Annotated in this window: 53 protein-coding genes and 1 pseudogene (2 of these 54 cut by a window edge); 19 read left to right on the forward strand and 35 right to left on the reverse strand. The window is 60.7% G+C overall.

Features of this window, described 5'->3' with window-relative positions; genetic code table 11:
* From C1M53_RS29210 to yajC, 6 genes and pseudogenes are all read right to left on the reverse strand, one after another.
* Positions 1–870 carry the 5' portion of a sterol desaturase family protein gene (locus C1M53_RS29210; protein ID WP_207213051.1) on the reverse strand. The gene continues 81 nt to the left of window position 1, outside the view, so 870 of the gene's 951 nt are visible here — the first part of the coding sequence; it begins with the start codon at positions 868–870; its stop codon lies off the left edge, out of view.
* Positions 870–1,307, reverse strand: coding sequence for a hypothetical protein (locus tag C1M53_RS29215; protein ID WP_348630016.1), 438 nt, complete (start codon positions 1,305–1,307; stop codon positions 870–872). Before C1M53_RS29215 ends, C1M53_RS29210 begins: the two co-directional genes overlap by 1 nt.
* A 134-nt stretch (positions 1,308–1,441) precedes the next feature.
* Positions 1,442–2,265, reverse strand: a pseudogene (locus C1M53_RS29220) (phytoene/squalene synthase family protein).
* 20 nt (positions 2,266–2,285) lie between these two features.
* Positions 2,286–2,681 carry an Mth938-like domain-containing protein gene (locus C1M53_RS29225; RefSeq protein WP_129416414.1) on the reverse strand — a complete coding sequence of 132 codons (396 nt, stop codon included), beginning with the start codon at positions 2,679–2,681 and terminating at the stop codon, positions 2,286–2,288.
* Between the two features lie 23 nt (positions 2,682–2,704).
* Positions 2,705–5,251, reverse strand: a complete 2,547-nt coding sequence (gene secDF / locus C1M53_RS29230; protein ID WP_129415564.1) for a protein translocase subunit SecDF — start codon at positions 5,249–5,251, stop codon at positions 2,705–2,707.
* Positions 5,252–5,300: 49 nt separating this feature from the next.
* Positions 5,301–5,639: a preprotein translocase subunit YajC gene (yajC, locus tag C1M53_RS29235; RefSeq protein ID WP_129415565.1), complete on the reverse strand. Its 339-nt coding sequence runs from the start codon at positions 5,637–5,639 to the stop codon at positions 5,301–5,303.
* 231 nt (positions 5,640–5,870) lie between these two features.
* Here yajC and C1M53_RS29240 point away from each other — a divergent pair, with 231 nt between their 5' ends.
* Positions 5,871–6,740, forward strand: coding sequence for an ATP-binding protein (locus C1M53_RS29240; protein ID WP_129415566.1), 870 nt, complete (start codon positions 5,871–5,873; stop codon positions 6,738–6,740).
* Positions 6,741–6,858: 118 nt separating this feature from the next.
* Here the strand turns inward: C1M53_RS29240 and C1M53_RS29245 are convergent, their stop codons facing one another.
* The 11 genes from C1M53_RS29245 to nagZ form a co-directional block, all read right to left on the reverse strand.
* A complete protein-coding gene (locus C1M53_RS29245; protein WP_129415567.1) occupies positions 6,859–8,439 on the reverse strand; it encodes a LysM peptidoglycan-binding domain-containing M23 family metallopeptidase in 1,581 nt (526 codons plus the stop codon).
* Positions 8,440–8,575: 136 nt separating this feature from the next.
* Positions 8,576–9,226: a protein-L-isoaspartate(D-aspartate) O-methyltransferase gene (locus C1M53_RS29250; protein ID WP_129415568.1), complete on the reverse strand. Its 651-nt coding sequence runs from the start codon at positions 9,224–9,226 to the stop codon at positions 8,576–8,578.
* Positions 9,223–9,981 (reverse strand): 5'/3'-nucleotidase SurE, encoded by a 759-nt coding sequence (gene surE, locus C1M53_RS29255; RefSeq protein ID WP_129415569.1) that lies wholly within the window; start codon positions 9,979–9,981, stop codon positions 9,223–9,225. The genes C1M53_RS29250 and surE overlap by 4 nt, the downstream gene beginning before the upstream one ends.
* A complete protein-coding gene (gene serS, locus C1M53_RS29260; RefSeq protein WP_129415570.1) occupies positions 9,981–11,285 on the reverse strand; it encodes a serine--tRNA ligase in 1,305 nt (434 codons plus the stop codon). The genes surE and serS overlap by 1 nt, the downstream gene beginning before the upstream one ends.
* 80 nt (positions 11,286–11,365) lie before the next feature.
* Complete coding sequence (locus C1M53_RS29265; RefSeq protein WP_129415571.1) at positions 11,366–11,974, reverse strand: hypothetical protein; 609 nt, start codon at positions 11,972–11,974, stop codon at positions 11,366–11,368.
* A 144-nt stretch (positions 11,975–12,118) separates the two neighbouring features.
* On the reverse strand, positions 12,119–12,991 hold the full coding sequence (gene tatC, locus C1M53_RS29270) for a twin-arginine translocase subunit TatC (RefSeq protein WP_129415572.1): 873 nt from the start codon (positions 12,989–12,991) through the stop codon (positions 12,119–12,121).
* Positions 12,988–13,674, reverse strand: a complete 687-nt coding sequence (gene tatB / locus C1M53_RS29275) for a Sec-independent protein translocase protein TatB (protein WP_129415573.1) — start codon at positions 13,672–13,674, stop codon at positions 12,988–12,990. The genes tatC and tatB overlap by 4 nt, the downstream gene beginning before the upstream one ends.
* A 148-nt stretch (positions 13,675–13,822) precedes the next feature.
* Positions 13,823–14,041, reverse strand: a complete 219-nt coding sequence (locus C1M53_RS29280; RefSeq protein ID WP_129415574.1) for a twin-arginine translocase TatA/TatE family subunit — start codon at positions 14,039–14,041, stop codon at positions 13,823–13,825.
* Positions 14,042–14,220: 179 nt separating this feature from the next.
* On the reverse strand, positions 14,221–14,961 hold the full coding sequence (scpB, locus tag C1M53_RS29285; RefSeq protein ID WP_129415575.1) for an SMC-Scp complex subunit ScpB: 741 nt from the start codon (positions 14,959–14,961) through the stop codon (positions 14,221–14,223).
* Positions 14,958–15,755 (reverse strand): ScpA family protein, encoded by a 798-nt coding sequence (locus C1M53_RS29290; protein ID WP_129416415.1) that lies wholly within the window; start codon positions 15,753–15,755, stop codon positions 14,958–14,960. Before C1M53_RS29290 ends, scpB begins: the two co-directional genes overlap by 4 nt.
* Positions 15,756–15,823: 68 nt before the next feature.
* The gene (gene nagZ / locus C1M53_RS29295; protein ID WP_129415576.1) at positions 15,824–16,843 is read right to left on the reverse strand and encodes a beta-N-acetylhexosaminidase; all 1,020 of its coding nucleotides are present in this window, start codon (positions 16,841–16,843) and stop codon (positions 15,824–15,826) included.
* 112 nt (positions 16,844–16,955) lie between these two features.
* On the opposite strand from nagZ, the gene C1M53_RS29300 reads away from it, so the two are divergent.
* Positions 16,956–17,255: a putative quinol monooxygenase gene (locus C1M53_RS29300; RefSeq protein ID WP_129415577.1), complete on the forward strand. Its 300-nt coding sequence runs from the start codon at positions 16,956–16,958 to the stop codon at positions 17,253–17,255.
* Between the two features lie 92 nt (positions 17,256–17,347).
* The gene (locus C1M53_RS29305) at positions 17,348–18,250 is read left to right on the forward strand and encodes a DMT family transporter (protein WP_165358278.1); all 903 of its coding nucleotides are present in this window, start codon (positions 17,348–17,350) and stop codon (positions 18,248–18,250) included.
* A 12-nt stretch (positions 18,251–18,262) separates the two neighbouring features.
* Here C1M53_RS29305 and C1M53_RS29310 read toward each other — a convergent pair whose 3' ends face one another.
* From C1M53_RS29310 to C1M53_RS29320, 3 genes are all read right to left on the reverse strand, one after another.
* Positions 18,263–18,730, reverse strand: a complete 468-nt coding sequence (locus C1M53_RS29310; protein ID WP_165358279.1) for a DUF1801 domain-containing protein — start codon at positions 18,728–18,730, stop codon at positions 18,263–18,265.
* 9 nt (positions 18,731–18,739) lie between these two features.
* The gene (locus C1M53_RS29315; RefSeq protein ID WP_129415580.1) at positions 18,740–19,945 is read right to left on the reverse strand and encodes an MFS transporter; all 1,206 of its coding nucleotides are present in this window, start codon (positions 19,943–19,945) and stop codon (positions 18,740–18,742) included.
* A 165-nt stretch (positions 19,946–20,110) separates the two neighbouring features.
* Positions 20,111–20,431: a multidrug efflux SMR transporter gene (locus C1M53_RS29320; RefSeq protein ID WP_129415581.1), complete on the reverse strand. Its 321-nt coding sequence runs from the start codon at positions 20,429–20,431 to the stop codon at positions 20,111–20,113.
* Positions 20,432–20,773: 342 nt separating this feature from the next.
* Here C1M53_RS29320 and cml point away from each other — a divergent pair, with 342 nt between their 5' ends.
* A complete protein-coding gene (cml, locus tag C1M53_RS29325; protein WP_129415582.1) occupies positions 20,774–21,973 on the forward strand; it encodes a CmlA/FloR family chloramphenicol efflux MFS transporter in 1,200 nt (399 codons plus the stop codon).
* A 43-nt stretch (positions 21,974–22,016) separates the two neighbouring features.
* On the opposite strand, the gene C1M53_RS29330 is transcribed toward cml, so the two are convergent.
* Together C1M53_RS29330 and C1M53_RS29335 are read right to left on the reverse strand one after the other, a co-directional pair.
* The gene (locus tag C1M53_RS29330) at positions 22,017–22,616 is read right to left on the reverse strand and encodes a YdeI/OmpD-associated family protein (protein ID WP_129415583.1); all 600 of its coding nucleotides are present in this window, start codon (positions 22,614–22,616) and stop codon (positions 22,017–22,019) included.
* Positions 22,616–22,981, reverse strand: a complete 366-nt coding sequence (locus tag C1M53_RS29335) for a hypothetical protein (protein ID WP_129415584.1) — start codon at positions 22,979–22,981, stop codon at positions 22,616–22,618. Before C1M53_RS29335 ends, C1M53_RS29330 begins: the two co-directional genes overlap by 1 nt.
* Positions 22,982–23,178: 197 nt before the next feature.
* Here C1M53_RS29335 and C1M53_RS29340 point away from each other — a divergent pair, with 197 nt between their 5' ends.
* Positions 23,179–23,772: a CGNR zinc finger domain-containing protein gene (locus tag C1M53_RS29340; RefSeq protein WP_129415585.1), complete on the forward strand. Its 594-nt coding sequence runs from the start codon at positions 23,179–23,181 to the stop codon at positions 23,770–23,772.
* 126 nt (positions 23,773–23,898) lie between these two features.
* Here C1M53_RS29340 and C1M53_RS29345 read toward each other — a convergent pair whose 3' ends face one another.
* From C1M53_RS29345 to C1M53_RS29355, 3 genes are all read right to left on the reverse strand, one after another.
* Positions 23,899–26,958, reverse strand: coding sequence for an SPOR domain-containing protein (locus tag C1M53_RS29345; RefSeq protein WP_129415586.1), 3,060 nt, complete (start codon positions 26,956–26,958; stop codon positions 23,899–23,901).
* A 102-nt stretch (positions 26,959–27,060) separates the two neighbouring features.
* Positions 27,061–28,818 (reverse strand): arginine--tRNA ligase, encoded by a 1,758-nt coding sequence (gene argS, locus C1M53_RS29350; RefSeq protein ID WP_129415587.1) that lies wholly within the window; start codon positions 28,816–28,818, stop codon positions 27,061–27,063.
* Between the two features lie 62 nt (positions 28,819–28,880).
* Positions 28,881–30,095 carry a deoxyguanosinetriphosphate triphosphohydrolase gene (locus tag C1M53_RS29355; RefSeq protein WP_129415588.1) on the reverse strand — a complete coding sequence of 405 codons (1,215 nt, stop codon included), beginning with the start codon at positions 30,093–30,095 and terminating at the stop codon, positions 28,881–28,883.
* 73 nt (positions 30,096–30,168) lie between these two features.
* Here C1M53_RS29355 and erpA point away from each other — a divergent pair, with 73 nt between their 5' ends.
* The 4 genes from erpA to C1M53_RS29375 all read left to right on the forward strand — a co-directional run bounded on the left by erpA (position 30,169) and on the right by C1M53_RS29375 (position 32,428).
* Complete coding sequence (erpA, locus tag C1M53_RS29360; RefSeq protein ID WP_129415589.1) at positions 30,169–30,516, forward strand: iron-sulfur cluster insertion protein ErpA; 348 nt, start codon at positions 30,169–30,171, stop codon at positions 30,514–30,516.
* The gene (locus C1M53_RS29365) at positions 30,513–31,025 is read left to right on the forward strand and encodes a hypothetical protein (RefSeq protein ID WP_129415590.1); all 513 of its coding nucleotides are present in this window, start codon (positions 30,513–30,515) and stop codon (positions 31,023–31,025) included. Before erpA ends, C1M53_RS29365 begins: the two co-directional genes overlap by 4 nt.
* Position 31,026: 1 nt before the next feature.
* Entirely contained in the window at positions 31,027–31,410 is a 384-nt protein-coding gene (locus C1M53_RS29370; RefSeq protein WP_129415591.1) for a VOC family protein, read from the forward strand.
* A gap of 112 nt (positions 31,411–31,522) precedes the next feature.
* Positions 31,523–32,428 carry an EamA family transporter gene (locus C1M53_RS29375; protein ID WP_129415592.1) on the forward strand — a complete coding sequence of 302 codons (906 nt, stop codon included), beginning with the start codon at positions 31,523–31,525 and terminating at the stop codon, positions 32,426–32,428.
* 25 nt (positions 32,429–32,453) lie between these two features.
* Here the strand turns inward: C1M53_RS29375 and C1M53_RS29380 are convergent, their stop codons facing one another.
* Positions 32,454–33,344 (reverse strand): LuxR C-terminal-related transcriptional regulator, encoded by an 891-nt coding sequence (locus tag C1M53_RS29380; protein ID WP_129415593.1) that lies wholly within the window; start codon positions 33,342–33,344, stop codon positions 32,454–32,456.
* 207 nt (positions 33,345–33,551) lie between these two features.
* Between C1M53_RS29380 and C1M53_RS32415 the strand changes: the two genes are divergently transcribed.
* Both C1M53_RS32415 and C1M53_RS32420 read left to right on the forward strand, forming a co-directional pair.
* Positions 33,552–34,514, forward strand: coding sequence for an amidohydrolase family protein (locus C1M53_RS32415; RefSeq protein ID WP_165358280.1), 963 nt, complete (start codon positions 33,552–33,554; stop codon positions 34,512–34,514).
* On the forward strand, positions 34,514–35,254 hold the full coding sequence (locus tag C1M53_RS32420; RefSeq protein ID WP_129415595.1) for an amidohydrolase family protein: 741 nt from the start codon (positions 34,514–34,516) through the stop codon (positions 35,252–35,254). Before C1M53_RS32415 ends, C1M53_RS32420 begins: the two co-directional genes overlap by 1 nt.
* 80 nt (positions 35,255–35,334) lie before the next feature.
* Here the strand turns inward: C1M53_RS32420 and C1M53_RS29395 are convergent, their stop codons facing one another.
* Positions 35,335–35,955 (reverse strand): isochorismatase family cysteine hydrolase, encoded by a 621-nt coding sequence (locus tag C1M53_RS29395; RefSeq protein ID WP_245488345.1) that lies wholly within the window; start codon positions 35,953–35,955, stop codon positions 35,335–35,337.
* Between the two features lie 122 nt (positions 35,956–36,077).
* Here C1M53_RS29395 and C1M53_RS29400 point away from each other — a divergent pair, with 122 nt between their 5' ends.
* The 3 genes from C1M53_RS29400 (at position 36,078) to xth (ending at position 39,371) form a co-directional block, all read left to right on the forward strand.
* Positions 36,078–37,046 (forward strand): helix-turn-helix domain-containing protein, encoded by a 969-nt coding sequence (locus tag C1M53_RS29400; RefSeq protein WP_129415597.1) that lies wholly within the window; start codon positions 36,078–36,080, stop codon positions 37,044–37,046.
* A gap of 135 nt (positions 37,047–37,181) precedes the next feature.
* Positions 37,182–38,270: a nucleoside hydrolase gene (locus tag C1M53_RS29405; RefSeq protein ID WP_129415598.1), complete on the forward strand. Its 1,089-nt coding sequence runs from the start codon at positions 37,182–37,184 to the stop codon at positions 38,268–38,270.
* Positions 38,271–38,576: 306 nt separating this feature from the next.
* Positions 38,577–39,371 (forward strand): exodeoxyribonuclease III, encoded by a 795-nt coding sequence (gene xth / locus C1M53_RS29410; protein WP_129415599.1) that lies wholly within the window; start codon positions 38,577–38,579, stop codon positions 39,369–39,371.
* Between the two features lie 51 nt (positions 39,372–39,422).
* Here the strand turns inward: xth and C1M53_RS29415 are convergent, their stop codons facing one another.
* The 4 genes from C1M53_RS29415 to C1M53_RS29430 all read right to left on the reverse strand — a co-directional run bounded on the left by C1M53_RS29415 (position 39,423) and on the right by C1M53_RS29430 (position 45,309).
* Complete coding sequence (locus C1M53_RS29415; RefSeq protein ID WP_129415600.1) at positions 39,423–40,253, reverse strand: tetratricopeptide repeat protein; 831 nt, start codon at positions 40,251–40,253, stop codon at positions 39,423–39,425.
* Positions 40,240–40,491 carry a hypothetical protein gene (locus C1M53_RS29420; RefSeq protein WP_129415601.1) on the reverse strand — a complete coding sequence of 84 codons (252 nt, stop codon included), beginning with the start codon at positions 40,489–40,491 and terminating at the stop codon, positions 40,240–40,242. The genes C1M53_RS29415 and C1M53_RS29420 overlap by 14 nt, the downstream gene beginning before the upstream one ends.
* 285 nt (positions 40,492–40,776) lie before the next feature.
* Positions 40,777–41,982: an outer membrane protein transport protein gene (locus tag C1M53_RS29425; protein ID WP_129415602.1), complete on the reverse strand. Its 1,206-nt coding sequence runs from the start codon at positions 41,980–41,982 to the stop codon at positions 40,777–40,779.
* A gap of 420 nt (positions 41,983–42,402) precedes the next feature.
* A complete protein-coding gene (locus tag C1M53_RS29430; RefSeq protein WP_129415603.1) occupies positions 42,403–45,309 on the reverse strand; it encodes a valine--tRNA ligase in 2,907 nt (968 codons plus the stop codon).
* A 235-nt stretch (positions 45,310–45,544) separates the two neighbouring features.
* Between C1M53_RS29430 and C1M53_RS29435 the strand changes: the two genes are divergently transcribed.
* On the forward strand, positions 45,545–46,180 hold the full coding sequence (locus tag C1M53_RS29435) for a VOC family protein (RefSeq protein WP_129415604.1): 636 nt from the start codon (positions 45,545–45,547) through the stop codon (positions 46,178–46,180).
* Positions 46,181–46,216: 36 nt separating this feature from the next.
* Here the strand turns inward: C1M53_RS29435 and C1M53_RS29440 are convergent, their stop codons facing one another.
* Positions 46,217–46,918: a TetR/AcrR family transcriptional regulator gene (locus tag C1M53_RS29440; RefSeq protein ID WP_245488347.1), complete on the reverse strand. Its 702-nt coding sequence runs from the start codon at positions 46,916–46,918 to the stop codon at positions 46,217–46,219.
* An 84-nt stretch (positions 46,919–47,002) separates the two neighbouring features.
* On the opposite strand from C1M53_RS29440, the gene C1M53_RS29445 reads away from it, so the two are divergent.
* Entirely contained in the window at positions 47,003–48,526 is a 1,524-nt protein-coding gene (locus C1M53_RS29445) for an MFS transporter (protein ID WP_129415605.1), read from the forward strand.
* A 5-nt stretch (positions 48,527–48,531) separates the two neighbouring features.
* On the opposite strand, the gene C1M53_RS29450 is transcribed toward C1M53_RS29445, so the two are convergent.
* Positions 48,532–50,181, reverse strand: a complete 1,650-nt coding sequence (locus C1M53_RS29450; RefSeq protein ID WP_207213052.1) for a gamma-glutamyltransferase family protein — start codon at positions 50,179–50,181, stop codon at positions 48,532–48,534.
* A 223-nt stretch (positions 50,182–50,404) separates the two neighbouring features.
* The gene (locus C1M53_RS29455; protein ID WP_129415607.1) at positions 50,405–51,928 is read right to left on the reverse strand and encodes an NAD(P)H-hydrate dehydratase; all 1,524 of its coding nucleotides are present in this window, start codon (positions 51,926–51,928) and stop codon (positions 50,405–50,407) included.
* Positions 51,929–52,229: 301 nt separating this feature from the next.
* On the opposite strand from C1M53_RS29455, the gene C1M53_RS29460 reads away from it, so the two are divergent.
* Positions 52,230–52,568: a P-II family nitrogen regulator gene (locus C1M53_RS29460; protein ID WP_024926327.1), complete on the forward strand. Its 339-nt coding sequence runs from the start codon at positions 52,230–52,232 to the stop codon at positions 52,566–52,568.
* Between the two features lie 160 nt (positions 52,569–52,728).
* The gene (gene glnA / locus C1M53_RS29465) at positions 52,729–54,138 is read left to right on the forward strand and encodes a type I glutamate--ammonia ligase (protein ID WP_129415608.1); all 1,410 of its coding nucleotides are present in this window, start codon (positions 52,729–52,731) and stop codon (positions 54,136–54,138) included.
* A gap of 254 nt (positions 54,139–54,392) precedes the next feature.
* Here the strand turns inward: glnA and C1M53_RS29470 are convergent, their stop codons facing one another.
* Positions 54,393–55,799, reverse strand: a complete 1,407-nt coding sequence (locus C1M53_RS29470; protein ID WP_129415609.1) for an APC family permease — start codon at positions 55,797–55,799, stop codon at positions 54,393–54,395.
* A 145-nt stretch (positions 55,800–55,944) separates the two neighbouring features.
* On the opposite strand from C1M53_RS29470, the gene C1M53_RS29475 reads away from it, so the two are divergent.
* Positions 55,945–56,242, forward strand: the 5' end (the start) of a protein-coding gene (locus C1M53_RS29475; protein WP_129415610.1) for a TetR family transcriptional regulator C-terminal domain-containing protein. The gene runs 305 nt beyond the window's last position; only the first 298 of its 603 coding nucleotides appear in the window; it begins with the start codon at positions 55,945–55,947; the stop codon falls past the right edge of the window.

Genomic DNA, 56,242 nt, shown 5'->3' on the forward strand with positions numbered 1-56,242 from the left:
GAGCGTCTCGGACGTATCGCGGGAGCCGTCATGGCTCCAGCCGGGTGGCATGAACAGATAACGTAGCCGCTGGCCGATCGTCAGGCCCGGGGAAAACGCGTCCTTGAACATGCCGATCCATTCGTGGAACGCCACCTTCACCGGGTTGAAGGTGCCGATGTTCTTGACGATGCCGTAGCGCGGCCGGTCCTCTTCCAGTTCCTCGACGAAGGTACCGAACATGCGGTCCCAGATGATCAGCGTACCGGCATAGTTGGCGTCGAGATAGCGCGGATTGGTGGCGTGATGCACCCGGTGGTGCGACGGCGTGTTGAAGATGAATTCGACCCAGTTCCACATCCTGCCGATGGTCTCGGTATGGATCCAGAACTGGTAGACGAGGTTGAAGCCGTAGACAAAGGCAATGACGGCCGGATGAAAACCGAGCAGGACCAGCGGAACCTGCAGCACGAACATGCCGGTGAACAGGCCGGTCCAGCTCTGCCTGAGCGCGGTCGAGAGGTTGTAGTGCTGGCTGGAGTGGTGGTTGACGTGCTCGGCCCACACCCAGCGGCAGCGGTGTGCGATGCGGTGATAGACATAGTAGCGCAGATCGTCGATCAGGAAGGCAGCGATACAGGTCCACACCGAGATACCAAGGTCGAAGAAGCGGAACTGCCAGACCCACATCAATGCAGAGAAGGAAACGATACCCAGCAGGATTCCGGCTGCAACATTGCCAGTTCCCATCATCAGGCTGGTCAGCGTGTCGCGTGTTTCGAACTCTCCCTTGGCCCGGCCGGTGCGCACCAGCCAGACCTCCAGAAGGATGGCGACGACGAAGAACGGAATCGCGAGTTTGGTGACATCCGGAAACTGATAGGTCTCCATCAGGCGGCCTCCTGCCCAGCCGGGTGATTGTTGGGATCCAGCGCGTTGAAGACCGCACGAGCGTCTGCGGCATCAGCGAAGGCGAAGCGCCCTCCCCGCCAGGTGAAATCCTTCAAGTGCAGCGTCATAACCTTGCTGTCATCGAGCCCGACGAACTCGATCTCGGTAGGTGTCACAATACGAGTCAGGAACCGGTCCCCGATGGTGTGGACGATGCCGGTGCGCCCATCGCCAAGGTCGATGAAAGCCGTATCGCCATGTTCAGTGAGCTGAACCGTTCCCGGCTTGAGATCGGGGAAATCCTCGGCAAAGCGGTCTAGAGCCTGTCGGGTATCAACCAGTCGCGTGACCCGGCTGCCGCCGGTGAAATGCACGGCCGCGACCGCCATGGAAATACCAACGACGACCATCATCACGAGAACCGGCAGACTGATCAAAGGCGCTCCTCCGGTCGAGCGCCTCCTCGCGCCCAAACCCAGCACAAAAGCTAACATGATTGACGTTTACGTCAAAGAAAATCGACAAGAAAGCCGTCGCTGGCGACATTAGCCAAGGGCCGGAGATCCCTTGTTCAGACCCAGCCGCGTCCAGCTCGGCGAAACAACAGCCAATGACGCTTCAACGCCGACAACCGCACAGGTCCGGAAAGCAATGCTACCGAATCGCGATTGCCCATCGAAGTCAGATACGCTTTCGTCAGGGCCAGTGGCAGGAAGGCTGGGCGCAAGGAATCCGGTATCCTTCCGCGCCACGTTCGAAAGCGGCCATATGCTCCTGTGCCAGGGCGATCATTGCGGCGACGGCCCTGCCGGCTGCAGGACCGCCGTTGCCTGCCAGGAAATCGTGCGGCGAAGAACCGACCGCAGCGAGGATATCCTCAGGTACATAACATTGCCCCCTCGCCCGGTGCTGTGGCAGCAAAAGCAGCAGACCCGTGATCGCTTGCGCGCAGCCCGCATGGCCGGCGAGTTCGGCAAAACGCGGCGCCTCAATCGGATCGAGTACCAGGGCGGCCAGCTGGATCAAAGCCGACGCCGTCTCGCCGCAATAGCCTTCGAGGTCGGTACGGGACGGCATCGGATCGTCGTAGAGATCGAAGATCCGCGCCTCAAGATAGTTGTCGAAGGCTTGCCGAGGTAGCTTGTGCTGCCGGATAGCCGTCATCAAAGCCTCGGCAAGCGGGTGCCCCGCACCAGCGTCGGGTGCATCCGATTTGATGACATCCCGCCACCACTGCAGGCGCACCTCGCCTGGCAACGCTTCACGAATGCGGTCGCGTACCCCGGCGATTTCGGCGTTGAAGGCATAAAGCGCCAGGAGCGCATCGCGCTTTTCGGCGGGAGCATAGAGCGCGGACAGGTAGCGATCATGATCAGCCGCTCGCACCGTGTCCATGACGGTCGTGTCGGTCACGATCAATCAACCGCGATGAAGGCGGCGGCAACTGCCCGGTCTTCGGCAAGCAGCACGTTGTAAGTCCGCACGGCAGCGCCAGTCGACATCGGATCGGCCGAAATCCCGGCTTGCCTGAAGGCAGCCTTCAAAGCCGCAGGCAAGGGCCGCAACTCCTGCCCCATGCCGACCAGAAGGATTTCAATACCGGCGGCTTCAGCAAACACCTTGTCGAAATCCGCAATTGTCAAGGCAGCAGGGTTGGCTGGCTGCCAACCATGGACGCCGGATGGCAGGCACAGCAGCGAGCCGCGATGCGACATGTCGGCAAACCGGAAGCCGCCATTGCCGTAGGCTTCAATCGCCGCGCGGCCCGGGAAGTGGGCCTCGCGGATAATGATGCCTTTGCCGCCGAACAGGCTCTTGGCCACGTTCTTGCCTATCAGGTCGTAAGCGCCTTGCCGTTCGCTGGCTTCTCTTCGGCTGCATCAGGGGCCTGGCGCAGCTTGAAGAGGATGAGCAACGGCGCGGCGATGAAGATCGACGAATAGGTTCCGAACACCACACCGAACAGCATTGCCAGGGTGAACGAGCGGATCACCTCGCCGCCGAACAAGACCAGAGCCAGGAGTGCCAGGATCGTGGTCACCGCGGTCAGTGTCGTTCTGGACAGCGTCTCGTTGATCGCCGTGTTCAGAATCGTCGGCATCGGCGTCTTCTTGTATTTGCGCAAATCTTCGCGAACACGGTCATAGACCACGATCGTATCGTTCAGCGAATAGCCGATGATCGTCAGGATCGCGGCGATCGACGACTGGTTGAACTCGATTCCGGTTACGCAGAAGAAGCCGATCGTCATGACGATATCGTGCACGGTCGCCACGATGGCACCGACGGCGAACTGCCATTCGAAGCGGAACCAGACATAGATCAGGATGCCCACCAGCGCGACCAGCATGCCGATCGTGCCTTGAGTAGCGAGTTCGCTCGACACGGTCGGGCCAACAACTTCGACACGGCGGAAGTCGTATTTGTCCTGCAGTTCAGCGCGCACCTTGTCGATGACACTCTGTTCGGCGTTGTCGCCTTCCTCCTGCGCCGCCACGCGGATCAGGACATCGGTCGGACTGCCGAACTGCTGCACCTGCACATCGCCGATGTTGAGTTCCGACAGCTTGCCGCGGATATCGGCGATGTCCGCCGGTCCGCTCTTCGACTGCACTTCAATCGTCGAGCCACCCTTGAAGTCGACGCCATAGTTGATGTCGACGGTCATGAAGAGGACGACGGACATGATCGACAGCAGGGTCGACAACGCGAAGGTCCAGCGGCGCAAGCCCATGAATGGGAACTTTGTGCCAGGCTTCACGAAAGTGACCGGAGCCCGTGGCAGTTCCTTCGGCTTGGCACGGCGCAGCCAGATCGAGACCAGCAGACGCGTGAAGGTGAAGGCGGTAAAGACCGTGGTCAGGATGCCGATGGCGAACGTGACGGCAAAGCCCTTCACCGGGCCGGAGCCGAGCCAGAACAGCACGATGGTGGCAATGAAGGAGGTGACGTTGGAATCGACGATCGTCGCCAGCGCTTTCGCAAAACCGGTATCGATCGCCTGGATGACGGAGCGGCCCTGTCTACGCTCCTCGCGGATACGTTCGTAGATCAGCACGTTGGAATCTACCGCCATGCCGATGGTGAGCACGATACCGGCAATACCTGGCATGGTCAGCGTGGCGCCGAGCAGCGACAGCAATCCGACGATCATGGCGACGTGCACGACCAATGCGATGTTGGCCAGGAAGCCCAGGAAACCGTAGGCGACGAACATGAAACCGACGACCAGGATCGAGCCGATGATGCCGGCTACCTTACCGGCCTGGATCGAGTCCTGCCCGAGGCCTGGGCCGACTGTGCGTTCTTCGACGACGGTCAGCGTTGCCGGCAGTGCGCCGGCGCGCAGCAGGACCGCGAGGTCATTGGCGCTCTGGGCGGTGAAATTGCCGGAGATCTGGCCGGTACCGCCAAGGATCGGCTCGCGAATCTGCGGCGCCGAAATCACCTGGTTGTCGAGAATGATGGCGAAGAGCTTGCCGACATTCTGCTGGGTCGCCTGGCCAAAACGTGTGGCGCCCTTGGAATCGAAGCGGAACGAGACGACCGGCTCGTTGGTCTGCGAGTTGAATGTCGCCTGAGCATCCGTCAGGTTCTCGCCGGAAACGATGACGCGGTTCTCGATCAGGTACGGAACGGGCGGATCATCCTTCGAGTAGAGCACGCTCGAGCCAGCTGGCGGACGGCCATTGATGGCCTCCTGCACCGGCATCGTCTGATCCACCATCTGGAAGGTCAGCTTCGCGGTCTGACCAAGAATCTCCTTCAGCCGCTGCGGATCCTGCAGGCCGGGCACCTGCACGACGATGCGATCGTCGCCCTGGCGTTGCACGATCGGTTCGGTGGTGCCGAGTTCGTTGACGCGTCGGTCGACGACCTCGATCGACTGCGTCAGCGCGGTCGAGGAACGATATTTGACACCGGCATCCGTCATGGTGAACCGGAGCAGACCCGGCTCAGGCTCGTCCTCGGTCCACTCGGTGATGGTGCCACCGCTGAACAATCCCGACGTTATCGGCGCCACCAGCCCCTTCAACGCTTCCTTTGCCGCGTCAACCTGGGCCACATCACGGATGCGGACCTGAACCACGCGGCCCGAACCGGACAGACCGGTGTAGCCGATCTTGGCGTCGCGCAGCAGGGTGCGGATTTCATCACGGCTGGCTTCGAGCCGATCCTTGATCAGGTCGTTCTGATCGATCTGGAGTAGAATATGAGAACCGCCCTGCAGATCGAGACCCAGGGTCATCTGCTTCTTCGGCACCCAACTCGGCAACTTGGCCAAGGTGTCGGCCGGGATGAGGTTGGGCGCGGCAAGGACGAACGTGACGGCAACAGCCAGCCAGATCAGGATTGCCTTCCAGCGCGAAAAATAGAGCATGTTCTACGATCCAGTGCGTCGATCCGGCGTGCCAGGCACGCCGCTGCGCTTAGTTCTTGGCGTTCTGGTTGGCGACCGGCTCACCCTTGACCCGTACGTCGGCGATGGTGCTGCGCAGTGCGGTGACCTTCAGGCCGTTGCCGAGATCAACCTCGAGTTCGTGGTCGTCGACCACCTTGGTGACCTTGCCGACAAACCCGCCGCCGGTAACGACCGTGTCGCCGCGGCGGATTGCGGCCAGCATCTCACCGCGCTTCTTCATCTGCGTACGCTGCGGGCGGATGATCAGAAAATACATGATCACGAAAATGAGGACAAACGGCAAAATGCTGATGAAGACATCGGGGGTGGCGCCAACGCCCTGGGCGTATGCCGGTGTCACGAACATCGAAAACTCCTGAGACGTAGAGGAAAGCCGTTATCCGGCCCACGAAATTTGCGCGGAATATAGTCGGTAAAGCCACTATTGCAACCATTCCCCGCCCTGCTCCCACCGCTGTTATGCCACCGTGTCGCTTTGGTCGCACCAATGCTTGCAAAAAGCCGAGGCGCGTGAGAGAACCGTACGTTACGGTACGCATGTAAAATGCGTACCTCATCGTGATACCGAGGACGTCCCTTGCCCCAGGAAAATATCGAAGCGCTGTCTGAAAAACTCGACCGGTTGATTGAAGCCGTTGCCCGGCTGGCGCCGCCGCCACCGCCGAAAACCGACCTTGCCGCAGCCGACTGTTTCGTCTGGCAGGCAGATCCCGGCTATCTTGAGCCGATCTCCAGGGTCAACCGGGTCGACATTGCCCTCATCCGCAGCGTCGATCGGGTGCGCGACATCCTGTTCGACAACACCGAACGCTTTGCCTTGGGCTATGCAGCCAACAACGTGTTGTTGTGGGGTGCGCGCGGCATGGGCAAATCCTCGCTCGTCAAAGCTGTCCATGCTGCGATCAACGCATCCGGCAAAGCCGACGGTGCGCTCAAGCTGATCGAAATCCATCGCGAGGACATCGACACCCTGCCGAAGCTGATGACGATGCTGAAGGCAGCCCCCTACCGGTTCATCCTGTTCTGCGATGACCTCTCTTTCGATCACGACGACACCTCCTACAAGTCGCTCAAGGCTGCGCTCGAAGGAGGCGTCGAGGGCCGTCCTCACAACGTCATCTTCTATGCAACCTCGAACCGCCGACACCTGTTGCCGCGCGACATGATCGACAACGAGCGCTCGACGGCGATCAATCCGTCGGAAGCCGTCGAGGAAAAAGTGTCATTGTCGGATCGGTTCGGGCTGTGGCTTGGCTTCCACAAATGCTCACAGGACGACTATCTCGACATGGTCAACGGCTATGTCCGCCATTTCGGACTGGACATCGATGCGGACGCGCTACGAGCGGAAGCCCTGGAATGGGCAACTACGCGCGGCAGCCGGTCCGGCCGCGTTGCGTGGCAGTTCACGCAGGATCTGGCCGGCCGGCTTGGCAAGCCGCTCTAGTCCTCTGATTTGCCAGCCATAACCGAAAAAGCCCGCTCCTTGGGGAGCGGGCCAAGCTGCCGGGCCGGACTGGAGGTCGACGACCCGTAATCTTCTTGTTCTTCTATTCGAGCCCGACTTACTCGAGGAAAGTCTGCGGATCGACCGGCGAGGAATTCTTGCGCACCTCGAAATGCAGCTTTGGCGCATCGGTGGTGCCGCTCATACCGGAGCGGGCGATCTCCTGGCCACGCTTGACCTTCTGGCCGCGCTGCACCTCCAGCGAAGAAGCATGACCGTAAACCGTGACAAGGCCGTCTTCGTGGCGCACCAGCACCGTGTTGCCGAATTCCTTCAACCCATCACCAGCATAGATGACGACGCCGTTCTCGGCGGCCTTGATTGGCGTGCCTTCCGGAACCGCGATGTCGATACCGCCTGCCCCCGACTTGTAGCCGGAAATGACGCGACCGCGCACCGGCCAGCGCATCTTGCCAATCCCAGTCGAGTCAGGCGCTTCCGCAGCGTCGCTCTCGGCTTGCTGAATGACCTTCTGGTCCTTCTTTGGCGGCGTGTAGGTGGCGAGGGTTGCGCTCGGCTTCTCCGGCGCGGGGATCGATGCAGTCTTGACCGCATCGACCGGTGCGGCAGGCTTTGCAGCCGCCACGGTCGCAGCAGGCGCAGCGCCAGCTGCCGGGACCTTCAGCGTCTGACCGATGCGCAGCAGGCCGTCCTGCATACTGTTGGCCTGTTTCAGCGCCGTGGTCGAAACGCCGGTCTTACGAGCGATGGAAGACAGCGTATCGCCCTGCTGGACGGTGTAGCCGCCTGCGCCAGCCTTCGGCTGCACCGCAGCGACCTGAGCCGGCTTTGCCTTCGGATCGCTGGCTGCGGCGGATGCATCGACCTGAGCAGCGGCCTTGCTCTCCTTGACCTTCGGCTGCTGCGGCAACACGGCCACCTTTTCTACAGGCGCGTTGCCGGGCAGCGGCTTGTTGGCAGGTCCGTTGGTGCCGCGCGACGACTTCGCATCGGCGACGTTCGGATCGTTGTCGGGCGCGGAAACCGGCGCCTTGTTGGTGTAGACGTAGGTCGGGATAACCAGCTTCTGACCGCTCTTCAGACCATCGGCGGAGGCCAGGCCGTTGGTCTTCATGATGACATCCGCCGGCACACCGTAACGGCGTGAGAGGTTGTAGACCGTCTCACCTTCGCGTGCAGTGATCTGCGTGCCTCCGGCGCGTGACCAGCCCTTCACATCCTCGGCGGAAGCCTGCGCGCTGGCAATGGTGGAATTGACCGGCGCCTGCAGCTGATTGATGCCGCCAGTAACCGTCTGGTCGACCTTGGCCACCCTGGCCTGCCCCTGCGCGATCACCGGCTCGGCAGCGGCGTGTGCCTTGTTGACCACCGGAGCGGCGGCCTGTGCGACGGTCGGCAGCGGCTGTGACGAAACCGGCTGCAGGCTGGAGCGGGTCACCGAAGTGCGCGAATAATTGACGTTCGACGCCTGATACTGCGCATCGCCAGGGTATGGCTGGGCCGCCGCCTGCTTGGAGATGATCGAACGCTGATTGTCGGTCGAAGCTGTCGACATCGTATCGACACCACCGAAGCGAGCAACCTGGGAGCTGCACCCAGAAACCGCACCGATGACCAGCAACATGGCGCAGCCACGCGTCAGATTGCGCTTGTTTGCCTTCAAGGATTTGAGCCGCATCGCAATAACCCGCACTTACCCGGTACTCACTGACCCGGATTAAAGCGCGTTAATGTTACTGGTCGGTTAAGCCGTTAGAATCCGTCGAAATTTTTCTTAAAATGTTTGTCCGGATCGGGGCAGCGCGGGGGGCTGGTCAGATGAAGGCCGCAGCGCCCGGCAGGATAGGCTGGAAGCGTACCGTACCGATGTCCTCCCGCTCGAAGCGGCTGCCAACCTTGAGCAGCTTGGCCAGAACCTGCTCTCCCTCGTCCGGCCCGATCGGCGCGATCACGGTACCGCCGCTGGAGAGCTGGTCGAGCAGAAAACGCGGCAGCGAATCGAAGGCTGCCCAGACAATGATCCGGTCGAATGGTCCTTCGTTGACGAGACCGTTCGAGCCATCCGTGTGGCGCGCGAACACATTGGCGATGCCCAGCGCCTCGAAGCGCTGCTTGGCAAGCTCGATAAGCGACTTGTAGCGATCGACAGTGACCACCCGCGTGGCCAACCGCGACATGACCGCCGCGGTGAAACCTGAGCCCGTGCCGATCTCCAGCACGCGATTGCCAGGCTCGATGTTGAGCGCAGTGATGACCGCAGCCTGGAGGTCTGCCCCTTCCATCGCCTCACCGCATTCGATCGGCAGCATGCGGTCGGTCCAGGCAATGGAATGGAACTGGCCCGAGATGAACGCATGTCGCGGCGTCGCCTCGAAGGCAGCGATCAACGCTTTCGGGACAGCACCTTTGCCACGCAGGCGAAGCAGAAAGGCGGCAAACCCTTCGCGTTCGTCGGAACCGATCATGCAAGCGCCTTCGTCAGTTGGTCTCGAATTTCATAAGCGGTCAGATCGAGGTGAAGCGGTGTCACCGATACCAGCTTGTTGCGCATGGCGTGCAGGTCGGTGCCAGTCTTGCCTTCCGCCGGCTCGCGGCCGAAACGCAGCCAGTAATACGGCAGGCCGCGGCCGTCGCGGCGCTCATCAACCCATAACGAGTGCACCAGCTTGCCTTGCGACGTCACCACGGTGCCCTCGACCTCTTCCGGCGTACAATTCGGAAAATTGACGTTGAGCAGCACGCCTTCCGGCAAAGGTGTCGCAACAAGTTTCTTCAACAAAGCCGGGGCCAGCGCCTCGGTCGTCTCATAGGGAACGACCCGGTCCTCACCGACATATGAATAAGCCTGGCTGATGGCGATGGAACGCACGCCGAGCAGCGTGCCCTCCATGGCTCCGGCGACGGTGCCCGAATAGGTGACATCGTCGGCGATGTTGGCGCCCGAATTGACCCCCGACAGAATGAGATCCGGCAGCTCGGGCAGAATCTTTCGCGCGCCCATGATGACGCAGTCGGTCGGCGTACCGCGCACGGCATAGTGCTTGTCGCCGATCTTGCGCAGGCGCAGCGGTTCGGAAATCGACAGCGAATGCGCATAGCCGGACTGGTCTGTCTCGGGGGCCACCACCCACACATCGTCGGAAAGCGTGCGGGCGATGCGCTCGAGCGACGCCAGTCCCTCGGCATGGATGCCGTCGTCGTTGGTCAGAAGAATACGCATTAGTTCGATTCGATTCTTTCCAAGCCGCCCATGTAGGGCTTGAGGACTTCAGGAATGGTTACGCTGCCGTCCTCGTTCTGGTAATTTTCGATGACGGCAATCAGTGCGCGCCCGACAGCGACGCCCGATCCGTTCAGCGTGTGGACGAACAGGTTGCCCTTGCCTTCACGATCCTTGTAGCGGGCGTTCATGCGCCTGGCCTGGAAATCACCGCAGACCGAACAGGACGAAATCTCGCGATAGGCGTTCTGACCAGGCAGCCAGACCTCGATGTCGAAGGTCTTGCGCGCCCCGAAACCCATGTCGCCGGTGCACAGCGCCACGGTCCGGAACGGCAGTTCAAGCCGCTTCAGCACTTCCTCAGCGCATTGCGTCATGCGCTCGTGCTCGGCGATCGACGTCGCCTGATCGGTGATCGAAACCAGTTCGACCTTGTAGAACTGATGCTGGCGCAGCATGCCACGCGTGTCGCGACCGGCTGAACCGGCCTCCGAACGGAAGCAGGGCGTCAGTGCTGTGAGGCGCAGTGGCAGCCTGTCATGCGCGACGATCTCCTCACGCACCAGATTGGTCAGCGGCACTTCCGCGGTCGGAATGAGGCCAAGCCTGCTCTCACCATGCGGGGTGAAGAACAGATCCTCTTCAAATTTCGGCAGCTGGTTGGTGCCGAAAAGCACTTCGTCACGCACCAGCAGCGGTGGCTGCACCTCGGTGTAACCGTGCTCGGTCGTGTGCAGGTCGAGCATGAACTGGCCGAGCGCACGATCAAGCCTCGCCAACTGCCCGCGCAGAATGGTGAAGCGCGAACCCGACAGCTTGGCGGCGCGCTCGAAATCCATCAGGCCCAGCGCCTCGCCGACCTCGAAATGCTCCTTCACCCAGTTCGGCCGTATCGCGACCTTGCCGATCTTGTGCACCTCGACGTTGTCGTGCTCGTCCTTGCCGACCGGCACGTCATCAAGCGGCACGTTGGGTATGACGGCAAGGATACCCTCGAGAGCCTCGTCGAGCCGACGTTCCTCGGCTTCACCACCCTGAATGAAGCTTTTGATCTCGGCGACTTCAGCCTTCAGCTTTTCAGCCAGCTCGGCATCCTTCGTGCTGAGCGCCTTGCCGATCTCCTTGGACGCCGAATTGCGGCGCTCCTGTGCTTCCTGCAACCGACCGAGATGGGCGCGACGGGCTTCGTCCCTGGCGACAATGTCGTCAACCGTGGACTGAGCGTCGGCCTGCGACCACGAGCGCTTCACCAGCGCTTCAACCAAGGCCTGCGGGTTTTCGCGAATCCATCTGATATCGAGCATGTCCATCCATCCTGAAGAGGGAGCCGTGGGGTAACTCTCCTCGGCGCAGGATGCAAGGGCGGGAGGGCGGGGCGCCAGCCTCAGCGCCTGTATATGCCGATCTCGTCCATCAGATTGGGAGTGGTTGCCTTGTCCGCCGCGCCGCGGTCACGGCCAACAAGTCCATGGACATAGACCTCCAAAGCCTTGTTGAGCTTTTCGTTGGCTTTCCCGTCCGGGTCCGCAATCGCATCGATCAGTTCTTCGAGGGAGATCTTGATCTCATTCAACCCGAGTTTTTTTTCGATATCCTTGATGATCAGGTAAGCGTTCGGCTGCCGCTTCAATTCCGCGAAAGCCTGCCGCAAGGCCGCACCATATTCTTTCAAGGAAGCATAGTCGGATTGCTTAACCCCGAGCTCCTGGCCCGCACGCTCGATCAGGGAGACTTTCAGCGCCGTCACATCGAGGCTGTTCACGCTGAACATGGCCTCGACGGCCTTGGCCCGAACTTGCGTTGGCAATTCACCCGGCCCTGCGGCGCCTTTCCTTGTCGGATCGTGATGAAGTGCGTCAAGGATCTTGTCGCCGGCTGTCGCGCGTTTTTCCGGCTGCGGCGCAATGGGAGCCATCTGCAGGAAAAGCGACGAAACCTGGTTGAGTGCAATGGTCGAAAGCATGGTGATCTCGCTGACGCAGCCGCTCGTCATGAAGCGGAGCGCCGGAAATCGCGGCTCGAGACGTCATGCCTCGTGCAACTGCATCATTCAGCGTGCCGCAGGATGGAGGAATTTTACTAACGAAATCTCACCGATCGCCGTGACCAGAAGCACACGGGCAATGCGGCAGGCCCATCAGGATTGCTGCGGGGAATCCGTAGATGCCTCGGAGGGTTGTTCCTCGGCGGCAGCAGCTGCTTCCTCTTTCTCACGCGCCAGCTTTTCGCGCTTCTGGCTCTTCTCGATCATGCGCGAGGTTATGATCGCCACCTCGTACAAGATGATCGTGGGCAGAGCCAAACCGATCTGGCTGAGCGGATCGGGTGGCGTGAGCACCGCGGCCACCACAAAAGCGATGACGATTGCCCAACGGCGCTTGTCGACCAGCGCTTGCGAAGACAGCAGGCCGACACGCGTCATCAGGCTGGTCACCACCGGCAACTGGAAAACCAGTCCGAAGGAGAAGATCAGCGTCATGATGAGGCTGAGATATTCCGAAACCTTGGGCAGCAGCGAAATCTGCACCTCACTGTCGGTGCCCGCCTGCTGCATGGCGAGGAAGAACCACATCACCATCGGCGTGAAGAAGAAATAGACAAGTGCTGCGCCCATCAGGAACAGGATCGGCGAAGCGATCAGGAACGGCAGAAAGGCAGCACGTTCGTTCTTGTAGAGGCCGGGAGCGATGAACTTGTAGATCTGCGTCGCAATCAGCGGAAACGCGATGACCATGCCGCCGAACATGGCGAGCTTGACCTGCGTAAAAAAGAACTCCTGTGGCGCGGTATAGATCAACTCGACCTTGTGTGGGTCGAGGCCGGCCCACTGCGTCGCCCATTTGAATGGCACGACGAGCAGGTTGAACAGCTTCTTGGCGAAGAAGAAGCAGACCAGGAAGGCGACAAAAAAGCCTGCAATCGACCAGATGAGCCGGCGGCGCAGCTCGATCAGATGCTCGATGAGCGGAGCCGACGACTTGTCGATCTCATCCTGTTCCGAAACGCTCACTTGGCGGTCCTCACCGTCTTCTTTGCAGGTGCTTTTGCAGTGGATGGCGCTTTCGCGGACTTCACTGGCGCCTTGGCTGCAGGAGCTTTCGCAACAGGTTTGGTTCGAGCTTTCGAACCGGCTGCCTTACGTGCTGCCTTCGTCGCGACAGGCGCGGCCGCAGCAGCAACAGCCGCTTTCACCGGTTTGGCGGCAGGACTGCTTTTTGCAGGTGTTGCAGAAGCCGCGGTGGCAACAGGCTCAGCAGCCGGAACGATAGGGGTTGCCGGCATGGTCTCCGGACCGTTCACGCCGGGCAGCGCGGTAGCGCCATTCTTCAGAGGTTCCGTCGGCTGCGGCTCAGCGGCAGCCGGTGCCGCCGGATCTTCCGCCGGCTTCGGTTTCATCATGTTGTCGACACCGGCGCGCACGTCGGCAGCGGCTTGCTCGAATGGATTGAGCTGCTTGCGGATTTGCGCAGCCGGATTGAGGCTGCGCAGCTCATCGACCGACTTCTTGACGTCGTCGAGTTCGGCTTCCTTCAGCGCTTCGTTGAACTGCTTCTGGAAATCACCCGCCATGGCGCGCAATTTGGCCACCGTGCGGCCGAAGGTACGCAACATGTTCGGCAAATCCTTCGGGCCGACAACCACGATCATGACGATCGCGATCACCAGCATCTCGGTCCAGCCGACTTCGAACATGACTATCGGTTCCGACTAGAGCAATTCCAGCAAAAGTGCGCAGCGGTTTTGCGTCCGGAATTGCGTAGAAACAAAGAAGTAAAGCGCTTCCGCGTTTCCGTAAAACGGAAACGTCCAGTGCCTGACGGTGTCTCCGGAAAGCGCCGGCTCAGCTCTTGCCAGCCTTTTCCTTCATGTTCGAGACGGTCTCGTCGGCGCGGTGCTCGACGGTGCGGGAATCGTCGGCTTCGTCGTCGGCCATGCCCTTCTTGAAGCTCTTGATGCCCTTGGCCATGTCGCCCATCAGCTCCGGAATCTTGCCCCGGCCAAACACCAGGAGCACGATGACCAGCACGATCAGCCAGTGCCAAATCGAAAAGGAACCCATTGTTTTTCTCTCTTGAACTGTTTCCCTGCCGCTGATCTATGCGTTTTCGCATCCGGATTCAAACGGAACCGCGACAGCTTCTATCACGTCCGGCCAATTGTCAGCCGGATTTGTTGAGATCATCCGAAAAATAGGCCGCTACCAAACAGCGCATGAACCGGTTTGCTGGCGCTGACCAATCACTCTTCCGTGACGCGCGGCGTGAGGAGACCAAGCTCTTCGAGATCGATATCGGTCAGCGGATCCTCGTCCTCGGTCAATTCGTCGGGATCGGCAGGCGGCAGCGGCACCGAGAAGTTGGCTGGCATGCGGGTGGAGAGCAGACCGGCCCCCTTCAGTTCTTCGATACCCGGCAGATCGCGGATTTCCTCCAGCGCGAAATGGTCGAGGAACCTGTCGGTGGTGCCATAAGTGACTGGTCGGCCCGGTGTCTTGCGTCGGCCACGCATCCGGATCCACTCCGTCTCCAGCAGCGTGTCCAGCGTGCCCTTCGAGGTTTCGACGCCGCGGATGTCCTCGATTTCAGCACGGGTGACCGGCTGGTGGTACGCGATGATGGCCAGCACCTCGAGCGCCGCGCGAGAGAGCTTCTTCTGCTGAACCGAATCCCGGCTCATCAGGAAAGCGAGATCGCCCGCAGTGCGGAAGGCCCAGCTATCGCCGACGCGCACAAGGTTTACACCGCGGCGCGAATAGATGTCCTGCAGTTCGACCATCGCTGCCGCCACGTCGACACCGTCGGGCAGGCGCTGGGCAAGCTGCCTCTCAGTCACAGGCTCGGCGCTGGCAAAGACAATGGCCTCGGCCATACGCACGGCCTCGGCCTGATGCAGACGTTCCGCCGGATTCTTTACCGAGACTGCTTCGTCCTCGTCTTCCACCGTGAAGGGGATGACCGAAGCGTTGCTGCTTTCGTTCATTGCACGACCTCGACTGCCTTCGCGCGCTGACGCCCGCGCAGATAAAGCGGGGCGAACACTTCATCCTGGCGCATTTCCATGCTGCCTTCGCGCACGAGCTCCAATGTCGCCGCGAAGGAAGACGCCATGGCAGTGCGCTTTTCAGCCGGGCTCGCCAGATATTCAATCAGGAAGCTGTCCAGCGCTGTCCACTCCGCCGATGTACCCATCAACCGGGCAAGGATGGTGCGTGCTTCCTTGAGCGACCAGACCCCGCGCTTGGCGATGCGTACATTCGAGATCGCCTGACGCTGACGCTGGCCGGCATAGGCGGTGAGCAGATCGTAGAGCGTCGCAGAATACTCGTTGCGCTTCTCGACGATGACCATCTCTGGAATGCCGCGCTGGAAAACATCGCGGCCGAGCCGGTTGCGGTTGACGAGACGTGCGGCGGCATCGCGCATGGCCTCCAGGCGACGCAGGCGGAATTGCAGCACCGCTGCCATTTCCTCACCGCTCTCGCCCTCCTCGCCAGGCTGCTTGGGAATAAGCAGCTTGGATTTCAGGAAGGCCAGCCATGCAGCCATAACCAGATAGTCAGCAGCGAGTTCGAGCCGCAGCGCCCTCACCTTCTCGACGAAAGCAAGGTATTGCTCCGCCAGCGCCAGGATCGAAATGCGCGCGAGATCGACCTTCTGGTTGCGGGCGAGATGGAGGAGAAGATCGAGCGGTCCCTCGAAGCCGGCGACGTCAACGACCAGCTCCGGGTCGCCGGTGACGCGGTCGTCGTCACCGTCGGCCCAGAGGCGGTCCATCGGCGCGGCCTTGCCGGCCTTTTTCTCCGCGAGTTCCGCCACCTTGCCTCTTTTCTCACTCCATGCGGTTACGCGACCGCCTCGAAATAATCCGCGAACTCGGCGCGCAGTTCCGCCTCGTCCTTGTCGTCCTGTCCCTTGACCGAAGCGAGTGCCTTGTTGGCCCGTTCCAGCGCCTTGCCTTCCAGCGGTTTCGCCCGCGAAGCCACGGCAACCATTTCTTCCATGACCCCGTTGCAGTGAAGGACCAGATCGACGCCAGCCGCAAGGATCGAGGCCGCCTTTGTCTGGAAATCCCCAGAAAGTGCCTTCATGGAGGTGTCATCGGACACCAGAAGCCCGTCAAAACCGATCTCGCCGCGGATAATCTCTTCCACGACCTTGCCGGAGGTAGTCGCCGGGTTGCTGGGGTCAACCGCACTGAAGATGACATGCGCGGTCATAGCCATCGGCAGCTGGTTGAGCGCCTGGAATGGGGCAAAATCATGCCTGCGCAGCTCCTTCAGCGATGTCGTTACCGTCGGCAGCTCGAGATGCGTGTCGGCAAAGGCCCGGCCATGGCCGGGAATATGCTTCATCACGGGAATGACACCACCCGACATCAGTCCTTCGGCAGCGGCGCGACCCAGCGCGGTGACGATCGACGGGTCCTTGGCGTAGGCGCGCGCGCCGATGACGTCGTTGGCACCCTCCACCGGCACATCCAGCACCGGCAGACAGTCGGCGGTTATGCCGTAGCGCAGGAGATCGAAGGCATGCAGACGGGCAAGCAGCCAGGCGGCGCGGAGCCCGGCCTCCTCATTCTCCCGATACAATGCGCCAAACGCCGCGCCGGCTGGATAGTTGGGAGCCAATGGCGGCCGCAATCGCTGCACCCGCCCGCCCTCCTGGTCGATAAATACCGGCGCCTGCGGCCGGCCAATGCAATCGCGCATCTCGGCCACGAGATCGCGGATCTGCTCCGGCTCGGAGATGTTGCGGGCAAACAGGATGAAGCCCCATGGACATTCGTTCCGATAGAAGCTCTTTTCCTCTCGGGTGAGAGATGTTCCGGCGCAGCCGAGGATGAGGGTCTGTGATTCGGTCATGGCAGGAGTCTAGAGCTTTCGGCAGGCCAAGGGAATCTCGAGCCGAACGGCTACAATGCGGACGATCCAGGCTGCTTGAGATGCCAACACAACACGCCCAAGGTTCTCAGACATGCTTCTGATCATCGGCACTGTCCGCCTGCCGCCCGAAAAACTGGCCGAAGCGCGCCCGGTGATGGAACGCATGATCCTTGCCAGCCGTGCTGAAGCAGGTTGTCTCGAATATTCCTATGCCGAGGATGTGCTGGTTGCCGGGCGCATCCACGTCAAGGAAATCTGGCTCGACCAGGCCTCGCTCGACGCTCATTTTGCTTCCGACCACATCAAGGTCTGGCGGGCGGCATGGTCTGAGTTCGGTATCACCGACCGCAACCTTCTTGTTTACGAGATCGGCGAGGCACGAGCGACGTAGCTTATCGTCTGGCCTGATAAAAGGCGCGCCCAGCCCGATTGGCATACTGGCCTTGTGCCACGTAGATGATGTCCGTCCAGCACCAGACGACGATGAAAAACGATCTCGCTCGCCCCACCATCATGCTATCGGCCGGCATGGCACTGTCCGGAACATCGGGACTGTTCTCGGTCATGTCCGGCCAGCCAACGTTCAACGTCGTTTTCTTCCGCTGCCTGTTCGGCGTGGTCGTGTTGTTCGCCTGGGTCTGCTTTCGTGGTGGTCGCAGCGATTATCTCCATATCGCCAGGCGACAATGGCCACTGATCCTGGTCAGCGGACTATGCCTCGTCATCAACTGGCTGGCGCTGTTCGAGGCCTTCAACCGTACCTCGATCGGCTTTGCGACAATCATCTATCACCTGCAGCCCTTCTGGATCGTGCTGATTGCGGGACTGTTTCTCGGCGAGACCCTGTCGCGGGACAAGCTTGGCTGGATCGCGATTGCGTTCGTGGGCCTGATACTGACCATCCTGCCCAGGATCGGCGCCATGCAGGCCGACCGGAACTGGCTGATCGGCGTCGGCCTGGCGGTTGTGGCGTCGCTGTTCTATGCGGCGACAACCCTGACCACACGCGCCGTCAAATCGGTCAAGCCGGATGTTTTGAGCACGCTGCACTGCATGATCGGTCTCATCGCCTTCGCCCCGTTTATGAGGACCGCAACGTTGACCGGCGGCCTGCCGATGTGGGGCTGGCTGGCTGGCCTCGGCTTGATCCATACAGGTATCGTCTATGTCCTGCTCTATTCCGCATATCCCAGGCTACCCACCCCGGTGATTGCTGCGGGCGCCTTCTTCAATCCTGCTGCTGCACTGATCGCGGATCTGGCCGTCTTCGGGCGTTCGATCACGCTCACGCAAGGTGCCGGGCTGGTGCTCATCCTGTTGGCTGGACTGGCCGTCAATCTCGGTTGGCCACTGCTGTCCGGCTCTCCGGCGCGAAGCCAAAACTGACGGTTTCAGCCATCATGAACTTTGCTTGTAGCGAACGGGATTGTCGGGCTCGGCCTCGAAGATTTCAGCGCTGCGGGTGACAAGCGTCTCCAACGCGTCGGCATCAAGATCGGAAAAGCGCTCAAAACTGAAATTGTTGCGCCCGGCGCGCAGCGCGCCGAGCCGACCTGTATAGAGCGCAGTGACTGGGCGCCCCTGAAACGTGACGGCAAAGTAGAGGCTGATGTAATTCTTCTGCAGCGCCAGCCCGATGACTGGCCACAATACCTGTTTTCCGCTCGTGACCGCATAGCGAAACTGACCATAGCCGATCATCTTCAGGCGCATGCCGGCCTGGCCGGCCGGCGTGCCCCGATGAAAGTATCGACCAAGGCCTGGGGCCGCGCGGCGGATCAGGCTGTCGACCTTTTCGAGTTCGCTCCTGCGCCGAGGATCAAACTCGAAGTAGCTCTCCAGGCTGTCCGCTTGAACCTCAAACACGATCCAGCCTCATGCAGACTGCAGCTGTTGTCTCGGCTGCGGCGGAAACGCCAGGGCAATGGCAACGGCTCCCAGGCCAACGATCGCGGAACCGATGAACAGCCACGAATAACTGGCATAGGCGTCATAGACCCAGCCTCCAGCCAGCGGACCAAAGGCCATGCCAATGCAGGAGAGCATGGTTGCGGCACCGAAGACGGTGCCCAGGATACGTGGCCCGAAGTAATCGCGCGCCAGCACGGCGTAGAGCGGCATGACACCGCCGTAGGTGCCACCAAAAATCACCGCCAGCGCGTAGAATTCGCCCAGCTTGCTGACCATGAGATAGGCCGCGATGACCACGGCCTGGATAAGCAACCCGGCGACCAGGACGGGCTTGACGCCGAGCCGGTCACCAAGGATGCCGAAGACAATCCGGCCGCCGAGGCCTGCCAGGCCTTCGACGCTGTAGATGGAGACGGCTGCCATCGGCGCTATCCCACAGGCCATCGCGTAGCTGACCATGTGGAAGATCGGGCCTGAATGCGCCATGCAGCAGGCAAAGAACGTCAGCCCCAGGACCAGGAACTGCATCGACTTGAAAGCCTGCCCAACGGTCATGCCGTTGGAGTCGCCAGCAGCAGCCCCACCTTGGCTATCGGCGGTCAGCCCATCCGGCGCTCGCCGCACCAGAAGTGCTGCCGGCACGAGCAATACCCAGGACATCACGCCGATGTAAAACATGGCGGTGCGCCAATCATAGGCGGTGATCAGCCAGCGCGCGAAGGGCGATATCGTCATCGGCGCCACGCCCATGCCGGCTGAGACCAGCGAAACCGCCAGGCTGCGGTGCTTGTCGAACCAGGCCGTCGTGGCAACGATCATCGGCGCGAAAAAAGCACTTGCCGCCAATCCGACCAGCACGCCATAGATGCCCTGGAAGATCAATAACGAATGCACCCGGCTTGCCAGCACCAGCGCAAGCCCGAGCAACACCGCACCAATCAGCACCACGATGCGCGGACCGAAACGATCGGTGGCGGCGCCCCACATGAAGCCGCCGACGCCCATGACCAGGAAATTCAGCGTCATGGCACTGGAAATGCCGGCTCGCGACCAGTTGGTGTCGACCGAGATCGGCTCGAGGAAGATTGCGAGGGAAAACATCGCACCCAGCGCAACACAGGTCATCAGCGCACCGGCCGCGACGATCACCCAACGATAAGAAGTACCCATATCCGTCCGCCTCCCAAAACAGGAAACTGCTGAAGGCGCGCCGACCACCGGCCCGCCGTCATCGAAATGACGTTCCGGGCCGGTGACCGCCGACATATTGGACGCGGTTTTCTTTTCAAACGCGATGATAGCTGCCATGACCTGACAGCAACAGCGGCTTCCGGGTTAGTGGCTGCTCGACAGCTTCATCAAGACAAGGCCGCTGACGATGAGGACGGCGGCCAGCACGCGCATCGGCGTCATTGCTTCGCCCAGCACCATCACGCCCACGGCAAAGGCGCCGACAGCCCCGATGCCGGTCCAGATGGTGTAGGCCGTACCGAGCGGCAGTGTCTTCATGGCGACCGACAACAAGCCGAAGCTCGCGATCATCATGACGATGGTGATGATGGTGGGGGTGAGCAGAGTAAAACCTTCCGACTTCTTCATCGAAAAGGCCCAGACGACTTCCAAAAGTCCGGCAACAATGAGGTAAACCCAGGCCATGACGACCCTCCTTTAGAGAGCCGGGCCGTCCCGGACATTCTTTCCCAAGATGGGGAGGTCGTCCTCTGGCCTGCAATCTAAGGGTTTTCGGCTTGAGAGCAATGGCTTGGGGTGCATGGCTGCCATGCATGCCGGCCAAACCGCATTGCCCTTGAGCCGATGCAATGCTAGACGCCGCGTTTCGTGATCCTCCATCGGAGCACCGGCATGGGAGCCCTACCGCAATCAGACAGATAGGCCGCGACGACGCTTTCGTTGTTGCGGCGTGCTGTCCACTCCCATCCAATCGACCGGACTGACTGACAGACGCTGCTCGGATCTCCTTTGAGTGGACCCTTTGTCATGTCTAAGAAAAATCCCGTATGGGCCTCTGGCCTGCCGGCAGCGCTGCTGCTGATGGCCCCTTTCGACCTTCTGACCTCGCTGGCGATGGACATCTATCTGCCCGTCGTGCCGGCGATGCCGGACAAGCTGAGCACAAGCCCTGCCCTCATCCAGCTGACCCTCAGCCTCTACATGGTCCTGCTCGGCGCCGGCCAGATCGTGTTCGGACCACTGTCCGACCGCATCGGCCGCCGGCCGGTGCTGCTTGGCGGCGCCGTGCTGTTTGCAGCTGCCTCCTTCGGCCTCGCTACGGCGACGACTGGAGCGATGTTTCTCGGCCTGCGTCTGTTGCAGGCAGTCGGAGCATCGGCGGCGCTGGTCGCCACCTTCGCCACAGTGCGTGATGTCTATGCCGAACGGCCGGAAGGCGCGGTCATCTACAGCCTTTTCAGCGCCATGCTGGCCTTCGTTCCGGCCCTTGGGCCGATCCTCGGAGCCTTGATCGCCGGCCAGGGCGGTTGGCGCGCCGTCTTCATCGCGCTGGGCCTGCTGACGCTGCCGGCAATCGCCAATGCGTTTGCGCGGTGGCATGAAACCCGGCCGGCAGCCATCACGCAGAGCCGTCCCGCGATACTGCCTATACTGCGCAGCGGGGCATTCTGGACGTATACGCTGGCCTTCAGCACCGCGATGGGAAGCTTCTTCGTTTTCTTCTCGACGGCGCCACGGGTGCTGATTGCCCAGGCCGGCTATTCGGAAATGGTTTTCAGCCTTGGATTCGCTACGGTGGCCGGCGTCATGATTGTAACGACACGCTTCGCTAGGCGTTTCGTGAGCCGATGGGGCATTCCCGGATGCACGAAACGCGGCATGACGCTGATACTGGCGGCGGCAGCGCTTCTTGGCCTCGGGCAGGCACTCGCCGAACCGTCCTTCGTCACCTTCATCCTGCCGATGTGGCTGGCGGCTATCGGCATCGTGTTTACTGGCGCGGTGACGGCAAATGGCGCACTGGCGGATTTCGGTGACCGCGCGGGAACGGCCGTGGCACTGTATTTCTGCATCGAAAGCCTGATCGTCGGCATTGCCGGCACCGTGGCGGTGCTGGCGTTCGATGGCGACACGCCCTGGCCATTGGTTGCGTACATGGTGGTCATGGCGATGATCGTTCTGATCGCGCTAACCTTGGATCGCCGCGGTCAGCACCAGTCACGGTGACAGTACCTCTCCCGCGTGGCCATAAGGCTGCGCGGGAGAAATGTCATTTCCTGTTCTGTGGGTGGATGGTCTCGCCGCGCATCAGCATCGCGACGAATTCCGCGATCTTTTTCCTGCGGCCGGCCTCCGTCTTCAAATTGTGAATGCGGAAGACGAGCGCGAAGCGGTTCTGCGCACTCAGCCTGGCAAACATGTCGCGCGCAGCCGGCTCGGCGTCGATGGCGGCCCGAAAGTCTTCGGGAACCACAAGGTTCTTGCTGCCACTGTAGGCGTTGGCCCATCGTCCATCGGACTTGGCGGCGTCCACCTCGCGCAAACCATGCTCGGTCATGCGCCCTTCCTGGATCAGTCGGGCGACATTGTCGACATTGATCCGACTCCAGATGCTCTTCCTGCCGCGCGGTGTGTAGCGCTGCAGATAGCTGGTCTTGTCCAGCCCCTTGCGGATGGCATCGATCCAGCCCCAGCATAAAACAACATCGATGGCTTCGAGCGGCGTGATCGAAGACAACCCCGAACCCACCTTGTGGATCTTGATCCAGACCTCCGTTTCGGCGGAATGATTTCGGGCAAGCCAGCGATAGAAACTGTCCGCGTCCGAGAACTCACATACTTTCGCGGGGTCAACGAAAACCGGTGCCATCAGAGCGCCTTGGCCGCATAGGCAAGCGTCAACGGCGCTGGCAGCGTGCTGACCTTCACTTCAAAGATCTCGACGGCCTCGGGCAGGACGGTCAAGAATTCCTCATCCCGCTTGAGGTGCCTGATCTTCCTGGGATCGCTGCCGGCGAAACGCGACATGGAGGGGATGTCCTCCCAGAAGGACATGACTACAAAATCACTTTCGCTGGCGCGATCCCGCCGCAGCATCTGCACACCGGCGGCGTATTCCTTCAGATCCGGCAGACCTTCGGCATAGAGATAGGCTTCATAGTCGTCGGCGCGACTGGCCGGAGTACTGCCGCGCCACACGCGTACGATCTGCACCGTCTGGCTTGCCTTGGTCATGCTTTCCTCCATCGCTGCATCATGTCCTGCTTGAGCGCCGAAAGTGGCACCGCAACGGTTGCCCAGGCTGCATCTTCACGATACTAATGGCTACATGCATTAGCAAGAATTGAACCTCAAACGAGGCGATCATCCTGACAAAAACGGCTCATTTGCCTCCGGAACCGGTCTGGCCGCACCGCTTTATCGCGGGCACCTTGTGTCTGGATTTCGTCAACACGATCGATCTGACCGGCACGCCTAAGGAACGCGACCTGCTTGCCGACTACAGCGCATTCATAGACTGGAGCCTGGCGCGCGGTACGATGTCCCCGGCGGCGGGAGAAAAGTTGCGCCTGCTGGCACATGCCCGCCCCTCCGACGCCGCCAATGTGCAGGCGGACGCGCTGGCCCTGCGCAGCGCCATCCGCCTGCTTGCTGAAACGGCACAGGCAAATGGCGACCTTTCACCGTTACTGCCCTTGATCAACACCTATCTCGCATATCTCACCTTCCCGCCTCGGCTGCTGCAGAAAATACGAGGATCAGGAGAAACCACCTACGATCTGCCGGGACAAAACCTTGCGGAGCCGCTCTGGCCGGTTCTATGGACACTGTCGACATTGCTGGTTTCGGACGACCTCAGCAGGCTCGGAACCTGCCATGCGCAGGACTGTCGGGCGATTTTCATCGATCACACCAACAACCGCTCGCGTATCTGGTGCGCCAGTGACCTGTGCGGCAATCGCGAGCGCGTGCGCCGTGCCTACCGCGCAAGGCAAGTGAAAGGAACTTCGCCAAAGAACCGCTGACGCTGCCCTGAAGCGCCCAGTGCGTTGCCCCGACGGCAACGTCGTACGAAGGGACCAGATTTGCTGCTTCAAAAAACAAACGGCGCGGCCTGGGCCGCGCCGTTCTTGTTGTAACGTTTGTCCGGCTTATTTCGAGACGAAGCAGTTGCCGCCGGCTGCCTTGTAGCTGGTGCACAGCTTGATGGCGTCTTCACGCGACTGCGCCATGACGCGCACCCGGTAGAAGGTGCCTTTACCTGCAACGTCTGCCTTCACGATGTTGGCGCTGCGGCCAGCCAGTACATTCGAATAGCGACGGGCCAGGTCCTGATAAGTCGACTGCGCGCCCTCGACAGTCGGCTGCGACGCAATCTGCATCGACCAACCCGTTGCAGCAGCAGCCGGAGCCTGCGGCTGTGCTGCAGCAACCTGCTGTTGCTGTGCCTGCGGCTTGACCTCTCCTGCGATGTCGACCGGCTGATCAGACGGACGCTGAGGGACAACCGGAGCAGCGGACGGTGTTGCAGCAACGGTGCTCGGCTTCGCCGGCTTCAGCACAGGTTCGGCAGTTTGCGGCACGGTACCGGTCTGATCCTGGCCAACACGCTGCGGCGTCGGGTCAGTCGGTTCGGAAGCAGCAACCGGAGCGGCAGCCGGCTCTTCACGCGGTGCGAGTGTGCCATCAGGCTTGACCACCATGGTGCGGACCTTGCGCGGTGTTACCAGCGCGCCTTCCTGCGTGCCTGCGTTCTCCTGCGCGACCTGGGCAACGCGGTCTTCCGACTTGACCGGCTGTTGAGCCGCATTCTCTGCGACGCCTTCGCTGTCGTCTGTGCCAGAGAAAGCAGCAGTACGTTCAGCCTGCGCGGCCTGTTCCCTGGCAACGACATCGACCGGCTCCTCGGCATTGGCAACCAGCTTCGGCTGCACCGGGTTGGCCGGGCGGGCGCCCTTGGCAACGGCGTCATAGACCTTGTTGTCCTGGTTCGGGATAACGGTCCCACCGGGATTTTCCGGCTTCACCTTCATCGGCTGGCTATCCGCCTTGACGATGGCCGGCGCTTCCGAGCTCGAACCGCCACCGAATGAGAAAGCGAAGGCACCGATGCCGCCAACCACGGCGACTGCTCCGACCAGGGCAGCGATCATCAGGCCGCGGCGACGCGGCGCTTCATTGGCTTCGGCTGCAGCTGCATCCGGAATGGTCATGCTCTCGTCGAAATCCGGATCGTAGTCAAAACCGTCATCGGCGATCTGGCCGGCTGCAGGCGTGGAACGCTGAGCGCCACGAGGATCGTAAGCCTGGTAGCCGAGATCCGCATAGGCGGCCGCCGCAGCCGCGGCCTGTGGCGAGTCGGCATAGGCCGGCATCTCGACACGGTCACGCTTGTAACCGCTGCCGGCGTCGTCGTCATATTGGGCCGTCTTCTGAGGCGCGGCAGATTCTCCGGGCAGCATCTCGTTGAGAAGCGTCGAGAATTCGGCGTCAAGCTCGTCGAAATTCGAGGTTTCCGGCTTGTCCTGTTCGAAAGGCACTTCCGGAATATCGAGATCGTCCGCGAGCGCAACCACACGCTCAGGCACATCCATGGTCTCGATATCCGGCACGTCTTCACGAACAGCGGCCTGATGCGCAGGCTTCTGCCACGACGGAGCGGCAGCCTGAACGGACGGCTGCGGCACATCAGCCAAACGAGGCTCCATCTGCATCACCGGCTGAACCGGTGTGAGCTGTGTCGGCGCGGTGAACTGCTGCACGGATGCAGAGTATTGCTCTACAGGAGCCTCATATGGCTGAGCCGGAGGCGCCACGGGATTGCCACGGCTCCATGCGCGAATCGGCTGGGCGAAGGTCGCGGTAGCAGCAACTGCTGCTGCGGCCGGAGCTGCCCATTTCAATGCTTCGACAGGATCTTCCTCGATCTGTCCGGATGGCTCTTCGTCGAGCGTATCCAAGCCACCGGCCATCGCCGCATCGAAAGCATCGGTGTCAAAGTCGATGTCGGCCTCGGCTTTCGGAGCTTCTTCGACTTCGGCAGCGGCAAACTCCTGAACCAGCGCGGCGTCGAGATCGGCATCAACGTCATGCTGAGCCTCAGGTTCGCTCACAGCAGGCGAAGCTGCAAATTGCGGGCGCCAGTTTTCGACTTCTGCGGCGGGAGCGGCGGCTGGCCGTGCAGTCATGCGACCCAGCAGCGCGTTGAGTTCATCTTCCAGACTGCGGTCCTGCGCAGCAACGGACGGTACTTCGGCCACAGTTTCGGGAGCCATTGCAACGGGCTCGACCACCTCAGGCTCGGCAGTGGCGATCGCCACTGCCTGGCTCTCGTCGGTGAAAGCATCGTCGAGATCGATCTCGAAGTCAGGCTCGCTCCCGGCAACGATATCCGCTGTCTCTGCGTGATGCCCGAACGTTGGCATGAAAGTCTGCTCGGAACGCACCGGATCGGCCTCAACCTCTGCTCCGGCAACAGGCGCCTCTTCGTGTGCGCCGAAATCCATATCCACATCGGCCATGGCCGTGTCGAACTGCGTGTCGAAATCGTCGATGGCGGCGACAGAAGCTGGCTCGGCCGCAAAGGTCGTAAACACTTCGGCAGCAGGCTCGACTGCAATTTGCTGAGCAGCGACGGGCTCGACCGCAGCAACAGGCTCCCCAACCGTTTCATCGGTGAAATCGAGATCACCGAAATCAACGTCGCTCATAGCGGCTTCATAGTCTTCAAACTGCTGCCCGGTCGGCGCGGTTTCGGACACGACCTCATCATCGACGGTAACGACGTCAAAAGCGCGTTCGTCCATGTTTCCAGCGGCGGCCGTAAAATCGAAATCAGGTGCATCGTCTTCCACAGGGCCAGCGACGGCAGGCATGACGGGCTCGGCAACCTGGAACTCGCGTTCCATCGAAGCTGCGAGGTCATCGTCCGACCCTTCGTCTGCATACTGCTCGGCCGCCAACCGAGGAACGCGGGCCATCGGCTGAGCTGCGGCGACGGGCTCCTCTTGGTAAACCCCGAACTCGCCCATCAACTCCTTTTCGAGGTCGATATCGAAGTCCTCGGACGGCCCGGCAACGGGCTGCGGCGCAGCCTGGCGCTGCACCGGTTCGCGAGGATCGAAGCCCATGATGCGGGTCAGTTCCGCGAACGGATCGTCACTTGCGATGTCGTTGTGGTTGGCTACACGCGCCTGGGTTCTGTCTGCCATTGTCGTTCCCGAACTCGCACTCATCGGACGCCATGGACGTCGCGGAAGGTTGGCCCCTACCAGCGCAATGTGGGCAAATGGTGACAGGCTTTTCGGTCGAACCTAGCGCATTTCGGTCGGGGCATCCGCTCCGATCAACGCAAGGCCAGACGACAATACGTCCAGAACAGCCTGCACCAGCCCGAGTCTGGCATAGGTCAATTGTGGGTCGTTAACCTTAACAAAACGTAAGTCCACATGATCATTGCCGCGGTTCCACTGTGCATGGAAACCACTGGCCAGATCGTACAGGTAAAAAGCCAGCCTGTGCGGCTCCTGCGACTGCGCCGCCTGTTCGATCAGGCGTGGATATTCAGCAAGCTTCTTGATCAGCGCAAGCTCACCTTCATCCTTCAGCAGATCAAGTCCCGCCGACAGCTGCTGGCGCGACGGATCGACAATGCCAAGCTGCTCCTTCGCTTGCCGGAACACCGAATGGCACCGTGCAGTGGCATACTGCACATAGAAAACAGGGTTGTCCTTCGACTGCTCCGTCACCTTGGCGAAGTCGAAGTCCAGCGGTGCATCGCTCTTGCGGTAGAGCATCATGAAGCGCACCGGATCGCGGCCGACTTCCTCGACCACTTCGCGCAGCGTGATGAAATCGCCGGAACGTTTCGACATGCGAACGGGCTCGCCGTCGCGGAACAGCTTCACCAGTTGGCACAGCAGCACGGTGAGCTTGACCTTGCCATCCGTCACAGCTTTCGCCAGAGCCTCCAGCCGCTTGACGTAGCCGGCGTGATCGGCACCGAGCACATAGATCAGTTCATTGAAGCCGCGATCGACCTTGTCCTTCAGATAGGCCACGTCTGCGGCGAAATAGGTAAAGGAACCGTCGGACTTGACCAATGCACGGTCCATGTCGTCGCCAACGGCCGTCGAGCGGAACAGCGTCTGCTCGCGGTCTTCCCAATCGTCAGGCTTCTCGCCTTTGGGGGGCGGCAGTTTACCTTTGTAGATATGGCCCTTGAGCGTCAGGTCGGCGATAGCCGCACGGATTGCCTTGGCATTGTCGGCATGCAACGTGCGTTCGGAGAAGAAGACATCGTGATGCACGTTGAGCAGCGCGAGATCTTCCTTGATCATCACCATCATGGCGTCGATCGTACGATCCTTGACGATCGCCAGCGCTTCATCTTCCGGCATCTGCAGCAGGTTGCGGCCAAATTCCCTGGCCAGGGCCTGGCCAACCGGCACCAGATAGTCACCCGGATATAGGCCGGAGGGAATCTCGCCAATGTCGTCGCCCAGCGCCTCGCGATAGCGCAGGAAGGCTGAACGGCCGAGCACATCGATCTGAACGCCGGCATCGTTGATCACATATTCCTTCGTCACCTTGTAGCCGGCGAAGGCGAGCAGGTTGGCCAGCGTGTCGCCCACGACGGCGCCACGCGTGTGACCGACATGCATCGGTCCGGTCGGGTTGGCCGAGACATATTCAACGTTGACCGAGATGCCAGTGCCGATCCTCGAGCGACCATAATCCTGGCCCTCGGCAATCAAGCCAGTGAGATGCCGGTGCCAGAACGCGTCGGTGAGCCTCAGATTGACGAAGCCCGGTCCAGCCACTTCGGCGCTGGTAACATCGGCATCGCTGCGCAGGGCTTCGACGATACGATCGGCCAGCGCGCGGGGATTCTGTCCGGCAGGCTTGGCCAGTACCATCGCGGCATTGGTGGCAAGGTCGCCATGGCTCGCGTCACGCGGGGGTTCGACCGCGATGCGGCCGAGATCGAGCACGCCGCCATCTTTGTCTTTCAGATCAAGGCTTTCCACGGCCTTGATGACCCGCGCGGTGAAGTCGGCGAAGATATTCATGAAAACTGCTCAACGTTTATGCGAGAAGAACCGGTCATTGGCCGGCGAAAATCGCGCCCGGCCTAACTCAAATCGGGCGTTCGGTCAAACAAACGTCGGTGTTCCTTCAGTGCGTAGGTGTCGGTCATGCCGGCAATGAAGTCGGCAACGTCGCGCGCCTTGATACGATCCTCGGCACGGTCGAGCCCCTCGCGCCAACCGTCGGGCATGGCGCGCGGGTCGGCGAAATAGGTATCGAACAGGTCCTTCACGATCTGCTCGGCTTCGGCGCGCACGCGCATGACCTCGGGATGGCGGTAAAGACGCGCGTAGAGAAACGTCTTCAATTCCTTCTCCGCGCTGGCCATATCCTCGGAGAACCGAACAATGGTTTCGCCGGCTCCACGCACGGCGTCAGGGCTACCAGGGGCAAGCCGTGCGAGATTGGCCTTGGCGGTCACAATGACATCCTCGACCATCTGCGTGATCTGACGCCGCATCAGCTCGTGGCCGGTGCGTACCGGATCAAGCGCCGGATAACGTTCGCGTACTCCTTTGAGGATCGAGCCCGGCAGACCGACGGCCTCCAGCATATCCAGGCTGATCAGCCCCGAGCGGATGCCGTCGTCGATGTCGTGGGTGTTGTAGGCGATGTCGTCAGCTATGGCCGCGCATTGTGCCTCGACGCTGGCGTAGCGCGACAATTCGAGGTCGTGCAGCTCGGAATAATCCAGAATCGCCTTGGGCACCGGCCCTTTCAGACCCTCCCCCGCGCCATCGGTCAGCGGGCCGTTGTGTTTGACCAGCCCTTCGAGCGTCTCCCAGGTCAGGTTCAGCCCATCGAACTCTGCGTAGCGCCGCTCCAACCGCGTGACGACACGCAACGACTGCGCGTTGTGATCGAAACCGCCCCAGGGCGCCATCTTCTCGTTGAGGGCGTCCTCGCCGGTGTGGCCGAAGGGGGTGTGGCCAAAATCGTGCACCAGCGCCACCGCCTCGGCCAGATCCTCGTCGACACAGAGCGCACGAGCAAGCGCGCGGGCGATCTGCGCCACCTCGATCGTGTGGGTGAGTCGGGTACGATAGTGGTCGCCTTCATGAGCAACGAAGACCTGCGTCTTGTGCTTCAGACGGCGGAACGCCGTGGAATGGATGATACGGTCGCGGTCCCGCTGGAAAGGCGTGCGTGTCGGGCTTTCCACTTCCTGGAACAGTCGCCCACGCGAACGCGCAGGATCACACGCATAGGCCGCGCGTGGCCGGTAGCCGAAGCCGATATCGCCAAGCTCGCTGGTCATCGCCCCTGTCGCTGTTGACTTGCCCCGTCCCGCTTCATACCTATCATGCAGAACCGAACGCAAGGTGACGCCCATGGGTGCCGACGCCAAAACCGCCATGAAAGTCGAGATGACGGAATCCGCCGCCAAGCGGATTTCCAAGATCGTCAGCGACGAGCCCGGCAAAACCGCATTGCGTGTTGCCGTCGAAGGCGGCGGCTGTTCCGGTTTCTCCTACAAATTCGATCTGGTGGACGGCCGCAACGATGACGACATCGCCATCGAACGCGACGGCGCTACGATCCTCATCGACGACATATCGCTGATTTATATGGGTGGTTCCGTCATCGACTTCGTCGACGATCTGATGGGGCAGTCCTTCCAGATCAGAAATCCGAACGCCGTTGCCTCCTGCGGCTGCGGAACCAGCTTCAGCATATGAAGCCAGTTCTCGAAGGGCATGAGAAACCGACTACGGTTCTTATTGCGCGCGAGATCAACGCGATTTCCGATCTAGACATCATCATCTGGGCAAACCGCCACCGGACACTCGACAGCTATGCCGACGATGCGGATTTTCTGAATCTGGCGCGGTCGAACCCGCGAAATGAAAGCAACGTAGGCAAGGCCCGTCAACATCTCAACGAATTGGTCGGTCGCCGCTTCCCCGCGTTCTCATTGACCTCCAAAGAGGGTGAAGAAATCGCGCGGTCGATCTTTCTTCGCCGCCTCGAGGAGTATTTGGATGATGCGTCCAAGCCGTTCCAGACATGTCTGATGCTGACCCCGATCGAATCTTTATATGAATATCCCGAATGGCTAGGTGACTTCGACAACGGATGTGATTGGATCGATCAACACACCAAGCGCGAAGACGCACAACATCTGCATGACGTGATTGCAGCGCTTCTCGCGGCAAACAAGATCCATCTATCTTTGGAGGCAAGTTGACATGCCTTTGATCGGCGCGGTCCGTCAGGTCGCGCTGTCGGCCGGGCGCAATCTCGATGCCACGCTCGGCTTCTGGCATGATGTGCTCGGCCTGCCTCTGCATTCGCGCTTCGATCCGCCCGGCATGGCTTTCATCATGGCTGGGGATGTGAGGCTCTATTTTGCCGACGGCGTGCCGGCCGGCACCGTTTACCTGGACATAGCCGACATAGCGAATTTCCACGCGGAGGCCAAAGCAGCGGGTGTGCCGTTCACGGCGGCGCCGGCAATGGTGCATCACGACGTGAACGGCCTGTTCGGGCGGGCGGGCGAAAGCGAATGGATGGCTTTCCTGAAAGATCCCGCCGGCAACACGATCGGCCTGGTAGAGCGCAAGGCAAGCTAGCGGTCTCGCGCGACCCGTGTACGAAGATGTGGCCCAACACTTCGACCCATATCGAAACATTGCATGACGGCGGCAAGCTAGATGACGGTAAAACGTCACAAGGATCAGCGTGATGCCCGCCAGGACCGTTCCCGTCACAGAACTCGCCCTTCTCGTCCTGCTCTCGACGCTGTGGGGCGCCTCCTACACGTTCATCAAGATCGGCGTCGAGACCATTCCACCGGTGACATTCATCGCAGTGCGCACGCTGATTGCCGGACTGATCCTGCTCGGCGTCCTGCATTGGCGCGGCTTGCGATTGCCAAAAGATGTGGTGATGTGGCGCCGGTTCGCACTGCAGGCGGTGCTTAACAGCGCAGTACCCTTCACGTTGATCGCATGGGCCGAACGCTCCATCGATGCAGGCCTCGCCGTCATTCTCAATTCGCTGACCCCCATCTTTGCTTTCCTGCTCACCGCCCTCGTCACCAGGCATGAGCAGGTGACCAGTCGCAAACTGTTCGGCGTGACAGCGGGACTAGCCGGTGCATGCCTGATCATCGGATTGCAGGCGCTGAACGGGCTGGGCACGCAATTGTGGGCACAGCTCGCCATGGTGGCTGCGACCGTCTGTTATGGTGCCGCGGCGATAACCGGCAAGGGCTTCAAAGGGATGGACCCGATGATTCCGGCAGCCGGCTCGCTGATCGCTGGCGCCATGATGCTGATACCGCTCAGCCTCGTTGCCGATCATCCCTGGACATTGGCGCCTTCGACACACTCCTTGCTTGCGCTTCTCGGCCTGTCGATCTTTTCGACCGCACTGGCCTTCGCGATCTACTTTCGGCTGCTGCAGACGCTGGGCTCTGTCGGCGCCACCGCGCAGGCCTACCTGCGGGTTCCCATCGGTGTGGCGATCGGCGTCGTCGTCCTCGGTGAAACCGTCACGACAACAGCCGGCATTGGTCTGGTCGCTGTTATCGCCGGGGTTATCGCGATGACGTTGCCGGAGCGAAAGAAGGCGACGGCAGGAGCCTGAAGAGCCGGAAGGCGATAGGCCAGCTTCAATTGGATACAAATTGCCCCGTCAGCTGGCCGCGCCTACCGAGATAGGCGATCAGCGGATCCTCCGACGTGTTGTTCGCCAATGCAGCAGCATCGATGAACAGCGAAAACAACGCGGTCTGGGATGGGATATCTAGCTTCGCGTAGAGATTGCGACGGTGCAGTTTCACCGTCGCGGGTGAAATGCCGAGGCGTACAGCGGCCCCCTTGAGCGAGAAGCCGCGCAGGATCAGTTGAGCGACTTCGCATTCGCGCGCCGTAAGCACGCTACGCCCGAAATTCCTCAGCGTCCGGGCCAATGCGTTCTGCAGCAATGATTCTTGATTTTCAATGGTTTCCGGCCGCAGGTCGCGATAGTGCTTGAGAACTGCCTGGCTCAGCAATGGTGCCGCCATCTGCAGGAACTCGGCATCCTCACCACTGAAGATTTCATGCGATCTGCGCCGGGCGAGCGAAATCGCCACCTTGGTGTCGACGTCGAGGTTGACGACAATGTTGAACTCATCGTGCAGCCCGGAATGCCGATAGTAGTCACGATAATATTGCGAGCGGTCGAGCGACGGTTCGATCTGGTTCAGCCGGTAAAGTCCGTCGTCACCATTGTCCAGCGCAAGCCTGTAGAATGGATCCAGCCGATAGGATCCCTGCAGATAGTTGCGGATGTCGGACAGGCCCCTGTCGTTGCACCAGTCGTTGAAGAGTATTTTCGGTGCCGCATCCCTGCGGTAAAGCAGGATCAGGCCAGCGTCGACCTGGACGTGCTGTTTGAGCGATTGTGCAAGCCGCTCCTGAAAATCCAATGAGCCGACCCCTGCAAGCAACGAAAGCGCCAGGTCCATTGCCGCCGATGTCTCGCCACCGGGTGTCTGGGCGACTATCTCGCCATGCATCTTGGGTCTCCTCTCCCGGCCGCAACGTATGACAATGCGACAATGTCGGCAAGCAAGTGCGAATGGCCGGGCGAGACACTGCTTGAAACCTACAGCACCTAGCCCGAAGGCGTATTTTCAATTTCCCGCAGCGGTCCACACTGTTTGATGCGTATGTCCAGGCGCCCGTCAGGAATTGCGTCCGCCGGACTGCAATCGAGGGGAATCATGAAAAACAAAGACCTGAAAAAGAACCTGCTGCTGACATCTTGCCTGATGACGCTTGCCATGAATGCTGGCCCAGCAATGGCTGCTGCCGATCTGGTCGTCGTGAACGCCGATGTGCGCACGGTCGATCCAGCCAAACCGAAGGTGCAGGCCTTCGCCGTGGAGGACGGAAAATTCGTAGCCATAGGCGGCAATGACGAGATCAAGGCGCTAGCCGACAGCAGCACCAGCATCATCGATGCTGGCGGCAAAACAGTGACGCCTGGTTTCATTGACGGACACACCCATCTGACTTCCGGCATGGATATGGTTGTCGGTGTCGATCTCTCCTACATCCCGGACAAGAAGACCTGGCTCGAAAAGATCAAGGAAGCCGATGCCCGCCTGCCGAAGGGCGCGTGGCTGACAGGCGGTGGCTGGGACTACACGCTGGGCGAAGGCAAGCTGCCGACAAAGGAAGACCTCGACGCTGTCGTTCCCGATCGCGTTGTGATCCTGCGCGATATCGATTTCCATTCGGTCTGGGTCAATTCCAAGGCGCTGGAGGTCGGCGACGTAACAGCGAAATCGGAGGTCAAGGAAGGTGGCCAGGTCCTGCTCAACGACAAGGGAGTGCCAAGCGGCATTCTGCTCGAAGCCGCCGGAGAGCTTGTCGAAAAGCACCGGCCGGTAGCGACCGATGCCGAACGGCGTGCGGGCCTGCTGGAAACGCTGAAATTTGCCAACAGTGTCGGCATCACCGCCGTCAACGACATGTCCGACCTTGGCGCGGTGCATGATTATGCCGCCCTTGTCGCGGACAGGAAGATGCCGCTGCGCGTTGGTACGGATTCTTCGAAGGCGACCCGAAAAAGATCGCTGCGGCTGTCGCAGACCGGCAGGCGGTCGACAAGATCTCCGCCGAAAGCGGCGAACAGGAGAAAAAGGGACCGCTGCTTAAACTCGGCTACACCAAGTCGGTGATGGATGGCGTTCTTTCCACCCGTACCGCCTATCTGCACGAGGACTATTCGGACCAGAAGGGCTGGAAGGGCAAGCCGTTCGAGACGAAGGAAGAGCTCGCCGCAGCCATCCGCGCTTCCAACGAGAACGGTTTCCCGACGGCAGTGCACGCGATCGGAGACGGTAGTGTCGGCCAGGTGCTCGATGCCTTCAAAGAAGCCTCCGTTCCACGCGCCCAGCCAAACCGGATCGAACATATCGAGGTTGTGGAGACCGCGGACATCAAGCGTTTCAAGGATCTCGGCGTCGTTGCCTCCATGCAGCCGAACCACGCCACCGGCACCATCGGCAAATACATCACCGAGCGCATCGGCGAGAATCGCGAACCCAGAGCCTATGTCTGGCATTCCATGCTGGAAGCCGGAGTACCACTGGTGTTCGGCTCGGACTGGCCAACCTCTCCGCTCAGTCCCCTCACCCAGATCAATGACGCCGTCTTCCGCGAAAGCCCCTTCGGGCTGGGGAACGGACCATGGCATCCCGAGCAGGCGGTGAGTTTCGAGCAGGCGCTGTTTTCCTACACCCAGGCCGGAGCCAACATGACGCCATGGGGCGACCAGATCGGGTCGATCAGCGTCGGCAAATGGGCCGACTTCGTGATCGTCGATGGCACTCTTTCGGATCCGCTCGACCGCTCGATCCGCCAGCGCAAGGTCGAGGCGACCTACCTCGCCGGCAACGAAGTCTATCGCAAACCGTAGCAACAACAGCAGACCTCCCGACACAAGACTTCGGGAGGTCGCTTCCCGCCGGCACCAGCCTGCAGGAAAATCGCCCGTCGCTACCTGGCGACGCGCGGCAGATTCAAGATCTGCTCGGTCGTCAGAATGTCACCGAAAGTATCGTCGATCGAAGCCAACGCTGCGCGATGCAGCGTGTCGTGAGCAATGGTCTGGTCATTGCCGGTATCGAGATCGCGTGTTGCGCAGGCGTCTTCCGCCACGATCACGGTGTAACCGAGCGGCACCGCGTCACGTGCAGCACCAGCCACGCAGGCGTGCGTCATCAGGCCGGTTATGATCAGCGTATCGACCCCGGATCGTTTCAGGCGCTGGTCGATGTCGGTTGTCGGAAACACGCTGACCGACGATTTGCGCAGGATGACATGGTTGGCTGCCGGCTGGCTGTCACGGTGGAATGCAGAGGCCTCGCTGTCTTCGGCGAAAACCGGGCTGCCAGCGGGGGTGACGTGCTGGACATGATAGACAGTGGTGCCTTCGGCGTCGGCACGCTCGACAAGGCGCCGGGCATTATCCAGTGCCTTCGTGCCATCAGGGATCGGCATCTTGCCGCTGAAATACTCGTTCTGGAAATCGATCACCAACAGGGCAGTCCTGGCAGGATCGAGATGCTCGGGTGCCGGCGCGCCGGCGATGGCGCGGATGGTTGGATGTTGTGCCACGGAACTTCCTTTCCTTGCGTTTTCCGATGGCATCTGGTCCCAAAATCTGCAGATCGACAAAAGTGGCCTGAATGACAATATGTGATATGTTCTGGCCAACTTGTTCCGCCGGTCGTTTTCCAATGCACACAATCGCCGTCGTCGCCTTCGAAGGCATCAGCCCGTTTCATCTCTCGGTGCCCTGCGTCGTGTTCGGCGACGATCTGCTGAAGCTCGGCGCACCACGCTACCGCCTGTTGATCTGCGGCGAGCAGATCGGGCCAGTTGCCACCATGTCCGGTTTTCGGATCGATGTGGAACACGACCTCACCAGACTGGCGGAAGCGGATACGATTATCGTGCCCGCCTGGCGTGATCCCGACGAGCGACCTTCGCGAGCGCTGCTGCAGGCGCTCCGGACGGCGCATGCGCGCGGCGCACGCATGGTCGGCCTGTGCCTCGGCACTTTTGTCCTCGCCGAAGCAGGTCTGCTTGACGGGCGCACGGTGTCCACGCATTGGGCCTGGGCCGACGAGTTCGAGCGCGACCACCCGCATGTCGCCTTGAACCAGAACGCTCTTTACATCGACGACGGCGATATCCTGACGTCAGCCGGGACGGCCGCTGCTCTCGATTGCTGCCTGCATATAGTGCGCCGCGATCACGGTGCGGAGATCGCCAACCGTGTGGCGCGGCGCCTGGTGGTCGCACCACATCGTCATGGCGGCCAGGCGCAATACATCGAAAAGCCATTGCCGACGGGTGGCGACCAGGATCAGATCGGCACGGCAATCGGCTGGGCGATCGAGCATCTCCATGAACCTTTGAGCCTCGACCAGCTTGCGGCGCGCGCGGGCATGAGCCTGCGCAGCTTCACCCGGCATTTCCGCAACAAGACCGGCACGACCTTCACGCAGTGGTTGCTGAACCATCGCCTCGCCGCAGCGCAACGCCTGCTGGAGACCGGATCGTGCTCGATCGACCATATAGCCGAGATGGCGGGCTTTGGCTCGACGGTGTCGCTGCGCCAGCATTTTACGCGAGCTTTTTCGATCTCGCCGGCCAGCTATCGCCGCCAGTTCCAGAAGAAACCTGCACGGGAAGATGCCTGACCACGAGAACGCCCTCTCCGTCCCCCGACCATTCTCCTCCAGGCAGGCCCGGCAGCTTGACTTAGGCAGGTCTGTCGTCTGTTGATACGCACGGGCGGGTTCAAAGGACGAATTGACGGGAGGTATATTCTTCAGATGAAACGTTTCATCGCGATTTTACTGGCTGCTGCGGGATCGGTGCTGGCGTCCATGGCCAACGCCGCACCGGAGAAAATCATTCTCGATACGGACTTCAGCACCATCGGCGACGATGGCCAGACACTCATCATGGCGGCGCAATTGCAACAAGAAGGGATGATCGACCTGCTCGGCGTCACGGTGGTGACCGGCAACAACTGGCTCAAACAGGAGGTCGCCGATGCATTAAGGGCGGTCGAGCGCCTCGGGATCGACGAGAAGGTTGGCGTGTATGCCGGGGCAAACCTTCCACTCGTCCACGATCCACGCAGTTTCGAACACGAACGTGCGCTGTTCGGCTTCGGCGAAAGCTACAAGACTGCATTCCATCGTCCGCAACCGACCGACAAGGATCTGATTGCCCCACCGGACGGCTTTGCCACCAGGGCGAAGTTACGGCAGGAAAACGCCGTCGATTTCATTATCGATACGGTCAAGGCAAATCCCGGTGAAGTGTCGCTGCTGGTCATAGGTCCGGCCACCAACATCGCCCTCGCGATCCGCAAGAATCCGGAAATCGTGCCGTTGATCAAGCGGATCGTCTACATGGCCGGCGCCGTTGACGTGAAAGGCAACACGACGCCAGCCGCTGAAATGAATGTCTGGATCGACCCGGAGGCTGCCCGCATCGTCATGCGAGAGCCCATCGCGCAAGCCCTCATCCCGCTCGACGTCACCGACATCACCCAGATCGGGAAAGCGGAATTCGACCGCATCGTCGCCAAGGAAGGACCCGTGCAGAAACTGCTGGGCGACAGCTGGATGGCCAAGCGCTTCGCCAAGGATGCCAACGCCAAGGCAAATGTGTTCGACACGCTGGCGCTTGCCTACCTTGTCGACCCGACTTTCGCGACCAAGGTCGAAGACCTCTTCATCGATGTGGATATCGCCTACGGTCCAAGCTATGGCCGTACGCTCGGCTACTGGAAAGAGCAGCCGACACCGCTCCTGCAAAAGGTGAAGGTGGTGAAGGAGTTCGACAACAAACGCTTCAATGACTTCTACGTCGACCTGCTCACCAGACCGGTTCCCGTTGCGAAAGACTAGAGGGCCGCGCGTCCTTTTGGACGCGCAAAGGTCGCTCTAGCACTTTGAATTTGCGCATGATCCTTTCCGAAAATCGATTCCGATTGTCGGGGTCATGCCTAGGCGCAAATCCAGGCAAAGGCTGCTGTCCAGGCGGCCTTTGCCGCCAGCCATCACATCCGGCCGGCGGAAGAAGATTGGCAAGATGATGTCTCCATCCTCGCGCGGAGGGAGCGACCTGGGTTCCCTTAAAGCGACGGATAATGCAGGATCGAATCGGTATCAGTTGCCCCCGTTTGATTTGCCCGAGACAGCCGCGAGATTTTCATGAAGATCGTCACCTGGAACATCAACGGCGTACGCGCCCGCATCGAAAACCTCGTCCACTGGCTGGAAGAAAGCCAGCCAGACATCGTCTGTCTCCAGGAGATCAAGACCGTCGACGAGCAGTTCCCGCGCCTCGAGGTGGAAGCGCTCGGCTACCATGTCGAGACGCACGGCCAAAAGGGTTTCAACGGCGTCGCCATTCTGTCGAAACTGCGCTTCGACGAGGTCAATCGCGGCTTGCCGGGCGACGACGCCGACGAGCATGCCCGTTTCATCGAGGGCGTGTTCTCCACCGACAAAGGCGCGCTGCGCGTCGTGTCGCTCTATCTGCCGAACGGCAATCCGATCAGCGATCCGGTGAAGTTTCCCTACAAACTCTCGTGGATGGCACGGTTGGAGCGATGGGCCCGGCAGCGGCTGGCGCTGGAGGAGGCATTGGTGCTGGCTGGCGACTACAATGTCATTCCCGAAGCCATTGACGCCAGAAATCCTGAAGCATGGCTGGGCGACGCGCTGTTCCAACCAGAGACGCGACAGGCATTCCGGCGCCTGCTGAATCTTGGTTTCACCGAAGCCGTGCGCTCCGTTACCGATGCCCCGGGCGTCTATACGTTCTGGGATTACCAGGCCGGCGCCTGGCAGAAGAACAACGGCATCCGCATCGACCACCTGCTTTTGTCACCCGAGGCAGCGAACCGTTTCGCCGCGGCATCGATCGAAAAGCATGTTCGCGCGTGGGAAAAGCCGTCAGACCATGTGCCGGTGGCAGTGGACCTGACGCTCACTGCGGCGTGATCGCGCGAGCAAGCAGGCATCTGATAGTAAGCGGCTAGAAGCAGGCTACGACTACTGCTCGGCCCCGGTGACACCCTTGGCCAGCATGTCATCGGCCAGCGAGATGGCGGTGCGCCGATCGGCCTCGCCGGAAACCGCAAAAGCCTCTTCCTGCATGGAGCGAATCCACGGCTGATCGGCCGGTGTCGCGCGCGAAAGCGCGGCCGTCATCATGGCCAGCCCACGCACCACCTTGCCGCTCTGGAACAACAGGTTGCCAAGCGTTGCCTGTGCGCCGGCGTGCCCCTTTTCGGCGGCAAGCTGCAGCCAGCGGCCTGCTTGCCTGACGCTGGCCTTTGCACCGCCCTCGCCCTTCAGGAACATCTTGCCCAATTCGTACTGGGCATTCGGATTGCGGTAGTTTGCGGCAGCGCGCGTGAAATACTCCTGCGCAGTCACAGGGTCTGCGCTGACGGGGCTGCCAGGGATGCCTTGCTTCAGGTAATCGCCCAAAGCAACCAGTGCATCCGAAACGTAGCTTTCTTCCGGCGAGCCGGGCTCGACATCCTGCTCGGCGATTTCAGAGAAGAACTTATAGGCCGCGTAGTCGTCCTGGGCGACGCCATCGCCCTCGGCATACATGCGCGCCAGCTTCCAGGTCGCACCGATCTGGCCGTTCTCGGCGGCATATTTATAGGCTTCAACAGCCTGTTCCTTGTGGCCGTTCTTGTAGGCCGAGAAGCCGAACTGAAAGACTTCCCATGGACTGGACTTCGGCTTCACGCCACTCTTGTCGTCGAAAACCTTTTCATCGAAGGCAAAAGCCTGCCCCGCGGCGCCGAGGGTCGCCACCGCGACCAGCACCGTCAAAACAGAAGATCTTGCCAACTCACCAACCCGCATGGCTGCGCATTTCTTTCGTGTCGCCCATGCGGACGATCGAACCCGTACCGGCCAGCGACTTCGCGGCCACACTTTTGCGCGGCGCATTGCGCTGAGACTCATATTCAGATGAATTCTGCCACGCATTTTCGGCCAAACTGCGGTTGAAACCGCGCAGCGAAATGGCGGCCGCGCTGCGGTTCAACTGGCTGGCATTGATAAACACGCTGGCGTTCATTTCCATTCCTGCCGCGGCCATGCGGCCCATCCCTTGCGCCAACCGTCTTCGGTCTTGCCGGGGCCCTATCGAAGTGCTCCGGGTTTATGGCGGGAAATGGGCATCGCGTCCGTGTCGACTTCTTAGCCGATGGCTTGTTTCGAAACTGTTGCCGAAACGTCACAATTATGAATGGGTCCGTAGATGTTGCATTTACGGCACGGGCCTACGCAGCGACGCAGCAAACTCCCCAGGCGATATCCCAACACGTGGAAGAAACAAAAAAGCCGGGCACCCGGCCCGGCTTTTTTGTTCAAAATGAAGGACTTACCACTTGATGCTGTAACCGCCGTTGAAAGCAATGGCGTAGCCCGACTTGACACCCTGGTTGGTGCCTGGAGCGTATTTGGTTTCCTCACCGGAGCCGAGATAGCTGAAGCCAATGCCGCCACGGAACTCGCCACCGATGCCGTCCTTGTAGGAACCGCCGACAGCCAGCGTATAGGTGTCACCAATGACGTCCCAGCCGGTGCCAACACCCTGGTCCCAGGTCAGGCTGGCGAAACCCGAAACGCTATCGTTGAAAGCATGGCCGACACCGCCGGTGACAGTCCAGCCATCCTTCCAGAAATACTTGTCCGAAGAGATGGTCACGCCGCCAATCTTGGAACGAACGTCGAGCGTGGTCAGCTGGCTCCAGTCGGTCCACTTGACGCTACCGAACGCCAGCCAGCCCGGCGCGACGCCAGTCTGCAGTTTGAACTCGACGCTCTGTGGCAGATTGCCGACACCGATCGCATCCACCGGAACCGGTGCGTTCGGGCCAGCCTGCTGAATGATCTGGAGAAAACGGGCCTGAAGCGGCGTTCCCGCCGTTGCCTGGGCCAGCACCGCGGCCGGGGCTGTCAAACCACCGTCTGCTCCATACTTCGTGCCCGAGCGGTACATGACCTGACCACGCAAGGCGATGTCCGGAATTTCATAGGCGGCGCCGATGCGGTAGCCATATTCCTGGCCCTTGAGATTCAGGGTAGCGTTGCCCAGGCCCAGTGCCGCGTAAGAGTTCACGCGATTGTAGTCGAACTTCTCCATGAAGCCGCCGCCAAGCACCCAGAGCTTGCCTGTGCCGACATCAAATCCGACACCGCAGGTCAGTGCCGATTCATAGGTCGTGAACTCTTCGGAAATCTTGCCGCTCAGCGTCGGAAAGTCATACTTTGCGTTGCCGCCATTGTTGTTCACCAGCGTGCCGGCGCAACGCAGGTTTTCGGTCAGGTTGAACTTCACCGCAGCCGACGGAATGACATAGTCCTCGGCATAGTCGGTACCAACAAGCTTCGGATTGCCGTTCTTGTTGAACTTACGAGTCGGCGTCACATAAGTAACGCTCGAGCGCATGTTGAAGTTGCCCTGCTCGAAAAGGATATCCGTATCGGCCGAGCCGCGAGAGAAGCCGCCGGCGTTCGCCGAGCCGAACGTCGCCAGCGACATGCACCCTGCCCCCAGGAGCGCCTTGATACGTAGAGTGGTCATGAAATTCTCTCCCCGGAAATTCGTGCACCAAGCTAGAGCCAATTCGCGTTAATGAGGCAATAAGGAATTTCAAGGCGTACAAGTACAGTTTTTTACTGTGACGCCGAATACACTGCGTATACTCGCCCTCACCCCAGGCCGAACACCAAAAAGCCACCATTTTTGAAGGCTGGCGCAGCAAAATCGCTGCTAAATTTGCGGGAAACACCCGAAAAAGCCGTATTTTACGGGATGCGAGCCCGCATTGTTACATTATGGCAACAATGCGGTTCAAAACTTTCCCTTTACGTCAATTGTGACGCTGCGGAATGCTGTTTCCGGGTGCCTGCGACCGTTTTGAAAGCACCGGACGCAACGTCAGAATCGCCTCTCCGGCAGGCAGATTCTGCCCGCCGGATTCGGCGTCAATACCTGCCGGACTCAGCCGGCGTCGCGCACGCGGGTAAGCGCGGCCGAAAGCTTCGCCTGCTGCTCGTTGTATTCGACGAGCTTCTCGCGCTCGGCCTCGACCACCTCTTCCGGCGCATTGGCAACGAACTTCTCGTTCGACAGCTTCTTGTGCAGGCGGGCGATCTCCTCCGTCACCTTGGCCAGCTCCTTCTGCAGGCGCGCAGCTTCAGCGGCGAGATCGATCAGGCTTCCCAAAGGCAGGCAGGCCGTCGCCTCGCCCAGCACGATCTGTGCCGAGCCTTTCGGCGCGATATCGCCGTGCGATATCTCACCAATCCGGGACAGCCGCTTGATCGCGGCGTCATGGCGCACCAGCCGTTCCCGGGTGGTAGCGTTGGCGCCAATGACCACCAGCGGTGCGATCGCCGCCGGCGGCACGTTCATCTCCGAACGCACCGAACGGATGCCGGTGACCAGATCGATCAGCCAGTTGATATCGTCCGCGGCCTCGGCGTCTTCGAAATCCGGCGACGGCCATGACGCATGGCAGAGCAACGAGGAACGTTCCTTGCCTTCACCTGCCGTCTCGGCCCACAACTCTTCCGTCATGAACGGCATCATGGGATGGAGCAGCTTGTAGATCTCGTCCAGCACAAAGGCGACGCAAGCGCGGCTTTCGGCCTTGGCGGCCTCATCCTCGCCCATGAACACCGGCTTCAGCAGCTCGAGGTACCAGTCACAGAACTGGTTCCAGACAAACCGGTAGGCGGCGCCTGCTGCCTCGTTGAAACGATACGACGTGATCGCATCGGTGATCTCGCGCGCCGCGCGGGTCAATTCGGTCAGGATCCAGCGGTTCACCGCCAGCTTGGCATCGTTCAGCCAGAACGTATCGTCGCGAGCCACACCGTTCATCTCGGCGAAACGCGTTGCGTTCCAGAGCTTGGTGCCGAAATTGCGATAGCCGGCGATGCGAGCCGGGTCGAGCTTCACGTCACGTCCCTGCGCGGCCATGACCGCCAGGGTGAAACGCAGGGCGTCCGCGCCGTATTCGTCGATCAGTTCGAGCGGGTCGATGACGTTGCCTTTCGACTTCGACATCTTCTGCCCGTTCTTGTCGCGCACCAGAGCATGCACATAGACGGTGTGGAATGGCTCCTCGTCCATGAAGTGCAGGCCCATCATCATCATGCGGGCGACCCAGAAGAAGATGATGTCGAAACCGGTCACCAGCACATCCGTCTGGTAGTAGGTCTTCAGCTCCGGCGTCTTGTCCGGCCAGCCGAGCGTCGAGAACGGCCACAGCGCAGATGAGAACCAGGTGTCGAGGACATCTTCGTCACGGGTCAGGATCTCTCCCGGCTGGAAATTCTCCAGCTTCTCCTCGACCCAGGCCTTCCAGGGACCTTCGTGGGCGAGATAGTGCTGGATGGCGGCCTCGAGTGCCTCTTCCTCGCTCTTCTCGACAAAGATATGCCCGTCCGGGCCATACCAGGCCGGAATCTGGTGGCCCCACCAAAGCTGGCGCGAGATGCACCAGGGCTCGATGTTCTCCATCCAGTCGTAATAGGTCTTTTCCCAGTTCTTCGGCACGAATTTGGTGCGGCCCTCGCGCACCGATGCCAGCGCCGGCTTTGCAAGGACCTTGGCGTCAAGGAACCACTGGTCGGTCAACATCGGCTCGATCACGACATTCGACCGGTCGCCGAAGGGCTGCATCAGCTTCTTCTTTTCCACAAAGGGAATGTCGTTGCCTTCAGCATCCTTGACCGTAACGGCAAGCCCTTCCGCCGTGATCGCCTCAACGATCAGCTTGCGGGCAGCATATCGGTCAAGGCCGCGATATTCGTCCGGAACCAGATTGATCGCGTCGACTTCGGCCTCGTTCGGCACGTTTCCGGAACGAGCGATTTCCAGCGCCTGCGCCGCATAGTCGGCATAAGGCTCACCGTCCGCGCGCATGGCGGCCTGCGTGTCCATCAGCCGGTAGAGCGGAATGTTGTTGCGGCGCGCGACCTGATAGTCGTTGAAGTCATGCGCACCGGTGATCTTGACCGCACCTGAACCGAAGGTCGGATCCGGATATTCGTCCGTGATGATCGGGATCAGGCGCCGGTGCTCCTTCGGGCCGACCGGAATCTCGCAAAGCTTGCCAACGATCGGCGCGTAACGCTCGTCCGAGGGATGAACAGCCACCGCGCCATCGCCCAGCATCGTCTCCGGTCGGGTGGTCGCAATCGAGATGTAGTTGCGCTCTTCCTCCAGTGTGACGTTCCCGTCCGCATCCTTCTCGACATAAGTGTAGGTTTCGCCACCAGCCAGAGGATACTTGAAGTGCCACATATGGCCGTCGGCTTCCCTGTTCTCGACCTCGAGGTCCGAGATAGCCGTCTCGAATTGCGGATCCCAGTTCACCAACCGCTTGCCGCGGTAGATCAAGCCTTCCTTGTGCAATGTGACGAACACTTCGAGTACGGCCTTCGACAGGCCCTCGTCCATGGTGAAGCGCTCGCGCGACCAATCCGCCGACGCACCCAGCCGCTTGAGCTGATTGAAGATGGCGCCGCCAGATTCGTCCTTCCACTCCCAGACCTTGTCGACGAACTGCTCCCGGGTGAGGTCGCGCCGATGGATCTGCCTTTCCATCAGCCTGCGCTCGACCACCATCTGGGTCGCGATGCCGGCATGGTCCATGCCCGGCTGCCAGAGCACGTTCTTGCCGCGCATGCGCTCGAAGCGCACCAGAATGTCCTGCAGCGTGTTGTTGAGCGCGTGGCCCATGTGCAACGAACCGGTGACATTGGGCGGCGGGATGACGATGGAGAAAGGCTCCGCGCCTTCCTCGGCGCCAGCACCGGCGCGGAAGGCATTCGCCTCCTCCCAAATCTTGGCGATCTTCGGCTCGACGCTTTTTGCGTCATAGGTTTTTTCGAGCATGGGAAAGGCGTCCGGACTGTCGGGATTTGCTGGTGACGGTAAATCGGAAGGACTTGGCCAAGTCAACCACACGAACAACCGCCATCCGACAGATAGGAGCACCAGACGGCTGAACCAAGGCGACCTCTTGCCTTGGAAGTGCGCTCCGCTTACGATCCAACTGCTGCTGTAGGGCGCACCGGTTTCGGCCGAAGGGGCATTGCCCGCCTACGCCACCTAAACCCAGAATGCGCCCATGTCCCAGTTCGAGCATTTCCGCAGGCAGGCAAAACTCTATCTCAAATGGCATCGCGAGGGCCGTTATCCCGCTGCGGCGGCGATACGTTCCTTGCTGCCGCGCTTTCGAGATCTCAGCGACATGCAGATCCTTGAGCAGGAGTTCAAGCTCGCCGACGCCCAGGAGCTTGTTGCCCGCAAGGCAGGTTTCGAAAACTGGGAGGCGCTCAAGAAAGGATCTTCAGATATGAGCACCTCCTCCACGCCTGAAAAGGAACCCTTCCTGGCCTTGTCGGAGCCACAGCTGTTCGTTGCCGATATCGGCCGAGCCTGCGATTTCTATACAAGCAAGCTCGGCTTCACGCTCCGGTTCACCTATGGCGAACCACCCTTTTTCGCCCAGGTCTTTCGGGATGGTGCCCGCATCAACCTGCGTTATGTCGATAAACCAGTGGTCGATACCAGCAGGATCGTGCCCGAACACCTCGTCGTGGCAACCGTCGTGCTCGATCACGGTATCAAGAAACTGTTCCTCGACTACCAGGCCGCAGGCGTTCCCTTCTTCCAGCAACTCAAGACAGAACCCTGGGGCTCGCGTGCCTTCATCGTGAGCGATCCCGACAACAACCTCGTGTGTTTCACTGCAGCTCCATAGTCTGCGAGAAGGAGAGCCGGCATTGAGAGCCGGCTCTCATCCGGCGGCCTTCGGCAGGAGGCCTCCGTTGGCCGACAACATCCGAGAAAAAAGCTCCAGCAAGATATCGCAGAGCGGTTTTGGATCGCGGTTCCCACGCGCAATCGCATCGTCCACGACACCGTGCATGCCATCAAACAGAATGAGCGCAGTCATGCGGGCATCGGGCATGATCCAGACGCCCGCCGCTTGGCCGGCCTCGAGCAAGGCAACGAGCTGGGCAATCACGACGTCCTTTTCCCGTGATTGCCGGCGTGAGTGGCTGAAATCGTGGAAGACGACGTCATGCAGTTTGAAATTGGCGAGATAGGCCTGCACCGCGCCATGGACCCACCCTGACAGCCGCGCCGGGAAGTCCGTTGCCGGACAAGCCTCGATTGCCTCGTTCACGCTGCTCACGAAATCCTGCGAGAAACGCTCCCGCAAAGCCAGGACAACATCCGTCTTCGTCGCAAAGTAGTGATAGAACGTACCCTTGGCCACGCCCGCGCGTGCGACGATCTCGTCGATCGTCGTCGCTTCGATCCCCTTCGCGATGAAGAGCGCTGCCGCGGATGTCATCAGATCATCCGTTCGTACCTCGGCCGGTAAGGTGCGCCGCCGGGGGCGCGATCGGCGTTCTGCAGCTACGTTTGCGTTCATCCCGATTCCCGTCAGCGAAGGCGTCGTCAGTTTAAGACAACCGACCTCTCCTCGCATAGCTGTAATGATTTCAATATGTTTTTGTATTGACCGACGGTCGGTCGAATCATATTGTTGAGTTAAATCATCAGGATTTTTCCCATGCCGTCATCCCGCAGACGCGACCTTGTCGCGGCCGTCTACCTCGGCACCTTCATGGCAACGCTGGCCATCAGCATTGTCACCGTCGCGCTTCCGTCCATCCAGGCCGCTCTCAGAACAGATCTGTCCGGATTGCAGTGGGTCGTGGGGTCCTACGCGCTTTGCCTTTCCGCCTTGATGCTGTCTGCCGGGCCGATCAGCGACCGTTACGGGCGCAAGCGCGTATGGCTGTTCGGCGTGGCGCTGTTTTCGACGGGATCGGCGATCTCGGCCATGGCTTCATCGCTCGGCACTCTCATCGCCGGCAGTGCCTTGCAGGGCATTGCGGGTGCGCTGGTCATCCCGGGCGCGTTATCCATCCTGACGCAGGCATTTGCCGATCCCGTGCAACGCGCCCACGTAATCGGAGGCTGGGCATCCTTCAGCGCCGTGTCGCTTATCCTCGGACCGATGCTCGGCGGGTTCCTGGTCGACACTGTCGGCTGGTCGAGCATCTTCCTGATCAACATACCGCTGGGTGCGATTACAATGGCTCTCGGACTGAGAGGCATCGCCGAGAGCGCAGACCCTGACCAGGCTGCCCTCGATCCTGTCGGACAGGCACTGTCTGTCGTCTTTCTCGGTGCACTGACCTATGCGCTGATCGGAGCTGGCGATGCAGGCTGGACGTCGCCGCGCGTGGCGGGCGCGCTTGCCGTCGCGATCACCGGGTTTGTCGCCTTCATAGCAATCGAATTGCGTACGGCGCGCCCGGTGCTGCCGCTAGACCTCTTCCGTGACCGGCATTTCACGGCAGTCAACTTCGCTTCCTTTGCACTCGGCTTTTCAGGCTACAGCAGCCTGTTCTTCTTTTCCCTGTTTCTCCAGCAGGTGCAGGGCTTGTCTGCGACGGCAACAGGGTGGCGAATGACGCCTGTATTCGTCGCAATGGCCCTCACCTCTTCCTTGTTCGGCAAGCTTTCGTCGTGGTGCGGAACCCGTTGGCCGATGATCGTCGGTTATGCCCTGCTCGGCAGCTCGATGCTTGCAATGGCCCTGTTCACGCCAGGCACACCCTACCCGATCATCGCATCGGTTTTCGCGATCCTGGGCATCGGCATGGGGCTTGCCGTTCCCTCCACCGGTGCGGCGGCAATGGCAGCCGCACCGCGCGAAAGAAGCGGAGCCGCATCGGCGACGATGAATGCACTTCGCCAGGGCGGCATGACGATCGGCATCGCGCTGCTCGGCACACTGATGAGCGCCCGTGCCATTTCCTCGCTGACAGATTACATTTCTGCCACGAACAGGACCGACGCCCTCGGCGTCGCAACGACCGCGGTCAGGCAGCATACAACGCCGGTCAACCTCGACATGGCTCCCGAACTGTTCCGACCGCTGCTGGCCGATGCCATTGGCCAGGGATTTTCCCTAGCCGTCGCCTGCGCCGGTGCGTTGGGGCTGCTTGCCGCCACCGTGCTCGTGGCGGCTGGACGGCGTCCCCTCCGTGACCGCGGCCCGAACCTCGCGACCGATCGCGGATAGGATCGTTACCACCCTACCGCTTGCCCATCCTTGCGAGGATCGGAGCCGGCGCGATAAACGCCATTTACAGGAGCCTGCTCGGGATATCTCGGCGGCGCGGGCATCGACTTGTCCTGCTGAAACAGTATGCCCTGGAAACCACCCACACTCATATCCGCCTTCATGCTTTCGACCGGATGGCCAAACGCCTGCAATTGCTCGCCGACCCGTTCGAACAGGCGCGGTTCCAGAACAAGCCTGCCTGGACCGTCGTTCTTCTGTTCGTGCACGTAGCGCGCCGCATCCGCCGTTGCCTGCGGGCTGAAGCCGAGATCGATCATGTTCGCGAGGTGGGTTGTGAGCGAATAGGCCTGAATGGAACCCTGCATGTTGCCGAAGCCCAACAGCGGCTCGCCATCCTTCATTACAAAACCGGTTATGATGGTGTGGAAGGGACGCTTGCGGGGTTCGACACGGTTTGGGCTGGCCGGGTCCAATGAGAAGCCGCTGCCCCGGTCGTGCAGGAGGAAGCCGTAGCCCGGAACCGTTATCCTGGAGCCATAGACATTGTAGACGCTGTGAACCACCGAAGCCATGTTGCCCCAGCGGTCGGCCGCGATCAGATTGATGGTGCCACCTTTCAGCGTACCGGCAACGTCGGGCGTTCCGGCTTTCTTCATATCGATCCTGGAGCAGACCTCAGCCGCGTGTTCCTTTGACAGCAGCCTGTCCAGCGGAACATCCGCGAATTTGGGGTCGGCGTTGTATCGAAGCAGGTCCGAATAAGCGAGCTTCTTCGTCTCCACCAGAAGATGCCAGTATTCCGGCGAACTGTGATTGAATTTGCTCAGGTCGAGCCCGAGTTTTTGGCCGCATGCCTCGAGCAGATTCAACTGTAAAAGCGTCGCCCATCCCTGTCCGGGTGGTGGCACCTGGAAGACATCGTAGCCACGATAGCTGGTCGTGATCGGCTCGCTCCATTCCGGCTCGAATGCTTCGAGATCCGCATTGGTCATCACGCCACCGCCCGCCTTTACACGAGCAACGATCGCGTCAGCCACCGGGCCTTTGTAGAAACCGTCACGCCCCCTTTCCTGCAGCAACCGCAAGGTTTCGGCCAGATCGGGATTTCTGAGGATGCTGTAGAGTGGCGGCACATCACCATCGCGAAGGAAGACGCGCGCGGATTCCGCATCCCTGCGTACAACATCCAGGTTCTGCACCAGATCCCTGTGGTGGCGCTCGCTCATTCCCCAGCCTTGTTCGGCAATGGTTGCGGCGCGTTCGAGGGTCTCCTTGAACGTCATCGTGCCGAAGCGCCTCAACATGGCGTCGAAACCTGCGACTGCACCCGGCACGGTAACGGAATTCACGCCTTCGAGCTTACGATCCCTGAAATAGCGGCTTGTCCAGCCTTCGGGGGACCAGCCTGCCGCGCTGAGGGAATGGAGCTTGCGGTCAGCGGCTGACCAATAAAGCACAAAGACGTCGCCGCCGATGCCGGTATCGTTGGGCGACACCACATCGAGCGTCGCCAGTCCCGCGACAGCCGCATCCATTGCGTTGCCGCCCTTCTGCAGGATTTCCAGTCCGGCCTGAGCAGCAAGCGGATGGCTTGTGGTGACGATGCCGTTGCGCGCGACAACTTCGGACCGCCCCTGTTCGGACCATCCCATCGGGCGCATCCCAGGCACAGTGGTGCCATTGAGGCGCCCGCCTGGGTTTTCCGTCCCGGACGGCGTGCCGAAGGGCGTTGCCGATTGCGCAAAACTGCTCGTGTCACCCAGGATCGAAGTCATAGCCGCAGTACCAGAACCAGCCAGGAACTTCTGCTTCTCAAAATACGGGTCGACTTGGCAAGCATAAACACCCGTCGCCCTCCAGTGGCACCGGAGATCTCTAGCCGCCATCAGCGCCGTAGAGTTCCGCCAGGATCGGAACCAGTGCCGCAGGCAGATCCTCGGCGATGAGGCCGGGACCGAAGCGCCGCCCCGCCTCGGCATGCAGCCAGACACCCGCGCAAGCCGCCTCGAATGCCGGCATGCGCTGCGCGATGAGCCCGGCAACAATGCCGGCCAGCACGTCGCCCGAGCCCGCCGTCGCCAGCCAAGGCACCCCATTGGCATTGATCACCCCACGACCGTCCGGCGCGGCAATTACGGTATCCGCGCCTTTGTAGATGACGACACCATTCGCTCTCCTGGCGGCGGCACGCGCCTTGCCGAGCTTCGACAGATCTTCGCTCCCGGCAATATCTGGAAAGAGCCGGGCAAACTCACCCTCGTGCGGCGTCAACACCAACGCGGGGGCACCGGGACGGGCAGCAGCCTCGAACAGCCATTGCGGCGCTTCGCGAAAAGCGGTGATGCCGTCGGCATCGAGAACCAGCCCAACGGCGGCGGGTTCCCCCAACCGGTCGCCGGCAGCCAGCACCGCCAGCGCAAGATCGCGCGCTTTTTCACCGACACCAAAGCCTGGCCCCAGCACGAAAGCGGAGGAGCGCCCCTCGCCCAACACTGCCGCGAACTCCGCGACGTCCTCAACCTTGCGCAGCATGATCGAAGTCAGATGCATGGCGTGGACCGCCAGCGCACTGCCCGGCGCCAGCACTGTGACAGCGCCGGCACCGGCGCGTGCGGCTGCCAGCGCCGAAAGCCTGGCCGCGCCCGTTGAGGTCGCCCCTCCGGAAAAGACACCGACATGGCCGCGTCGATACTTGTGAGTATCGACGTCGAGTGACGGGAAGGCTTGCCGCCACAGCGCCGGCTGGTTCTCGAACGTGTCCACGGCAAGGGAGACGATGACACTCGCGGCGATGCCGATGTCGGCGACGACCACCTCACCACACAATCCGCGGCCCGGCAGCAGCAGGTGGCCGGGTTTCTTGCGTGCGAAGGTGACTGTTACAGCAGCTTGAAAGGCGCTGCCCAGTACCATGCCGCTTTCCCCCGAAACACCGGACGGCAAGTCGACCGCGAGGACCGGCAATCGCCTTGCGGCAGCGAGTGAAACGGCGCGCGCGGCGTCATCGGCAAGCGGCTTCGACAGGCCGGCGCCATAAAGTGCGTCGACTATCAGGTCCTCGGCCCCGGCATCGAAATCAGCAAGAGACCGCCTCGACACCGGACACTCAGCGGCTGCGACGGCGGCATCGCTGTCGTCGCGCGGCGTACCCGAAGACCAGAGTGACACGGCTACACCGCTCTCATGCAGGATCCTGGCAATCACATAACCGTCGCCACCATTGTTGCCCGGACCCGCCAACACATGGACGCGCCTCCTCGATGGAAAACGATCGAGCACAACGGCAGCCACCGCCGCACCTGCGTTGCGCATCAAACCGATGCCGTCGAACGGCCCATGGGCGATGGTAAGTCGATCGGCTTCTGCCATTTCTTTGGGCGTGAGCAACTCAAGCTTCATGCCGTATCTCCCATTGGCGCCCGAACGGACATTCGGACAGTTTGAGGCGGGAGGCAAATGCGCAATCCGAGAGCATATTGCTCAAAAATTGTGCAATAGTCGGAAATTCGGGAGGAGGAGCGACGAGCAGTACAATCTACCCGCCACAGGAAGAACGGCGCAAACCTGTTGCGTCATGCGCTTTCCATGAAAATTCGCGACGATACCTTCTCGGCGAGACCAGTTGGCACGCTTCATGCTTGAAGGATGCGCGAGCGGGACTGACAACCCGTTTTACCGGCAGTGGAGGCCCCATATCGACATGAAAAAGATCGAAGCGATCATCAAGCCGTTCAAACTGGATGAAGTGAAGGAAGCGCTTCAGGAAGCCGGCCTGCAAGGCATCACCGTAACCGAAGCCAAAGGCTTCGGCAGGCAGAAGGGCCATACCGAACTTTATCGCGGCGCAGAATATGTCGTCGACTTCCTGCCCAAGGTGAAGATCGAGGTTGTGCTCGGCGACGAGTCCGTCGAAGCCGCCATCGAGGCCATCCGCAAAGCCGCCCAGACGGGGCGCATCGGCGACGGCAAGATCTTCGTCTCCAACATCGAGGAAGTCGTGCGTATCCGGACCGGTGAAACCGGCCCGGACGCGATCTGACGCTAGAGCGTTTCCGTTTTTCACGGAAACGCGGAAACGCTCTAAGTTTTGTTTTCACCGCATTTTTGTAACGCCAAGTGATTCCACTTGGCTACAAAATGCTCCAAGCGCTAGCGTTTTTCAGTTTTCAAGTTTCAACGTCATCATACAGGAAAGAGACATGACGACAGCCAAAGACATCTTGAAGCAGATCAAGGACAACGACGTGAAATTCGTCGACCTGCGCTTCACCGACCCCAAGGGCAAGCTGCAGCACGTCACCATGGATGTGGCCGAAGTCGATGAAGACATGTTCGCCGACGGCGTCATGTTCGACGGCTCCTCGATCGGCGGCTGGAAGGCCATCAACGAGTCCGACATGGTGCTGATGCCGGATACCGACACAGTCCATATGGATCCGTTCTTCGCGCAGTCTACCATGGTCATCCTGTGCGACATCCTGGATCCGGTCTCCGGCGAATCCTACAACCGCGATCCGCGCGGCACCGCCAAGAAAGCCGAAGCCTACATGAAGGCAGAAGGCATCGGCGACACCATCTATGTCGGCCCGGAAGCCGAATTCTTCGTGTTCGACGACGTCAAGTACAAGGCCGATCCGTACAACACCGGCTTCAAGCTGGATTCCTCGGAGCTGCCGTCCAACGACGACACCGACTATGAGACCGGCAACCTCGGCCACCGTCCGCGCGTCAAGGGTGGGTACTTCCCGGTTCCGCCGATCGACAGCTGCCAGGACATGCGCTCCGAGATGCTCACCGTGCTCACCGAAATGGGTGTGCGCGTTGAAAAGCATCACCACGAAGTGGCTGCCGCCCAGCATGAGCTCGGCATCAAGTTCGACACCCTCGTGCGCAACGCCGACAAGATGCTGCTGTACAAGTACGTCGTGCATCAGGTTGCCAACGCCTATGGCAAGACGGCCACCTTCATGCCGAAGCCGATCTTCGGCGACAACGGCTCCGGCATGCATGTGCACATGTCGATCTGGAAGAACGGCAAGCCGACTTTCGCCGGCAACGAATATGCCGGCCTGTCGGAGAACTGCCTGTACTTCATCGGCGGCGTCATCAAGCACGCCAAGGCAGTGAACGCCTTCACCAACCCGCTCACCAACTCCTACAAGCGTCTGGTGCCGGGTTATGAGGCTCCGGTGCTGCTCGCCTACTCGGCTCGCAACCGGTCGGCATCCTGCCGTATTCCATTCGGCAATTCGCCGAAGGCCAAGCGCGTCGAGGTCCGCTTCCCCGATCCGGGCGCAAACCCGTATCTCGGCTTCGCGGCGCTGCTGATGGCTGGTCTCGACGGCATCAAGAACAAGATCCATCCCGGTCAGCCGATGGACAAGGATCTGTACGACCTGCCGCCGAAGGAACTGAAGAAGATCCCGACCGTCTGCGGCAGCCTGCGCGAGGCCCTGCAGAGCCTCGACAAGGATCGCGGCTTCCTCAAGGCCGGCGGCGTCTTCGACGACGACCAGATCGACGCCTTCATCGAATTGAAGATGGCCGAGGTGATGCGTTTCGAAATGACCCCGCATCCGGTCGAATTCGACATGTATTACTCGATCTAAGCAGCTTCCATGACCTGACAAGAAGAACCCCGGTCGCAAGATCGGGGTTTTTCTTTTGGCAAACGGCCATGCGGAAGCGACAGCTGGTGCGTTTGATCAGCCGCTACTGGCATCGCCGGTCAGAGATCGCTGTCACCTCGTGATGAACGGTGCCTTCCCGCCGCGCAGCAGCAAGACCGAGGATTGCCGGTTGGCAAAAAAAGACCCCGGCCTCGCGGCCGGGGTTATTGCCGGACTTGTCGAAGGAGGACGACTTACCCGGCAATCTCTTCGATCTCTTCAGGTGCATGCAGCGTCCAATCGGCGCGCCGCGCCAGGAACAGCACATAATAGACTGCCGCCACGGCCACGATCGCGAGCGTCGCGAGCAGACTGGGCCTGCCGAAGGCAACGTCCAGCCAGTTTTGATAGGCTACGTAGACCAGCGCGACGAAGGCAAGGATCGGCGGCAGCGGGAACAGCGGCATGCGATAGTGCCCCTCCGAGGTCGTGCCGTTGCGGCGCCCGGCAACAGCCGCCAGGCACAGCAGTGCGTAGATGACGACCAGCGACGTGCCGGACACCACCAGAAGCAGGCTGAGATCGATGAAACAGGCTGCGGCTGCGGCGATCGACACGACAATTGTGGCGATCCAGGGCGACGCGTAGGTCCCATGCACCGACGCAACCGCATTGTTGATCGGTCCGAACCAGGTTTTGTCACGACCGGACGAAAACAGAAGACGAGATGCCTGCAGCACGATGGCTATCACCGCATTGAAGATCGCGATCGCTATCGCAAGGCTCACGACCACCGTCAGCGCGTGCCCGCCGCGCGCTTCAAGGAAATATTCGATCTTCGCTGGCGCGGCGAGCAAGGCGGTGAGATCGGGGGAGCCGAGCAGCACAGCGGTCAACGGAATCAGTTCCGCGGCGACCGTGATGACGAGCGCCCACAGGACAACCTTGCCAATGCTGCGCTTGGCATCCTGTGTTTCCTCGCCGAAGTAAGCCGCTGCACCGTAGCCATTGTAGGCGAAGATGGCGACGGCGGTGGCGGCCAGGATCAGACCCGTTGAGGCTGGCACCAACGAATTGGTTGCGGCATCAAGAATCTGCGGCGAGGTGAACAGGCTGGAGAGTGGCCGCTCGATGTTGATGAAACCGAGCGCAACCAGGATCAGCAGGGCCAGCATCTCTATGCCGAGGAAAATGCCGGTGACAAAAGCATTAAGCTTGATGCGCAACGCTGCGACGATGCCTGCCAGGATGATCGTTGCCACCCCCACCCACTGCGCGTTGAGGTTGGGCAGGAGCACGCCAAGATAGGTTCCAACACCAAGCGCCACCACCGCGATGATCAGCACGATGGAAATGAAGACTAGAACCAGGGTGACAAATCCCCAGAAGCGACCGAGCGTGCGACCGATCATGGTGTATTCGCCACCAGCTGTCGGATAGGCCGATGACAGTTCCGCATAAACGAAGGCCATGAACAGGCCGATGATCGCAGCAAAGAGAAATGACAGGAACGAACCCGTGCCGGCCAGTGCGATGACGCCGGGCACGATGATAAAAACCGATGACGCCGGCGTCACTGCCGACAGCACGATCATCAATGTGCCCAATCCGTTGAGTGCGCGATCAAGCCCCCCGCTTGACGGCGATTCCTGTGATGGCATCAAGCCCTCCCATTTTGATATGATTAAAATATCGTTCCCATCAAAACGCTACGCCCGACTCGACATTTCGTCAATGAACTTCCACTAAAATCGCTTGCAATGATCACAGCATCGATTTTAATTTTAACATCGTTAAGGAGAAATCATGAGCAGACCTGCTGCCCAGGCCGAACGTCGGCTCACCTTGATCAGCGCTGCCGAGACGATGATCGCCAGGCACGGCCTCGCCGGCGTGACCTTGCGCGCCGTCGCCAATGAAGCCGGCATGAGTTCGAGCGCCGCGCTGTATTACTATCCAGGCCTGAAAGACCTTCTGGACGACGTGCAGAAACAGGCCGTCGAGCGTTTCTGCACGCTGAGAGCCGTGGCGATCGCGCAGATTTCGGACCCGCGCGAACGCCTGAAGGCGATGATCCGCTCCGGCATACCTGACGACCCCAGCG

This window comes from Mesorhizobium sp. Pch-S (assembly GCF_004136315.1).
GTDB lineage: Bacteria > Pseudomonadota > Alphaproteobacteria > Rhizobiales > Rhizobiaceae > Mesorhizobium.

What these genes read in the sequence shown, in the direction of transcription:
- secDF (WP_129415564.1), bottom strand. Translation starts at nt 5,251, where the DNA reads ATGCTCTATTTTTCGCGCTGGAAGGCAATCCTGATCTGGCTGGCTGTT.
- yajC (WP_129415565.1), bottom strand. Translation starts at nt 5,639, where the DNA reads ATGTTCGTGACACCGGCATACGCCCAGGGCGTTGGCGCCACCCCCGAT.
- C1M53_RS29245 (WP_129415567.1), bottom strand. Translation starts at nt 8,439, where the DNA reads ATGCGGCTCAAATCCTTGAAGGCAAACAAGCGCAATCTGACGCGTGGC.
- C1M53_RS29250 (WP_129415568.1), bottom strand. Translation starts at nt 9,226, where the DNA reads ATGATCGGTTCCGACGAACGCGAAGGGTTTGCCGCCTTTCTGCTTCGC.
- surE (WP_129415569.1), bottom strand. Translation starts at nt 9,981, where the DNA reads ATGCGTATTCTTCTGACCAACGACGACGGCATCCATGCCGAGGGACTG.
- serS (WP_129415570.1), bottom strand. Translation starts at nt 11,285, where the DNA reads ATGCTCGATATCAGATGGATTCGCGAAAACCCGCAGGCCTTGGTTGAA.
- C1M53_RS29265 (WP_129415571.1), bottom strand. Translation starts at nt 11,974, where the DNA reads ATGACGAGCGGCTGCGTCAGCGAGATCACCATGCTTTCGACCATTGCA.
- tatB (WP_129415573.1), bottom strand. Translation starts at nt 13,674, where the DNA reads ATGTTCGAAGTCGGCTGGACCGAGATGCTGGTGATCGCGATCGTCATG.
- C1M53_RS29280 (WP_129415574.1), bottom strand. Translation starts at nt 14,041, where the DNA reads ATGGGTTCCTTTTCGATTTGGCACTGGCTGATCGTGCTGGTCATCGTG.
- scpB (WP_129415575.1), bottom strand. Translation starts at nt 14,961, where the DNA reads ATGAACGAAAGCAGCAACGCTTCGGTCATCCCCTTCACGGTGGAAGAC.
- C1M53_RS29290 (WP_129416415.1), bottom strand. Translation starts at nt 15,755, where the DNA reads ATGGACCGCCTCTGGGCCGACGGTGACGACGACCGCGTCACCGGCGAC.
- nagZ (WP_129415576.1), bottom strand. Translation starts at nt 16,843, where the DNA reads ATGACCGAATCACAGACCCTCATCCTCGGCTGCGCCGGAACATCTCTC.
- C1M53_RS29300 (WP_129415577.1), top strand. Translation starts at nt 16,956, where the DNA reads ATGCTTCTGATCATCGGCACTGTCCGCCTGCCGCCCGAAAAACTGGCC.
- C1M53_RS29305 (WP_165358278.1), top strand. Translation starts at nt 17,348, where the DNA reads ATGAAAAACGATCTCGCTCGCCCCACCATCATGCTATCGGCCGGCATG.
- C1M53_RS29315 (WP_129415580.1), bottom strand. Translation starts at nt 19,945, where the DNA reads ATGGGTACTTCTTATCGTTGGGTGATCGTCGCGGCCGGTGCGCTGATG.
- C1M53_RS29320 (WP_129415581.1), bottom strand. Translation starts at nt 20,431, where the DNA reads ATGGCCTGGGTTTACCTCATTGTTGCCGGACTTTTGGAAGTCGTCTGG.
- cml (WP_129415582.1), top strand. Translation starts at nt 20,774, where the DNA reads ATGTCTAAGAAAAATCCCGTATGGGCCTCTGGCCTGCCGGCAGCGCTG.
- C1M53_RS29330 (WP_129415583.1), bottom strand. Translation starts at nt 22,616, where the DNA reads ATGGCACCGGTTTTCGTTGACCCCGCGAAAGTATGTGAGTTCTCGGAC.
- C1M53_RS29335 (WP_129415584.1), bottom strand. Translation starts at nt 22,981, where the DNA reads ATGACCAAGGCAAGCCAGACGGTGCAGATCGTACGCGTGTGGCGCGGC.
- C1M53_RS29345 (WP_129415586.1), bottom strand. Translation starts at nt 26,958, where the DNA reads ATGGCAGACAGAACCCAGGCGCGTGTAGCCAACCACAACGACATCGCA.
- argS (WP_129415587.1), bottom strand. Translation starts at nt 28,818, where the DNA reads ATGAATATCTTCGCCGACTTCACCGCGCGGGTCATCAAGGCCGTGGAA.
- C1M53_RS29355 (WP_129415588.1), bottom strand. Translation starts at nt 30,095, where the DNA reads ATGACCAGCGAGCTTGGCGATATCGGCTTCGGCTACCGGCCACGCGCG.
- erpA (WP_129415589.1), top strand. Translation starts at nt 30,169, where the DNA reads ATGGGTGCCGACGCCAAAACCGCCATGAAAGTCGAGATGACGGAATCC.
- C1M53_RS29365 (WP_129415590.1), top strand. Translation starts at nt 30,513, where the DNA reads ATGAAGCCAGTTCTCGAAGGGCATGAGAAACCGACTACGGTTCTTATT.
- C1M53_RS29370 (WP_129415591.1), top strand. Translation starts at nt 31,027, where the DNA reads ATGCCTTTGATCGGCGCGGTCCGTCAGGTCGCGCTGTCGGCCGGGCGC.
- C1M53_RS29375 (WP_129415592.1), top strand. Translation starts at nt 31,523, where the DNA reads ATGCCCGCCAGGACCGTTCCCGTCACAGAACTCGCCCTTCTCGTCCTG.
- C1M53_RS29380 (WP_129415593.1), bottom strand. Translation starts at nt 33,344, where the DNA reads ATGCATGGCGAGATAGTCGCCCAGACACCCGGTGGCGAGACATCGGCG.
- C1M53_RS32415 (WP_165358280.1), top strand. Translation starts at nt 33,552, where the DNA reads ATGAAAAACAAAGACCTGAAAAAGAACCTGCTGCTGACATCTTGCCTG.
- C1M53_RS32420 (WP_129415595.1), top strand. Translation starts at nt 34,514, where the DNA reads ATGGATGGCGTTCTTTCCACCCGTACCGCCTATCTGCACGAGGACTAT.
- C1M53_RS29400 (WP_129415597.1), top strand. Translation starts at nt 36,078, where the DNA reads ATGCACACAATCGCCGTCGTCGCCTTCGAAGGCATCAGCCCGTTTCAT.
- C1M53_RS29405 (WP_129415598.1), top strand. Translation starts at nt 37,182, where the DNA reads ATGAAACGTTTCATCGCGATTTTACTGGCTGCTGCGGGATCGGTGCTG.
- xth (WP_129415599.1), top strand. Translation starts at nt 38,577, where the DNA reads ATGAAGATCGTCACCTGGAACATCAACGGCGTACGCGCCCGCATCGAA.
- C1M53_RS29415 (WP_129415600.1), bottom strand. Translation starts at nt 40,253, where the DNA reads ATGCGGGTTGGTGAGTTGGCAAGATCTTCTGTTTTGACGGTGCTGGTC.
- C1M53_RS29420 (WP_129415601.1), bottom strand. Translation starts at nt 40,491, where the DNA reads ATGGCCGCGGCAGGAATGGAAATGAACGCCAGCGTGTTTATCAATGCC.
- C1M53_RS29425 (WP_129415602.1), bottom strand. Translation starts at nt 41,982, where the DNA reads ATGACCACTCTACGTATCAAGGCGCTCCTGGGGGCAGGGTGCATGTCG.
- C1M53_RS29430 (WP_129415603.1), bottom strand. Translation starts at nt 45,309, where the DNA reads ATGCTCGAAAAAACCTATGACGCAAAAAGCGTCGAGCCGAAGATCGCC.
- C1M53_RS29435 (WP_129415604.1), top strand. Translation starts at nt 45,545, where the DNA reads ATGTCCCAGTTCGAGCATTTCCGCAGGCAGGCAAAACTCTATCTCAAA.
- C1M53_RS29440 (WP_245488347.1), bottom strand. Translation starts at nt 46,918, where the DNA reads ATGCGAGGAGAGGTCGGTTGTCTTAAACTGACGACGCCTTCGCTGACG.
- C1M53_RS29445 (WP_129415605.1), top strand. Translation starts at nt 47,003, where the DNA reads ATGCCGTCATCCCGCAGACGCGACCTTGTCGCGGCCGTCTACCTCGGC.
- C1M53_RS29450 (WP_207213052.1), bottom strand. Translation starts at nt 50,181, where the DNA reads ATGGGATGGTCCGAACAGGGGCGGTCCGAAGTTGTCGCGCGCAACGGC.
- C1M53_RS29455 (WP_129415607.1), bottom strand. Translation starts at nt 51,928, where the DNA reads ATGAAGCTTGAGTTGCTCACGCCCAAAGAAATGGCAGAAGCCGATCGA.
- C1M53_RS29460 (WP_024926327.1), top strand. Translation starts at nt 52,230, where the DNA reads ATGAAAAAGATCGAAGCGATCATCAAGCCGTTCAAACTGGATGAAGTG.
- glnA (WP_129415608.1), top strand. Translation starts at nt 52,729, where the DNA reads ATGACGACAGCCAAAGACATCTTGAAGCAGATCAAGGACAACGACGTG.
- C1M53_RS29470 (WP_129415609.1), bottom strand. Translation starts at nt 55,799, where the DNA reads ATGCCATCACAGGAATCGCCGTCAAGCGGGGGGCTTGATCGCGCACTC.